Source organism: Polynucleobacter sp. MWH-UH23A, assembly GCF_040409805.1.
In the GTDB taxonomy this organism is placed as follows: Bacteria; Pseudomonadota; Gammaproteobacteria; order Burkholderiales; family Burkholderiaceae; genus Polynucleobacter.
The window spans coordinates 111,075-168,745 of sequence record NZ_CP099572.1; the positions used below are offsets into that span (position 1 = coordinate 111,075).

Genomic DNA, 57,671 nt, shown 5'->3' on the forward strand with positions numbered 1-57,671 from the left:
AGATCCTGGCCAGTTAAATAACATGACAGGTAACGTTATTTATGCAACTGAGCCACAAGCTGCATTGAACGGCGGCCTTACATCTTATGGCGCTACTTCAAGTGCTTCAGCAACAAACAGTGGTTTTGTAACACGTACAAGCAACACGTTATCTACACAAACTGATACTTTTGGCGGTTTCAAATTTGCTGCTTCTTACACATTGAATAACCAAAACAATACAACAGCTGCTGCATCAAATAACACCACAACAATCGTTACAACTGGTACATCTGGTGGTAATACAAACTTCAACGGTTGGGCTCTTGGCGCTGATTACACTTGGCAAAAATTGTATGTAGCAGCAAGCTACCAAGCCTATAAGAGCTTGGTGCCTATCGTTACAACTACTTCACTGCAGCCAACTACTACATCTGCTAATGCAACATTGACAACCACAACTGGTGCAGCTGCTTTGACCACACAAACTGGTGGCTCAAACGTTCAGGATAACGGTGCTTATGTTGCTGCTACTTATGACTTCGGAATCTTGAAGGCATACGGTCAGTGGATCAACCGTAAAGTTACATCAACTGTAACTCCTGATTACTACGCAAGCCGTTCTGCTCAACAGATCGGTGTACGTAGCTACATTACTCCAACAGTTGAGGCATGGGCTAGCGTAGGTAATGGTCGTGTTCGCACTTATGGTAATGCAGCCCCAACTGCTAACTTTACTGGTTATCAGTTGGGTAGCAATTACTACTTAAGCAAGCGTACTAACGTTTATGCAATTTTCGGATCTACCGAAACATCAAGCACAACCACAACAGCTGGTACAAGTGCTAACGCATACGCTTTAGGCGTACGCCATACATTCTAATTATTGCTAGCTTAAGCTAGCAATCTTGGAATATTGAAGTAGTAAAGCCTGCCACTATGTGGCAGGCTTTTTTATTTTAAGTTGTACTATTTTTATTTTGTCTTACGATTATTTCTTCAAGGTAAGGCTTTCTAGGTCACTCATTACCTTTTGCATAACTGGGCCCCAATTTCCACTTTGTTTTTGGTTATAGAGTTTTATGCTTGGATACCATGGACTTTCCACACGATCATTTAACCATCTCCAGCAAGAATCAAATCTATTTAAGAGCCATGTAGGCTTTCCAAGGGCTGCTGACAAATGTGCGGTCGAAGTATCAACGGAAATGATCAAATCTAGGTTTGCAATAAGTGCGGCTGTATCTGAAAAGTCTTTCAGCTCGTCTGTGAAAATCCTGAGATTATCTTGGGGCCACAGCTTATTTTTCTGTTCTCTTAGCTCGGTTTCGGCTGGATCACCCTTCTGGAGTGAAAAAAATTCAACATTAGATGCAAATCTTAGGCTTGAAATAGTTTCTAGGGAAATATTTCTTCGTTCATTAATTTGCCAGACTTCTGGCTGATTCGGCCTAAAACCACCGCTCCAAACAAGACCAACTTTTAGTAGATCAAAACCCTTAAGTTTGTCATTCCAATATGAGCGCTTATTCTGATCAACCAATAAGTAAGGAACTTGATTGGGAATCGAGGATAGTGTGCTGCCAAAAAAGTATGGCAGACTCATTAGTGGGGATTGATAGTCAAATTGGGATAGAGGACGTGGAATTTCACTTGAGATTTCTATATCAAACGAACTATGAAAAAGTGAAATTAATTGTGGGGCAGCAAGAAAAGTAATATTTGCCCCCTGACTCTTTAGAAGCTTAATATATCTAGAAAATTGAATGCTATCCCCAAGACCCTGCTCAGACCAAATAAGTATTTTTTTCCCTTCTATATTTACACCTGGTTTGAGCCTAGGTATTTCACTGTATGTATTTGGCAAGGGTGAATTACTGGTATTCCATCTCGATTCATAAAGAGGCCAGCCGGTCTCATAATCACCAAGTGTTAGATAAATCAATGATTTATTCCATTGGGCATCTGGATAATCAGGCTTGAGATTTAGTGCTAAATTATAGGAATCTTGCGCTAAATTAAATTGCCTTAATTCATGATGGGCTGCGGCAATGTTGTAATGTGCTTCTGGATAGTTGGGTTTGAATGCTAGCGCTTTGCGGTATGCATTCATAGCCAAATCAAAATCTTTAACAGACTCAAAATAGGTTGCTCCCAGATTTGACCAGGCTTCAGCGTAATCTGGCTTCAGTGCTATTGCCTTATTAAATGAATCTAGTGCGTCTTGGTATCTTCGGAGATTGTTAAGGGCTACACCTTTATTTAGCCAGGCTTCAGCGTAATCTGGCTTCAGTGCTATTGCCTTATTAAATGAATCTAGTGCGTCTTGATGCAATTTTAGGCCGTGCAGTGTGAGGCCAAGATTGTAGTGAGCATCAAGCGAGTTTGGCGATAGTTTAAGAGCCATGGTAAGAACGTCGCAGCCATCGGAAAATCGCCCCATATCGTTTAGTGTCACGCCTTTATTTATCAAGGCGTTAACATACTTGGGATTTATCGTCAGCGCTTTATCGAATGAATCTAATGCCGCGTTAAATTGCTTGATATTGTAAAGTGATACGCCTTGATTAAGCCAAGCTTCACTACTGTTGGCATCTAGCTGAATAGCGCTTTTGCTGCAGTCAAGTGAGGATGAATAGTCGCCTAATTTGTTGAGTATGGATCCTTTAACAATTATCGCATCTAAATAGTTATTTTGGAGCGCTAAAGCTTGATTAATGGAGTCAAGTGCGGCTTGATTTTTTGATAATTTTGAGAGACTATTTGCGTAATTTAGATAGGCGGCTGGGTTTCTTGGATCAAGCTCGATAGATTTTTGTTGATGCTTGAGCGCGGAGGGATGATCTTCAATTGAAGCAAATGCTTTTCCAAGGTTGTATTGAATGGATGGGTCGGTGGGATTGAATTCTGCAGCTAAGCTGAGGTACTTAATTGCATCATTGTGCCGGTTCTGCGCTGCATATACAAGGCCCAAGATATGAATGCCGGGTGGATTATTTGGGTAGACGTCTAAAGAGAGTTTCAGCTGATTTTCGGCATGATTTAGGTCTCCATTTTGAAAACTTTGTACGGCCTGGCCGATGAGGTGCTCCAAAGAGTGGTTCATTTGATGGCTTTATAAATGGGAGGAAGATTACTTATCTGCACACATCATTTAGAAAGTCAGATAATTTATTTACCGGATCGAGATCATTGAAAATTTTAAACTTATTTTTTTGTATCTTTTGAATAATCTGCTCTCGAAAGTTTTTATTTTGAATCAAATTAATTGCGATATTGATATATTCCGTTTCGGAATAGGCAATACATTCATGAATAGACATCTGGTCAAGGATTCCTGCAGCAAGGTTGCTGCGCAAAAATTGGCCTCTCATAGTTACAATGGGTAAGTCGCATTCAATTGCCTGAATGGATGTGTTAAAGCCCGAAAATCCAATGGTATCTAATAGGATGCACGATTCTTTCATTAGGCCATAGAAATTTTCAGTCTCTAGTAATGGGATATGTTTAATGAATTTTCCAGGATCAAGTTCAGCTCTTTGAAATGAAGTATGCATTCGTTTTTTAAGAATTTCAGTGGCTGGGTCTGGAAATCGAAAAAAAACGAATTGGCAATCATGTAGCTTTAGAGCAAGCTCAATCAGAATGTCGTCAAATTTTGGACCATACTTAAACGGAGAGCCTGCGCATAAAAGTATGGGTTTAGAAGGAGTAATTCCAAGTTTTGAAAAATCAATTTTATTGATATCCCCAAGGTACGGGGTATAGTGAACGCCAAGATTGGGAAGTTGAATGAGAGTTTCTGAGTAATTGGCTTGAGCGCCTGGATTCTCAAAGCTTTCAGCTGAAATAAAATAATCAATTGTTGGAAGTCCAGTTGTTTCTGGATGCCCCCAGGTTGCAATCTGGATGGGGGCAAGCCTTAAACTTGCAAGTTGTGTTGTTACCTTATCCATGCCTATCTCTGGATAAATTAGTGCGTCAATATTGCTTGATTGAATAATTGACGCCCAATTTTCAAAAGAGCCTGCATTAGAAAAATATTTCTTTACATTTAGTTTGGCTACCTCGGTTTCTGCATCATATTTGCTGCCAATATGGAAAAGATAAATTTCAAAGCCCTGTAATTTTTGTATAAAACCTTTCAGCAGGGCCCTCCATACCGAGTGGTTATGAATATGATTGCTTACTATGCCAATGCGGGTTGGTTCGCTTGTGTTGGGGCTTTGAACATGTACAAGAGACAAGGCACTGTAGTTTTTCATGACCTCGGTACAGATAGATCCGTAAGTCGATAAAAGATCTTTGTTATTTTCTGGCTGATAAGCCAGAAAGAATGGCTGATTATTTCCGATTGCGTTTGGGCTCAATCCCTTATTTTTCTCAATAAACTTTTTAACTTCGCGAAGTTTGGTGGCGAATCCAGACCTCGCTTCCATTAGTTGATTGGAAGAGTTGTAAATTTTAGGTATTTGAGCAACAGCTAGAGCAAGTTGAGCCTCTAGTGAAGTGGGGTCGAGGTTGATTGCTGCTTGGAAACACTCATGAGATGCTGCAAGGTCACCAATCTCAAACAGTGATTCACCTTGCGCAATAAAAAATATCGGTTCATAAGGGTTTCTTGCTATTGCTTGATTAAAGTTACTTATTGCCTCGGTATATTCCTTGTTCTCGTGTTGGCATGTTCCAAGGTTAAAGTAAGCATCTGGGTAGGTTGGGTCTGCAACAATAGCCTTTTGATAATCTAAGATTGCATCTGCAGTCCGATGGAGGTCGTGATAAAGGTTGCCTCTATTATTTAGAAGCGCTGCATTCCTTGGATCTAATGAGACTCCCCGATTGTATGCAGTAAGAGCATTCTCTAGCTCACCTAGGGAATAATAGGCGTTACCAAGATTGTAAAAAGTTTGTGGATTATTTGGCGCGATTGACGTCAGGAGTTTAAAGTCTTTAATAGCTGCTTGCAGGTTCCCGGTCTGCTGAAAAACCAGGCCTCGGTTGATTAATGCCGAACTTGATAGCGGATTAATTTCTAGAGACTTTGTTAATAGTTCAATTGATTTTGAGAATTCATATTTCTGTGCTGATAGCACTCCTAGAATATTTAACGCTTCGGAGTTGGCTGGATCTTGTTGTAAGACTTGAAGATAAGTTTTTTCAGAATTGGAAAAGTCGCCAGCCTGAAAGAATGCGGCTGCTTGAGATAGTAAATTAGATGCCAATAAATTTTTCAAATGATTGAATGACCTTATGGGTTAATTCTGCCTTCAATTTTATGGTACTCGAGACTATGCTGTTCTTTGTGTATCTTAAGTAAAAATTGCTCTAAAGCCGCAATTGAAGATGTATTTTCAAACAGACATGTTTTTTTCTTATTAATTAGATCTTTGTAGGTTTGAAGAAGGTTTTTGTTTTGGATTAGTTCAACCGCTAACGCAGCATATTCTTCATCTGTGCTGCATACAAGACTGTTTAATCCCATCAGCTTTAAGGTTGCTGCTGCCAAGCGCCCACGCATAAATTGACTATCCTTGGCTATGACGGGTAAGTTGCAGGATATCGCATGCATGGCCGTATTAAATCCTGAGAATCCTATGGTATCAAGCATTAGATCTGCCTTTTGCATTAATCCATAAAACTCTTCTCTTTTTTGAAATGGAATAACTCGCACAAAGTTTTCTATATCTAAGCCGGCTTGTAAAAATGCCTCCCCCATCCGGGAGTGGAGTATTGCTGTTAGGCTCTTCTGAAAATTAAAAAATATAAATTGACATGATGGAAGTTTTTTTGCAATTTCAATCAGTATTAAGTCGTATGTGGGAAGATATTTAGCTGGTGATCCTGCGCACAATATGATTGGACGATTTGGGTTTATTCCAATATGGTTTAGATTTAGGTCTACCGAATCGCATTGTTTAGCCAAGAAACTCGTTCCCAAGTCTGGTAGCAATATTACTTTTTCGCTATAGCATTCAAATTTTTCTTGAGTTTCAAAGGCTTGGCCAGATAAAAAGTAGTCGATTGTGGAGAGGCCAGTGGTTTCGGGGTGGCCCCAGCTACATATCTGAATGGGGGCTAGTCTCATGCATGCAAGAGCCTTTGTGGTTGGGTCCATGCCAACCTCTGGAAATAGTACGACATCAAAGTTTGCATTTTGAGTAAAAGCAATGATATCTACAATTGAGTTGCCGAGATTTTTGTATTGATTTGCACGTGCCTTGGCGATAATTGTTTCCTGGTCTTCATGGCCGCCCGTGTTGATGATATGTATTTCAATTAAGTTTTGATTTAAGTGCAACAGCCAAGCTTTTGTAATTGCATGCCATACCGGGTGATCACAGAAGTGATGGCTTATTATGCCCACTTTAATTTTTTTGTTAAATTTACTCTTTGTGGGCGCAAAATTTAATTCTTGTTGAATTTGAGTTGCAAATTTTGTGCATAACGAGCCAAATAGAGAAATTAAATCACCATTTTTGAGGTCTTGATAGGCTAGATAGAAGGGGTGGTGCGATATAGCTTTTAATGCGCTTTCAATTTTAATTTGTGAAAAATTTAGGTCTTCTAGATGTTTAATTTGCCGCTCAAAATTGATCCTAGCATCATTAAGCTCCCCTAAATTTTCATAAACTTTGGGTATTTGTGCGATTGCTAAGGCAAATTTCGCTTCTATTAAATTAGGGTTCAGAGTAAGCGCTTGCGTATAACTCTCTTTCGCAGACCTTGCATCGCCATTTTCATAAAATACCTCACCTAAAAAATAAAAAATATCTGCATTTTTTGGATCAATTTCAGCTGCTCTTTGATAGCATTTGATTGAGGCGTTGAGCTCTCGACTCTTTCTTAGTGCCCCACCAAAATTAAGAAAACAGTCAAGATAATTCGGATCAATCTTAAGGGCAGCCTCAAAGGCTTGAAATCCTAGGGAATATTTACCAAGTCTTGTATAGGCATTTCCTAAGTTATTAAATGCTTGAGATAGATTGGGGTTAATTGCAATTGCAGCATTAAATATTTCTATTGCCTTCCCTATTTCTCCTTTTTCTAGATATATGACCCCTTTATTGTTGATTGCATCGCTATAAAGTGGACGAAGATTGATTGCATTTTCATAGGCGGCTAGTGCCGCATCATTTTTTTTCAACCCTTTTAGAGCATTACCTCGATTGTTGTGAATTTCTGGGATGTTTGGGTTGGCTCTATTGGCTAAGTCGAAATACTCCAATGCCTTTTCATATTGCTTAATTGCTGTATAGGTAAGCCCCAAATTGCCTAATATGGTTGCGCAATGGGGCTTTAGCAAGTTTGCGTTTTCCAAAAAATGAAGCGACTGCTCGTATTTACATTTCTGGTAAGCCCTTATGCCTAAAAGGTTTAAGGCATCAATATTTTTTGGGTCATATTTGATTGCTTGGATGAAAAGGGCATCCGCCCTCTCAAACTCATGATTTTGAAGTAGTGCGAATGCTTCTTGAAAAATTAGTCGAGATTCGTTGATTGCAGACTTAACGCTTGCATCTTCATCTGGTAGAGACATTTTATTAATTGCTTTTTAGGCTGTCGCGAATTTCTCTTAACAAGACAATATCTTCTGGCATAGGTGGAGCTGGCGGCGCATCGATGATGCGAATCTTATTGACCACTTTCACCATTTGAAAAATCACGAAAGCTAAAAGAATAAAGTTGATTGAGATGGTAATGAAATTACCATAGGCAAAGATCGGAACCCCAGCTTTTTTAAGGGCATCAAATGTTCGAGGCACCCCTTCCGGAATGTGCCCTAGGACGATAAATAGGTTGGTGAAGTCAATATGACCCCCTAAAAGGGTGGAAATCACTGGCATAACGATGTCGTTTACCAAGGAATCAACGATTTTTCCAAAGGCGCCACCGATGATCACACCCACCGCCAAATCAATCACATTCCCTTTGACTGCAAAGTCCCGAAACTCCTTTAAAACACCCATAATCCCCCCCTTTAATATCCAAATGCTGGTTAAACCGAGATTAACCCTATAACTTTCTTACTTACCCCACTTTTTACTTTAAAATCCTACCTTTAAGCAATTTCCACCCATAAATACCCTTTCTAGGAATTTTGTAAATGAGTGACAAGCCCTGTATGGATAAGGATCGCCGTAATTGGTTGATCGCCACTTCCGCAGTTGGTGGTGTAGGCGCTGCAGCAGCCCTTTACCCTTTTGTAGACAGTTTTGAGCCTTCTGAGCGCGCAAAAGCCGCTGGTGCGGCTGTTGAGATCGATATTACAGGCATGAAGCCTGATGAGATGAGAACGGTTGAGTGGCGTGGTAAGCCAGTATGGGTAATCCGTCGCACACCTGAGCAAGTGGCTGAACTATCTAAGTTGGATGGCGAGCTAGCGGACCCAAATTCTTTGCGCGATCCTGCACAATTTACGCCTCCATACGCTCAAAATCAATGGCGCTCCATCAAGCCTGAGTATCTTGTTGTTGTGGGTATTTGTACCCATTTGGGCTGCTCTCCAACAGCAAAATTTGAAGCAGGCCCACAACCTTCTTTGCCAAATACTTGGCCAGGTGGTTTCTTATGTCCATGCCATGGCTCTACTTTTGATATGGCAGGACGTGTTTATAAGAACAAACCGGCTCCAGACAATCTTGAAGTGCCTCCTCATATGTATTTGAGCGATACCAAGATTCTGATTGGCGAAGATAAGAAGGCCTAAGGAGAGATAAATGGCATTTCAAGAAAAACAAGTTCCAGCCAACGCTCCAGTAGTTCGGAAAGTATTGGCTTGGGTAGATTCACGTTTCCCTTTGACGTCATCTATTAAGGCGCATCTAACGGAGTATTACGCACCTAAGAACCTTAATTTTTGGTACTTCTTTGGCTCACTAGCTATCGTTGTTTTAGCGCTCCAAATCATTACCGGTATTTTCTTGGTAATGAACTACAAACCAGATGCTGCAAAAGCGTTTGAATCTGTCGAGTACATCATGCGTGAAGTGCCATGGGGATGGTTGATTCGTTATCTCCACTCTACAGGCGCCTCGATGTTTTTCGTGGTGGTTTATTTACACATGTTCCGCGGCTTGATTTATGGTTCATATCGTAAGCCACGTGAACTCATCTGGATCTTTGGCTGTGCAATCTTTTTGTGCTTGATGGGTGAAGCCTTCTTTGGTTACTTGCTCCCATGGGGCCAGATGTCTTACTGGGGCGCACAAGTGATCGTGAACTTGTTCTCTGCAATCCCATTTATTGGTCCAGACCTTTCTTTGTGGTTGCGTGGCGACTATGTTGTTGGCGATGCAACGTTGAATCGTTTCTTTGCCTTCCACGTTATTGCTATCCCGTTAGTGTTGATTGGCTTGGTTGCTGCCCACATTATTGCTTTGCATGAAGTTGGTTCTAACAATCCTGACGGCGTAGAGATTAAAGAGAACTTGGATGCCAATGGACATCCAGTTGACGGAATTCCGTTCCACCCTTATTACACAGTCCATGATGTATTTGGTTTGGGTGTGTTCTTGATGGTATTTGCTTGCATAGTATTTTTTGCTCCCGAAATGGGCGGTTATTTCCTTGAGGCAAATAACTTCATTCCTGCAAACCCCTTGCAAACCCCTCCGCACATTGCACCGGTTTGGTATTTCACGCCGTTCTACTCAATGTTGCGTGCAACAACTTCTAACTTCTTGTTACCGTTGTGGATTTTCTTGGCGGTGATTTTGGGTATGTTTGCAAAGAGCTCAAGCGATAAGAAAGTGAAAGCGATCTGTGTAGCTATTGCAGTAGTGTTGGCTGGCGGCTTCTATCTATTTGATGCGAAATTCTGGGGTGTTGTGATCATGGGCGGCTCTGTTGTGATCATGTTCTTCTTGCCATGGCTTGATAAATCACCAGTTAAATCAATTCGCTATCGCCCCCAGTTCCATAAATATATTTATGGTGTGTTTGTGGTGAGCTTTGTGATTTTGGGTTACTTAGGTATTCAACCACCATCACCAGTATTTGAAAAGATTTCTCAGATTTGCACGATTTACTATCTGGGCTTCTTCTTGGCAATGCCGTTCTGGAGCAAGCTTGGTACTTTTAAGCCAGTTCCAACACGCGTTACTTTTAAGTCCCATTAATCGAGAATCTAGAGAGAATTAGGAACTAGTATGAAACGAATTCTGCAAACTATGAAGGGCATCTTCCAAGCTGCTGCATTAGTTGGTGCCCTTGGTTTAAGTGTGAATGTCAGTGCTAACGAAGGGGGTTTTCCGCTGGATACGGCACCTAATCGCGTAAGCAGTAATGCGTCATTGCAAAATGGTGCAAAGTTGTTTGTGAACTATTGCTTGAGCTGTCATGCAGCTTCTAGCATGCGTTACAACCGTTTGCGCGACATTGGCTTAACAGATCAACAGATCAAAGATAACCTCATCTTGAACGATGCCAAGGTCGGCGATTTGATGACTATCTCAATGACTCCGAAAGAGGGCAAGGCATTCTTTGGAAAAAATCCTCCAGATTTATCTGTAGAGGCTCGTGCACGTGGAACTGATTGGCTTTATACCTATCTGCGTACTTTCTACAAAGATGACACTACTCAGACAGGCTGGAATAATTTGGTCTACCCAAGTGTAGGTATGCCTCATGTTTTATGGCAACTTCAGGGTGAACGCGCTGCTAAGTTTGAAGAGCGTAAAGATCCACATGACGAAAGCAAGATGGAAAAAGTTTTTGTTGGTTTTGAGCAGTTAACGCCAGGCACCATGAAGCCACAAGAATATGATGACAATATTGCCGATCTAGTGGCGTTTATGTCATGGATGGCCGAGCCAGTTCAACTTGAGCGTAAGCGTCTTGGCGTTGTTGTGCTGATATTCTTAGCCATCTTCACATTGTTGGCTTGGCGTCTAAATAAGGCTTATTGGAAAGACGTTCATTGATAATTGAGGTCCGTATGGGCCTCAATTAAATAGTGATCAAGTTTTTTTGTCGTATAGAAGTAGAAATTTAAGGAAATAAATTTATGATGGTGTTGTACTCGGGTACAAATTGCCCATTCTCGCAACGCTGCCGTTTGGTGCTTTTCGAAAAAGGCATGGATTTTGAAATCCGCGATGTTGATTTATTCAATAAGCCAGAAGATATCTCAGTAATGAATCCTTACGGCCAAGTTCCCATCTTGGTTGAACGTGATTTAATTTTGTATGAGTCCAATATCATTAATGAATACATTGATGAGCGCTTTCCTCATCCACAATTGATGCCGCCTGATCCGGTTGCACGCGCACGCGCACGCTTATTTCTCTTTAACTTTGAAAAAGAGTTATTTGTGCACGTTGCTGCTTTGGAAAATGAAAAAGGTAAAGCTGCCGAGAAGACGCATGACAAGGCTCGTTTAGCCATTCGTGATCGTTTGACACAGCTAGCACCAATTTTCGTAAAAAATAAGTACATGCTTGGTGACGATTTCTCAATGCTTGACGTGGCTATTGCTCCATTATTGTGGCGTCTTGAGCACTATGGAATTGACTTATCACGCAACGCCGCACCTCTTTTAAAGTATGCGGAGCGTATTTTCAGCAGGCCTGCTTACATTGAGGCATTAACTCCTTCCGAGAAGGTAATGCGTCGCTAAAGACCCATTACCAGAAGTCAGAATGTCTGACATACCAAGTAACAAGCCCTACCTAATCCGTGCTCTACATCAGTGGTGCACGGATTTTGGTTTTACGCCCTTCATAGCGGTGTTTGTGGATGCTAGTGTTGAGGTGCCGCTAGAGTATGTCAAGAACCATGAGATTGTTCTTAATCTATCTCTAGAGGCTTGCCATCAGCTCCAAATTGAGAACGACTGGATTAGCTTCCAGGCGCGTTTTGGAGGCGTCCCAAGAAAAATTATGGTTCCAATTAGCCATGTTTTGGCGATATATGCCAGGGAAAATGGCCAAGGCATGTCCTTCCCACTTGAGCCCCCTAAAGATTTGCATCTGGCTGAAAATTCAGATCAGACTCAGGAAAAGCCAAAACCGGGAAAACCATCTTTAAGGATAGTGAAGTAGGTTAAAATATTAACATTGCCCCTTTAGCTCATCTGGTAGAGCAACTGATTTGTAATCAGTAGGTGGTCTGTTCGAGTCGGACAAGGGGCACCAAATTTTTATATGCCTCACCTCTAGTGAGGCATTTTCCTTTTGGAGTCAGGATGCTAACCCAAGATCTAGTTGCTCTTGAAGAGAATAAAAAAACATGCTCATGGTTTGGTGCGTATGGGATCGTTCCTCATTTGGCGCATATGGTCAAAGCGACCAATATCTTAGAAAATGGGGTCGCCTATGTTTATCATGCAGATTTTCTCTGCACCACCTTGCCTGGAATCCAGTATGTTGATGTTGATCCATATTTAGCTGATTATGACCCCGATGACATTTTTTCTAAAGATGTGCAGCAACTATTTGGTGAAATAAACTCCCAGCAGGCAATGGAGAGATTATTTAAAGCTGTCTCATTTAATTTATTAAGATTTGATGGGCGCGCTAAATTAATGAAACAAAAATCTTGGGATGCGGCCAATAAATTCGTCGATGAATCATTGGATCTTGTATACATCGATGGTGATCACACCTATGATGGAGTAGTTAAAGACTTGGCAGCATGGTTCCCAAAGGTAAGAAAAGGCGGGGTAATTTGTGGGGATGATATTGGCTGGCCTGGAGTGAAACAGGCCGTTGATGAGTTCTTTATAAGAAATTATCAAATTATCTCAAAGAATGGTTTTGAAAATATGCCAGCTTTTTACTATGTAATTGAGTAATATTTTTTATGACCCGCGGAATTCTCTCTATATATTGGGGTGACGAATCTAAGTTGCCTATTCAGCGCCTAAGAGCGTCAGTTAAAAAATTTCATCCTGAGCTCCCGCACGAAATTGTCAAAATTAATGCATCTCCAGAAGATATTTCTTCATTAAATCAAAAGGCAAAAATGTTTGATCTCTCTCCTTTCGGGGAGACATTGTTTTTAGATATTGATACGGTTGTCTTAGGGCGCTTAGATTTTGGTTTCAAAAAAGCACAACAGTTTGGCTTGGCGGTGTCGATTTGTGAGTCACCATGGGCTAGAAGATACCCTAAAATTTTTTCAGGCGACGAGATTGAATACAACACCGGAGTAATCTTCTTTAATAGGGATTCAAAAGTAGTTTTTGATTGCTGGAAAGAATTATCAACAACGATTGATTCCTCAATTCTTGCTGTAAATGAACAGGGTGTTGGCACAATGCCAGCAAACGATCAGGGCTCATTTGCTTTGGCAATTGAGCAAACTAGATTTAATCCATTTGTTTTGCCATTAAATTGGAATTTTAGACCTCAGTGGTACCGAAGTTTTTTTGGCCCAATAAAAATTTGGCATGATTACTCTAATCCTCCGCTCTCCTTTAGCGAGCTCAACGCTTATTATTCAAACTCAGATTCAATAATTCAATATCACCAAGGCTAGATTTGTTTACATGAGAAATTTGCAAATCATTAGCACCCCAGACTCCCTCAACTCAGCACTAGAGACCTGGTTTATTCAAAATGATATTTTTGGTGGGGCATCTTACAGTTTCGGCTTCAACCCTAATATTGTTGGTGAATCTGCGGTGGTTTATCTAGAGCTTAATCAAATTAATGTTGACCTAATCCGCCATATTAAGTCGCTTGGCAATAATATAGTTCTCTATCATATGGGTGGGGAGCGGCTTGATAAAGACATTTCAGCATATGCGGAGTGTGATCTTGTTATTCGTAACTACTATTTCCCTAGTATTATTAACGATTCTCATATTGGCAAAAAAATCTTGTGGGCACCAAATGGATTTAGAACAGGCGTTGGCCCAAGGGATAAGAATTCTTTAAAAGTAGCCTCTCAGCGCCAGTCTTTATCTGCATTCCTTGGCTGGATCAATAATGCGGTCTCATATAACAATGAGCGCGTAAGTTTTGCAGGCCCAGCAGCTGCTTGTGGTGAGAACTTATATGTAATGCCATCCAATGGATTTGCTGGTGGTTATAACGTAGGCCTGTATTCTGCAATTATGGAAGACAGCATTTTTGCCCCATGCCCTTCGGGTAACAATCCAGAAACAATTCGTCTTTACGATGCTTTGGAATTAGGATGCATCCCAATATCTCTACCACATGAATTTTTGTTCAGTAAAGATGCTTTAGCAATGTTTGGTGATGTTCCTTTTCCAATTCTTAGTTCATGGCATGAGTTACCGAAATTTCTAGAAGAAATGAAATCAAAGTGCGTTTCCAATCCAAATCAAATCCTTGAACTTCAACATCGTTGTATTGATTGGTGGTCAAATTTTAAGATTGCTATGCAGCAAAAGATTGCTGAAAGTATTCAGGCTCTTTAGTTTTACCTAAGAAGGCTGGTACATTTTGTTTCCGGTAAATAGTATGCTGCAATAGTTCCGGATAAGCCAAGAAAAATCATTGGATACCAAAGTCCCGCAAGAGAGTTTTCGAAAAATTGGTTTAGCCAAGTAACAATCAAGGGAAGTAGACCTCCAATCCAGCCAGCAGCGAGGTTATGGGGAAGGGTTGCGGCACTATTTCGATTCCTTGCTGGAAATAATTCAGCCAATATGGCGGTTTGCGGCCCAACAACTAATGCAAGCATGCTAGATAAAAAGACGAGCACTATTGTTATGCTAATTAGTGAGAGCGATCTTTCATGTGCCAAGAAGTCATCCCCCAAAAAGACTAGCAACTGAAATGCTGGATATAACAATATCACCCCCAGAGAAATGCCTGCAAGGATAACGGGTTTTCGCCCGACTTTATCGGACAGCCATCCTGCAAATACGGTAAGTGGGAGTAAGGCTATTGTAGAAATAATGCTGAGCTTATCGACTAAAGTTGAATCAAGTTTGATTGAAGTTTTGAGAAAGATTGCTGCATAGACTTGAACGCAAAAAAACAAAATTGCTCCGCTTGAAGAGACGCAAAAAAATAAAAGAAACATTCTTTTGCGAATTTCTCCATCTTTAAAATTGTTTACCAGTTGCGATTGAGTTTGATCTTGTTTGCTTAGCTCCAAAAACACGGGCGTTTCTTCTAGTGATCTGCGAATATAAAACGCGATCGCCAGGAGTAATAGAGATGTCCAAAACGGTACTCGCCAGCCCCAGGATTGGAATTCTTCAATGGTGAGCCGGCTTTGGAGTACGGAAATCTGTATTGTCGATGCCAAAATTCCCAGGGGCCCCATGAGTTGCAAGAAACTTGTTTTAAATCCTCGATTTTCATTACCGGCGTGCTCAGTGAGATAGACGGCCCCACCTCCAATTTCCCCGCCAGCTGATAGCCCTTGAAATAATCTAAGGGTCACAAGCAAAATAGGCGCCCAAATGCCAATCTCTGAGTAGGTTGGCAAGAATCCCACACAAACAGTTGCAGCACCCATTAAGCCAATCGTGATCATGAAAACGGGTTTACGCCCGATGCGGTCGCCTAAAGAGCCAAATAGGGCGGAACCTATGGGCCTTACCACCATGCCCACACCAAAAGTTGCCAGGCTGGCTAGAAGGCCTGCATTAGGATCGCTTGATGGAAAAAATAATGGTCCAAAAATGACCGCTAAGCTAGCAAAGGTCAGAAAGTCATACCACTCCAAAAAGGTGCCAAAGCATGTTGCGATTGCCACCTTTCTATATGAAGATTTTTGCTTAAGCTCTTTGCCTTCCGACTTTTCTAGTGTGGTCAATTTATTCGGCGTCTGAGGATGATTCAATCAATGGTGTAGATAAGTTCTTGGTGGGCTTTACACCTAGTTCACGCACTCTCTCCGCGGAGCGTATTAGATTGCCCTTGCCCGTTTTAAGCTTATTGAAAGCATCGTGATAACTAGTTTGCGCTTGATCAAGTCGTTGACCTAATTTCTCAAGATCATCTACAAAGCCCACAAATTTGTCATAGAGATTGCCACATTGTTTGGCAATCTCTAATGCATTGCGATTCTGATGATCTTGTCTCCAAAGGTGAGCAACAGTTCGTAGGGTTGCCATTAAAGTACTTGGGCATACCAATACAATATTTTTTGCTAAAGCCTCTTGGTAGAGATTTGGGACTGTCTTTAAAGCGAGCAAGAAAGCAGGCTCAATAGGAACAAACATCAATACAAAATCTACCGAACTAACTCCATATAGTGAGCTGTAGTTCTTGCCTGAGAGCCCTTGAATATGTTGGCGTAAAGATTGAATATGAGCAGCTAGTTCACGTTCTGCGATATCGACATCCGTTGTTTCAGCATGCTTTGCATAGGCCGTAATAGAGACTTTACTATCTACTACAAGACTTCTTCCCTCTGGCAGCCTTATTACTACGTCGGGCTGAAGGCGTGATCCATCACTTTGTGTATGGCTATCTTGAACGACGTATTCTTCACCCTTACGAAGGCCAGATGATTCCAGAATGGACTCAAGGACGAGCTCACCCCAATTACCTTGAACTTTAGAGTCACCCTTTAGAGCCTGGGTTAAGGAGCGAGTCTCATCAGACATCCTTAAGTTAAGATTGGCTAGGCGCTCAATTTCACTTTTGAGGGCATGTCGCTCACGCGCTTCATTGCCATAGGTGTTACTGACCTGCTCTTTGAACTCATTGAGTTTGGTTTGTAGGGGCTTTAGAAGCGCATCGAGACTGGCGGCGTTTTGTTCGGTAAAACGTTTGGATTTATCTTCTAGGATTTCATTGGCCAGGTTTTTGAATTGATTGGTGAGTGCTTCTTTAGCTTCATTTAAAGCTTCAATTCGACTTAAACCTTGCTTGCGCTCAGACTCGAGTTCAGCCTCTAGGCGAATTGCATTTTGCAATGCTTTATCCCGCTCTACTCTCAAAGCATCGGCTAAGGCTATTCCATCATGATTCTGCAGCTCTAGACGATTTAGATTTGATCGAAGATTAAAGACATAAACTAAAAGGCCTGCGCACAATCCTAGTGGCAGGCCAAATAGTAAAAGGGAGGCTAAATCAAAAGTCACGAATTAAAAAATGCAAAAGCAAATTAGGCTTTGACGAGTTTTTGTAATTCGCCGGACTGATACATCTCAGTCATGATGTCTGAGCCACCAATGAATTCACCATTGATATAGAGCTGAGGAATCGTTGGCCAATTTGCAAATTCCTTAATGCCTTGACGAATCGCAGGATCTTCCAAAACATTCACGGTATGCAACTTCTCAACACCGCTAGCACGAAGAATATTGACAGCATTTCCGGAGAAACCACATTGTGGAAATTGCGCAGTACCTTTCATAAAAAGTACAACGGGATGGCTGGTAATGATTTCTTTGATTTGAGCTTGGGTATCCATAAATTTATCCTAAAAATGCTTAACTGAAGTGATAACAATTTATCAGTTTCTTGACTCCAATTTTAAGACTTAATCCAAAAAAAGAAAGTCGCTGATTTACTTCCTAGCTGAAACAACCCTTGGGTGGCTAGCTAAATCGTAATGGATTTGAATATCCCCCAATCCTGCTGCACTCATTAAGCCAGCTACCGCATCAGACTGATCATATCCATGCTCCACAGCAATTAGCCCCCCTGATTTGAGGTGTTTAAGGCCTCCCATAATGATTATCTCTAGGCAGCTCAGTCCAGTGGAGTGATCTGTTAAGGCATCAATGGGTTCAAACCGCAAATCTCCCTGATTTAGGTGCGGATCTTGATTGGCAATGTATGGAGGATTGCTCAAAATGACATCAAATACCTGATCTTCACTTAAGGCTTCATACCAGCTTCCCTGAGCAAGCTGAACTTGTTTTTCTAACCCTAAATAATTTGCATTCGACTTAGCGATTGAAAGTGCTTCAGTGGATTGATCTGTAGCAACGACTTGAGTATTGGACGCCTCATTAGCGATAGCGAGGGCAATGGCTCCAGAACCTGTGCCAAGATCCAGAATCTTTGGATGCTTTATATTTCCCTCAATGCGCTTGATTTCTTGAAGGGCTATATCAACAAGTAATTCAGTTTCTGGGCGCGGTATTAAGACACCAGGTGCGACTCGAAGCTCAATCTTATGAAATCCGCGCTTGCCAATAAGGTAGGCAACTGGCTCGCCATTCAGCCTTCTCGATTCAAGAGATTGCCATTCCTCTAAAGCCAATCCTCTAAGCTCCATTTCATCGCGAGAGACGAGCGTTGAACGAGGTAGCCGAAAATGCTTATCCAGCGCGTATGCCATCAAGATATGAGCCTCATTGCGAGGTAGTAAGGTACTGCCCAATAAGGATCGCAGACTCAAGTCCCTACTCATAATGGACCTAATAAAAATTTAGTTTTCACCAAGTGCTGCAAGTAGTTCGGCCTGATGTTCAGATGCAAGCGCATTGCATAAATCATCAATATCACCATCCATCATGGCATCAATCTTATAGAGCGTGAGATTGATGCGGTGATCAGTGATACGGCCCTGTGGAAAGTTGTAAGTGCGAATACGATCGCTGCGATCGCCAGAACCAATCAATGATTTTCTGGTTTGTGCTTCGAGTTGATGCTTCTCGCGTTCGCGTGCATCCATGATGCGCGAAACGAGCACTTTCATCGCTTGTTCGCGATTGCGATGTTGACTACGATCATCTTGGCATTCCACCACAGTGCCTGTTGGTAAGTGGGTAATACGAACCGCTGAATCTGTTTTATTAATATGCTGCCCACCAGCACCAGAGGCTCGGAAGGTGTCGATACGTAATTCAGCGGGATTGATTTTGACTGCTTCTAGTTCATCTGCTTCTGGCATAACTGCGACAGTGCAAGCCGATGTATGAATACGTCCTTGAGTTTCTGTTTGGGGAACACGTTGTACACGATGACCGCCTGATTCAAATTTGAGGCGCGAGTAAACCGATTGACCCACTAAACGAAGAACAACCTCTTTATAGCCACCCAAATCTGACTCTGTAGCGCTGACCATCTCTACTTTCCAGCCTTGTCGCTCTGCAAAGCGGGCGTACATCCGCAAAAGATCTGCTGCAAAAAGGGCGCTCTCATCCCCGCCAGTGCCTGCCCGAATTTCTAAAAAAACGTTACGCTCGTCATTTTCATCTTTGGGTAATAGTAGTTTCTGCAGGCTAGCCTCCAGCTCTTCCATTGTGGCTTGCGCTTGCTTTTGTTCCTCATCAGCAAAGTCCTTCATTTCTGGATCTTTGCGCATTTCCTCAGCGGCTTGAGCATCGGCCTCCGCTTGTTTGTAAAGGCCAAACTGCTGGACCACAGTTGCGATATCTGAATGTTCACGCGTGAGTTTGCGATAGGCATCCATATCTTTGGTTGCCTCTTCTGAGGTTAAAAGGGAGTTGAGTTCGGCTAAGCGCGTGTCTAGATGTTCCAGCTTAGCCCGCATGCTGGGCTTCATCTAATGGTCTTCAGGTTTGGTATGAGAGGCGAATAGTTTGGGTAATAGCTTAATCAAGGCGTCGCGCTCAGCGCCATTGGAATGCTGTAAGGCATGAAGAGAGCCATGCAAAAATTTATTTGTGAGCCCTTGTGCCATGGCACTTAAAACTTCTTGTGGATCATCGCCACGCATTAAGCGCTTCATAGCGCGCTCAAGTTCAAGCTGTCTTAAGCGTTCGCCTTGTTGTTGAATATCTTGAATCAAAGGAACCGCATTACGTCCTTGCATCCAATGCATAAAGTTTCCGACGCGATCTTCGATGATTGCTTCAGCTTGACTGACAGCAGCTTGTCGTAAATTAGCACCCGTTTGAATCATGACTCCAAGATCATCAACTGTATAGAGATACACATCATCGAGCCTGGAGATTTCAGGTTCAAAGTCGCGAGGCACTGCTAAATCAATCATCACCATCGGTTTATGGCGACGTTGTTTTAGGGCGCTTTCCACCATACCCAAGCCAATGATAGGTAGTGAGGAGGCGGTGCTGGAAACAATAATGTCGAACTCATGCAGGCGACCAGGTAGCTCGGATAGCTTGAAGGACTCTGCCTGCACATCTTGTGCTGCGATAGAGTCGGCCAACTCTTGTCCACGCTCAATTGTGCGATTAGCTATTGCGACATTTTTAGGTTTACGCGCCACAAAGTGTGTAGCGCATAAAGAAATCATTTCGCCTGCGCCAATAAACAGAATTTTTTGCTCAGAAATTTTTTCAAAAATTCTCTCAGATAGGCGAACAGCTGCTGCCGCCATGGAAATAGAGTGCGCGCCAATTTCTGTAGATCCACGAACTTCTTTGGCAACGGCGAATGTTTTCTGAAACAGCTGATTTAAGTAAGTGCCTAATACGCCCGCATCATTTGCGGTGCGCACAGCATCTTTCATTTGACCAAGAATTTGAGTTTCACCAATCACCATGGAATCTAAACCGCAGGCCACTCTAAATGCGTGACGAACAGCGTCAGATTGGGGTAGGGAATAAATGTGGGGCTGAAGGCTGCTTGGGGCAAGTTGCTGAGTTTTTGCAAGCCAATCAAAAGTAGCTTCATGTAGAACATCGGCAGCGTTTGCATCATTGGCTGCGCAATAGACTTCTGTGCGGTTGCAGGTAGACAAAATGGTTGCTTCAGGCAAGCCAGATTGATTCGCTCCCAGCAAGTGCTGGCGAAGATCGTGCAACGCTTCTTGAAGAAATTCAGGATCAAAGGCGACCTTTTCCCGAATGGCGACCGGCGCTGTGTGATGATTGATGCCCAGTGTCAACAACTTCATAATGGTGATTATAGATTTGATGGCCTCAATCAGGGATACAAAAAGGGGGTAAAAATGGGTTTTTTGGCTTTTCTGGTGATCGGGGGTGCCACTGGCTGCGCAGCCTGGATTTTGCATCCAGGAAGCTCAAAAAATCGCTCTAAGACTGCAAATTTTCGCAATCTAGTGCTTGCCAGTCTTCTTGGCTTTGTGGCGGCTCTAGCAAGCTCTTATTTGGGTCAATACACCCATTTTTTTCAGTCTGGCCAAATGCTGGAGTGGGCTAGTGCCATTTTGGCTTCATGCACGATTGGCTGCTTGTACACATCCCTAGCCAAATAAATTGGCTTGAGCATTACTTTCTCTGTTGGCGGAAGTTTTTACCCATTGAATGGGATCTAATTGATGAGCTATTAACCACTCATTGGTTTTTGTGAAGTGTCCACAACTTTCCTGATCGCCAGGTACTAAAAAAGGTGTATTGGTTTTATAAACACCTAAACCAGAAGGGTGTGAGGATTGCAAAATGAATTGATCATTATTTTGCGAAATCAACGCTAGCTTCGATTGGGCATGTCCACCCCAAAGCAACCAAACTAACTGCGATTTTTGAGCCGATAGCCTAAATATCAATCGATCAATCAGACTCTTCCAGCCCAAGTTGGCATGACTTCCAGCCTCACCTAATTTGACGCTAAGAGCAGTATTGAGCAACAAAATCCCTTGCTTTGCCCAGTGATGTAGATCGCCATTAGGTAGCGCGCCAAACCCTTCAATGCTGAGGGCTTTGCTGATGTTGCGTAGTGAGCTAGGGAACTCTCGCGAGTTTGTTGAGATGTTATTTGGAATTGAAAATGCTAAGCCTTGTGCAAGACCGGGTGAGTGATATGGATCTTGACCGAGTATGACCACTTTCACTGCGTCAACTGGAGTTAATTCAAGCGCTTTGAAGAAATTGTGTAGCTCAGGTCGAATACTTTCTAGGTTGTTATGGAGTTCTTTTTTTATGTTGTTCTCAAGCGCTTTCCAGTCGGCCGTATCAAAGTAGTCGCCTAATAATGCGCGCCAGTCTTTTGGAATAGCTTCCTTAGAAAAAGAGAACATCTTTTTGTTATTTAGTAGCGGGGATTAACTCGTATTGCGTCGGTAACTGTGATGGTTGCAATACTAAGATGCGTTCATGTTCAAGATCATCTCGATAAAAACAAACTGAGATATGTTGATGTTCCGACAGGCTATTGAGCACTTTATCCCAGCGGCCGGTAGTGATACGTTGACCGTTAATGCTGGCCAATAAATCGCCAGGTGCCAAGCCAGCTCTTTGAGCAGCGCCGCCGTCTAGAACATGGGTAACCTTGAGCCAACCATTGGCATCGGTATGACGCAATCCTAGTTGTAGCTTGATCTTCTCTAACTTTGTCTGAACCTTTGAACTTACAGACACCACTTTTGAAGAAAGCCATTTTCGCAGTGGAATGTCTTCGGTGCCATGTACATAGCGAGATTTAAAGTCGTTCCAGATTTTTTGGAATCCGTCACCAAGCAACTGTTGAATTAAATCATCCAAACCATTTTCCGTAATTCCATCTAGCGTTACCCCATGACGTTGCCAAATTAAGCGCATTAAATCATCCAGCGATTTTTTGTTTTTAGAGAATGCACGGATTTGTAAATCTAATCCAAGAGCTAGCAATGCCCCTTTGCCGTAATAGCTCACAACAGCGTTCACAGTGTTTTCATCAGCTTGATAGTATTTTGTCCAGGCATCAAACGAGCTGTTAGCCAAGCTTTGCTTGAGTCTTCCAGGGCCGCGCAAAATTCCATTCCAATTATCGGCAACTAATTTGAGATATTGATCTAAGGTAATTCGCTTGCTTCTGAAAAGTTGCAAGTCGTCATAGTAGCTGGTAAAGCCCTCAAACAGCCAAAGTAATTGAGTGTGATTTCTATTTTGTAGGTCGTAAGGCTGGAAAGCCTTTGGCTGAATACGTTTTACCAACCAGGCATGGAAATATTCGTGGCTACAAAGGCCTAGAAATTCTCGGTAAGCTGTTTCATCAAGTGGTATCTGTTTCTGTGGAATCTGATCTCTACGGCAGAGCAGGGCTGTACTGTTTTGATGCTCAAGCCCGCCATAGCCATTCAGTACCGCATTAACTAGAAAAAGGTAGTTGTTAAATGGCGCACGTTTTGTTTTAGGTTCAAATAAATTAATCGTGCAGGTGCAAATAGCTTGTAAGTCAGTGGCAAGACGAGCAACATCAATGGGGTGCAAGCAACCTTGTATAGCCATGCTATGTGGGACGTTATTGGAATGCCAGTTGACCAACTGAAACTCCCCGAGAGCCACAGGGTGATCAATGAGATCATCGTAGCTTTTTGCCAGGTAAAAGCCAAAGCCGCGATCATCAGTCTTAGCCTTGCGCAAACCTGTTTGTACTCTCCAGTTTTCAGTGGATACATCCTCAGAAGGAACAATTGCAAGAGAGCAGGGAATATTTTCTTGCCCTTTGACTTCAAGACATAAGCTAGTGGGGTTGAAGAAACCACGTTCAGTGTCTAAGTAGGCTGCGCGAACAGAGTTATCAAATGCGTATACCGTTGTGACGATATCAACCGGTCCATTAATGTCTGCTGGCAATCTCCATTGATTGTTGTCAATGCGATCAAACGGGAATCTCTTTTGGGTTAAAGAGTGAGAAGCCTCAATCGTTTCAACATGCTTAGAGAAGTCTCGAATTAAATAGCTACCAGGAATCCATGCCGCCATCTTTAACACTTGCCCCGCCGGGTCAGGATTAGCAATATGCAGCTTTACTTTGAAGCGATGGCTGTGCAAGTCTGCAGGCCATACTGTGTATTGAATTGCTGGCAAATCAGAGTTTTGCATCGGTGTCTTTTTAATCTTCTACTTCAGTGAATTAAATTTTTTCTCAATATCGCTTACTTGAACCGCACCAGGAAAGCGGCTACCATCGGTAAAGAAAAGTGTCGGGGTGCCAGTGATGCCATACGCTTTTGCAAAGGCTAAATTTTTGTCCAGTGGATTGCTACAGTCAGTTTTACCCGTTGGCGCAATTCCATTGACCATCCAATCAATATAGCTCTTGTTGGGATCAGCGCTGCACCAGATTTGCTTTGATTTTTGCGCAGAGTCTGGTGACAGAATTGGAATGAGATAGGTGTAGATAGTGACATTATCTAGTTGCTGCAAAGACTTTTCTAATCGCTTGCAGTAACCACAGTTCGGGTCTGAGAAAATAGCCAATTGGCGCTGACCATTACCACGCACTGTTTTAAATGCATTGGCTTGATTTAAGTCGCTCCATTTGATGCGATTGAGGTCAGCTTGTCTTTGCTCTGTAATATTTTTGCCAGAGGCGAGTTCAATAATTTCACCCTGAATTAAATATTTACCAGAAGTATCAGTGTAGAAAATTTCATTGCCAACTAAAACTTCATACAGGCCAGATATAGGGGCGGCTGTAACGCTGCGTACTTTTGCATTACTACCCAGCTTTTTCTGAATGTCAGTCTTAATTTGCTGCTCTGTTTGTGCAAATGCAGATTCTGAAGGGGCAAGACTTAGGCATAGTAATCCTGCTGTCAATGCAATGGTGGACAGCAAAGTAGACAATAAGTTGGATGGTAATTTAGTCAAAATCAATTTCTCCTAGAGCGCGCTCGATTAGTCGCTGTTTGATGAAGTGGCTCTTGTTAACCAAGCCAAGACCCCAATTACGCAATTGTTTTTCTGTAGTACTGGTGCCAGAAAATAGTTTTTTCAATTTGTCTGTTACCCATAGAAGAGCGCTGGTATCACCCTGCCGTTGACGTTCATAACGACGTAACAAGGTCAAATCATTTAATTGGCGGAAGGACTCACGTTTACCAATAATATTTAGCAAGACGGCAACATCTCTTAAACCAAGGTTGAGGCCTTGGCCCGCTAGAGGGTGCATCACATGTGCGGCATCTCCGATGAGCGCCACTTTAGGATTGTCTTCTGGACCAATAAAGCGTGAGGCGCGGATCTTGCGCAATGGAAATGTAGCGGGAACAGAGTTTAGAGTTAGCTCACCCAATTGTTTTTGAATGACGCCATTTGCGACAGATGAGAAACGTTCTTGCCATTCAGATTGGTCAAGTCTTAAGAGTTCTGCAGCATGTTCTGGAGAGGTTGACCACACCATTGACACCTGTTTATCTGGTAAAGGCAACATCGCCACAATATCTCCATCAGGCAGAAACCATTGAAACGCTGTTTCAAGATGGGGGTAAGTGCAAAGCCAATTTGCAACCACAGCATTTTGTGAGTAACTTTCTTCGCTAGCGGAAATTCCGATAGCAGAGCGAATGGGGGAGTTTGCACCATCGGCTGCTATAACGAGTTGCGCATGAATTGACTCACCATTCTTCAGATGTAAGGTGCTGCCTTGTTCATTCATTTCAATTGTTTCTACGGCATCAGCAATACGCTCAAGCTTATTTTGAAAGCGTGAGGCTTGATCAAGTGTGTGTTCTATTAAATTGGATTCACCAATCCAAGCAAGTTGTGAAGTACCAGCCTCAAAGGCGGAGAGATGTAGTTGATCATTTCTCTCTCCACGATCGCCATAAATACGCATGTCCCTTACAACTTGCATTCGACTCTGGTCCAGGGCATCCCATGTTTGGAGATGCGCCAGTAATTTTTGGGTGCTTGGCGAAAAGGCGTAGATTCTTTGACCCCACTGAGCACCTTGAGGGGCGGGGGTTGGGCTACCTAAATCAGGGGCAATTTCTACGGTATTCAGCCCAAGCTGGGCTAAGCCTAGGGCACAGGCCTTGCCGGCTATGCCTCCGCCCACTACAGCAACCTCAATGGAGCGTATTGGCGAGGAATTTACCTGTTTTTTAGATGAATGATGATGGCGTGCTTCTGACATACCTTGATGATATCGAAACCAGCACCATTACAATGTGGGCATGTCTTTGAAATGTGGCATCGTCGGCCTGCCTAACGTCGGCAAATCTACCCTCTTTAATGCGCTTACCAAGGCTGGAATCGCTGCAGAAAACTACCCTTTTTGCACAATTGAGCCTAACGTTGGTGTTGTTGAGGTTCCAGACCCTCGCTTAGCCGCCTTGGCTGAGATCGTAAAGCCTGAGCGTATCCTGCCAGCCGCAGTGGAGTTTGTGGATATTGCGGGCTTGGTGGCTGGCGCCTCAAAGGGCGAAGGCCTTGGCAATCAGTTCTTAGCCAATATTCGGGAAACAGATGCTATTACTCATGTAGTGCGCTGTTTCGAAGATCCCAATGTGATTCACGTTGCTGGCAAGATTGACCCTATTGCTGATATTGGTGTTATTGATACCGAGTTAGCACTCTCGGATTTGGCTACGGTTGAAAAAACGCTTGCTCGTTCTAGCAAGGCAGCAAAGTCTGGTAACGATAAAGAAGCAGCTGCTTTAGTTGCGGTCCTCACTAAAGTGCAGACCCATTTAGATTCTGCACAACCCGTGCGCAGTTTAAGTTTGACGGATGAAGAAAAGATCTTGATTAAGCCTTTGTGTTTAATCACCGCAAAGCCTGCGATGTATGTTGCAAACGTTAAAGAAGATGGCTTCGAAAATAATCCACATCTTGAAGCGGTGAAGCAACATGCTGCCAAAGAAAAAGCACCAGTAGTGGCTGTATGTGCAGCCATTGAAGCTGAGATTGCGGATTTGGATGATGCTGATAAATCAGCATTCTTGGCTGATCTGGGCATGGATGAGCCAGGCTTAGACCGCGTTATTCGTGCTGGCTATGCCCTTTTGGGATTGCATACCTACTTTACTGCCGGCGTTAAAGAAGTGCGCGCCTGGACCATTCATCAGGGCGATACTGCGCCAAAAGCAGCCGGTGTAATTCATACTGATTTTGAGCGTGGCTTCATTCGTGCGCAAACGATTTCTTATGATGACTTTATTCAATATAAAGGTGAATCAGGTGCCAAGGAAGCTGGAAAAATGCGTGCTGAAGGAAAAGAATATGTTGTGAAGGACGGAGATGTGCTCAACTTCTTATTTAACGTTTAAGGATTAAGTGAATAAAGAATTAAGTGAATAAGACGCAGAAGATAGAAATAAAAAGCCCTGTTAGTTTTAACAGGGCTTTTTTAATGTCCTCAGGATGTCTACTTTGGGGCCTCTTAAGCCGATTTAAGTGCTTTCTCTAAGCATTTTGAGATGTCTTCATAGCGCTTAATGGTTGCTTTAGTAGGTAGCACCTCTTTCTTACGGCCATCATCGTTTGAAACCATTTTGATATAGCCCATAGCAACAAGATTCTTGAGGCGTCCATGCAAAGTAGCTTGAGACCCGAGTTCGGATAATGAAATAAGATCGCCTACTAAGATGGTTTGATTTGCATGTGCTGCAGTAACAATTCTGTCTAATAGACTTTTTTCGATTGCATCTAACTTCTTGCCTGGGTTAATCCGATCGAGTGTGTCGATTAAATTTAAAAAACGAAGATATGCGGATGGCTTTTCAATTGGCATGAATCAAATATTTAATAATTAGCTATTAGGTGAATAACATTCTATTCCTGATTTGCAGTTGTTGCCATTGACTTTAGTCATAATATTCCTTAACACTGTACAAATGTCAAAATTTTTCTCAACCCTTACGCAATTAACAACGCTTATACGTATAGGATTAATAAATGTAGGTATTAGTGCATCTGCATACGCATTGCTTTTTTATATTAATAGCTGGATTACTAGTGAATTAGTTTTTGGCCTTGGCGTGAATTGGATTTATTTACCCGCAGGCCTGCGATTATTTTTAACCTTGATTTTTGGTTTGCCAGGAGCGATCGGAATTGCTGTCGCTTCAACCTTCATAAGTTATTTTGGTGGGCTTTCATCGGATCTCATAATTTGTACTGGCACCGGGATCATTTCTGGATTTGCCCCATACCTTGCTAGGATATTTGTCTTTAGTAATGTGAAGTTAGAGTCAGATTTGAGTAATATGAATCTACAAAAATTATTGCTTTGTATTTTGATCTACGCCTTGATGAGTGCTGGCTTACATCAATATTGGTATGCCACCGTTGGGCTTGAAAATACTGGAAGTATGAATCACTTCGCTGTGATGGCTATTGGTGATGTGATGGGCTCCATCTTGTTAATAGCATTGATTAAATCTAGCTTGGATCTAATCAAGCGATTTAAAAGAATAGATTGCTAAGGCCCTTACCTGGATCGGCGCTGCGCATAAAGGCTTCACCAACTAAAAAAGCATTTACTTGATTGCTACGCATCAGTTGCACATCTTCGCGGCTCAATATCCCAGATTCGGTAACCAAAATTTTGTTCTTAGGCACTGAAGGCAGTAGCGATAGGGTGGTTTGGAGTGTGACCTCAAATGTTTTGAGGTTGCGATTATTAATGCCCAGCAAGGGGGTTTTTAACTCAAGTGCTTGCTCAAGTTCAGATCCATCATGGACCTCTACCAATACATCTAATCCGAGCTCGTGGGCACAAGCTTCAAGCTCTTTCATTTGATTAAGCTCAAGACAAGCTACGATCAGCAGAATCGCATCTGCGCCAATCGCGCGCGCTTCATAAATTTGATAGGGGTCTATGGTGAAGTCTTTACGCAGAACCGGAATACTGCAAGCATTGCGCGCTTCTTGAAGATAGAGGTTGTTTCCTTGGAAGTAATCCACATCTGTTAACACCGACAAGCATGCTGCCCCGTGCTTTTCATAAGATTTGGCAATTTCAGCGGGAATGAAGTGTTCACGCAGGATACCCTTGCTTGGACTTGCTTTTTTAATCTCAGTGATTACGCCTGCATTACCTGCAGTAATTTTTTGTTCAATAGCGCTAATGAAGCCACGTGGCTTTAGTTGCGAATCTTGATTGTTGGCATGAGCCTTTTCGCGTTGATTCGCAAGAGAGATTTGCTTTGCGTTATGGGCAACTTCAATTTTCTTGGTTGCAACAATTTTATCGAGAATATCGCTCATGAAGCTGTATTAATTGGATTTAGTGGCTGCAATAAATGCATCTAATTTTTGACGTGCGGCACCAGAGTTGATGGCTGCTTTAGCTTTAACAATACCACTGGCGATATCTGATGCTACACCTGCTACGTAAAGCGTAGCACCTGCATTTAAGCAAACTATGTCACTTGCTGGACCTGGTTTGTTATCAATCACCTCAAGCACAATTTTCTTGGACTCTTCGGCATTAGTAACTTTGAAACTGTTTGTGGGTGCTGTGTTTAAACCAAAATCTTTTGGATGAATTTCGTATTCTCGTACGACGCCATCTTTGAGTTCACCAACTAAAGTTGGACCTTCGAGTGAGATTTCATCTAAGCCATCACGTCCGTATACGACCAAGGCATGTTCCATACCTAGGGCTTGTAAAACCCTTGCCTGAATACCCACAAGATCCGGATGAAATACGCCCATCAAAATGCGCTTTGCATCAGCTGGATTAGTTAATGGCCCCAAAATATTGAAAATAGTACGTACGCCTAATTGTTTTCGAATGGGTACAACATTTTTCATTGCAGGGTGATGGTTGGGGGCAAACATGAAGCCAGCACCAATATTAGAGATGCATTTAGCAACTTGATCGGCAGACAGTGCCAAATTGACGCCCAGGGCCTCTAAAACATCTGCGCTGCCGGATTTGCTGCTAACACTGCGATTACCATGTTTGGCAATCTTTGCGCCAGCTGCTGCGGCTACAAACATAGCTGCCGTAGAAATATTGAAGGTGTGCGCGCCATCACCACCGGTGCCTACAACATCAACTAAATGAGAGCGATCCTCTACATTCACTTCGGTAGCAAACTCACGCATGACTTGTGCTGCTGCTGCAATTTCACCAACAGTTTCTTTTTTGGTCCGTAAGGCAACCAATAAACCAGCAACTAACTCAGGCGCCATTTCACCGCTCATGATGAGGCGCATCATGTCGGTCATCTCATCATGAAACAGTTCGCGATGTTCAATGCAGCGTTGCAGGGCTTCTTGTGGGGTAATTGGCATGAGGCTGATTTCGTTTAATTAAATTCAGTAACTACATTTGCAAAAAATTTTTCAGCAAGGCATGTCCGTGCTCGGAAAGAATGGACTCCGGGTGAAACTGAACGCCTTCAACAGCCATCTCGCGATGTCTTACGCCCATAATCTCACCATCTGAAGAGGTGGCGGTTACTTCTAAGCATGCTGGCAATGAGCTTTTTTCAATGGCCAGAGAGTGATAACGCGTTACTTTAAATGGATTGGGTAGATTTTGAAAAACGCCCACACCGGTGTGATGAATATCATCCGTTTTGCCGTGCATCACTTTTTGAGCACGAATGATTTTTCCGCCAAAGGCCTCGCCAATCGCTTGATGACCAAGACATACGCCGAGAATCGGAAGTTTTCCTGCAAATTTCTGAATGGTCTCAACGGAGATGCCCGCTTCAGTAGGGCTGCATGGTCCTGGAGAAATACAAATGCGTGCTGGGTTTAGCTTGGCAATATCCGCAACCGCAATCTCATCATTACGAAAGACTTTGACCTCTTCACCTAACTCTGCAAAGTACTGCACGAGGTTGTAGGTGAATGAGTCGTAGTTATCAATCATTAGGAGCATCAAGTCCTCCTTGAACTAAATCAGCTGCAGTCAGTACAGCGCGAGCCTTTGCTTCAGTTTCTTTCCATTCAGCAGTTGGGTCTGAGTCTGCAACAACGCCAGCGCCAGCTTGGGAGTGCAGCATGCCATCTCGAATCACCCCAGTACGAATTGCAATCGCAACATCCATATCACCAGAAAAGGAAAGGTAACCCACCGCACCACCATAAACACCGCGTTTCACAATTTCCATTTCATCAATGATTTCCATGGCGCGAATCTTTGGAGCGCCAGATAGAGTGCCTGCTGGGAAAGTCGCCCTTAATACATCCATATTGCTCATATTGTCTAGAAGATCGCCTTCAACAGAACTCACAATGTGCTGAACATGTGAGTATTTTTCAATTGACATCGAGTCTGTTACTTTGACAGAGCCGGTCTTTGCAATTCGCCCCACATCATTGCGTGCAAGATCGATCAACATGACGTGTTCCGCAATTTCCTTGGGGTCTGCTAATAGTTCTTTAGCAAGCCTTTCATCTTCCTCTGGATTTGCACCCCGAGGACGGGTGCCAGCAAGCGGACGAATGGTGACAATCTTTTCTGCCGCACGTTTTTCTTGTCGAACCAGAATCTCAGGAGAGGAGCCCACAATCTGCAGATCGCCAAAGTCATAGAAATACATGTAAGGCGATGGGTTCAGGGAGCGCAAAGCCCTGTATAAAGATAGGGGTGAGTCTGTAAATGGCTTGCTGATGCGTTGGCCGATAACAACCTGCATACAATCGCCAGCCAAAATATATTCTTTGGTTTTACGAACTGCATCTTCAAAATCTGCTGCTTTAAATTTTCGGATGAGCTCAGTTTTTGTACTGGCTAATGCGGGTGGCATGCTGACGGGTTTGCTAAGACAGGCAAATAATTCTTTGAGGCGTGTTTGCGCTTTCTCATAGCCATCAGAAATGCTAGGGTCAGCATACACAATGAAATAAATCTTGCCTGCAACGTTATCGATAACGGCTAACTCTTCAGTTAGCATGAGTTGAATATCTGGGACACCTAGCTCATCAGGTAAACCATGTTTAGCTAAGCGTGATTCAATATAGCGAACAGTATCGTAGCCAAAATAGCCTGCTAAGCCACCACAAAAACGTGGCAGCCCCTCTTGCACTGCAACTTTGAATCGCTTGAAGTAGGTGTCTACAAAATCCAGTGGGTTATCTGTATTCGTTTCAACTACCTTGCCGTCTGTTACCACCTCGTTTACTGGTTTTAACGGAGTACCAACAGTACGAACAATCGTCTTCGCAGGCAGACCAATAAAGGAGAAGCGACCAAAACGCTCGCCCCCTAAAACAGATTCGAGAAGGTAAGTATTTTTGCTGCCAAATGCTTGGCTGAGTTTGACGTAGAGCGACAGTGGCGTTTCTAAATCAGCTAATACCTCTTTGACAAGAGGAATTCGATTGAAGCCCTGCTTCGCTAGGGAATTAAATTCTTCGCGCTGCATTAGGCTTTTCCTAACTTTCCTAATTCAGTGCGCATTTCTTTGATGATTTGCTCGTAGTTGTCTTTGCCAAATATTGCTGAGCCGGCTACAAATGTATCGGCACCCGCTTGAGCAACTTGTGCAATATTGTCGACTTTGATGCCACCGTCAACTTCAAGACGAATCTTGCGACCGGTTTCAGCTTGATGACGATCAAGTCGAGTCCGTACTTGTGCAATTTTTTGCAGGGTGCTTGGGATAAACGATTGACCGCCAAATCCAGGGTTCACAGACATCAGCAACACCAAATCTAATAATTCCAGTGTGTGATCTAAGTGGTCAATTGGTGTGGCTGGATTTAAAACAAGACCAGCTTGGCAGCCTTGATCACGAATTACATTTAATGTGCGATTCACATGTGGACTTGCTTCTGGATGAAAGCTAATCAAATTTGCACCCGCTTTAGCAAAGTCGGGAATGATGCGGTCAACTGGTTCAACCATGAGGTGAACATCGATTACTGCTGGCACATCATTTTTCTTGGCATAAGGGCGAATGGCCTCACAAACCAAGGGGCCAATGGTGAGATTGGGAACGTAATGGTTATCCATCACATCAAAATGAATCCAGTCAGCGCCCGCCACTAAAACATCTTCGACTTCTTTGCCAAGGCAGGCAAAGTCAGCCGACAAAATAGACGGGGCAATGACAAATTGCGGATTTGGTGATGTTTTTTCGCTTTCCATCCCTAGATTCTAGCTTGCAGTTGGCCTTAGGATGGAGCAGAATTCCAACATGAATCCTCATGAAATCAGCATTACGGTTAAGACTCAGTATCTTCCGGACCAATCTGACCCAGATAATCGCCAATTTGCCTTCGCCTATACGATCACCATCCGTAACACGGGGTCGGCCAGTATTCAGCTCATAGCCCGCCATTGGTTCATTACAGACGGGGATAACGATGTTCAGGAAGTAAAAGGCCTAGGAGTAGTAGGGCAACAGCCTTTATTGCGCTCAGGGGAGCATTTTGAGTACACCAGCTGGGCTACCCTCCCTACGCCTGCAGGAACTATGCGTGGCGAGTATTTTTGCGTAACAGAGGATGCTCAGTTTTTTCAGGCACCCATTCCCGAATTTGCCTTAGTAATGCCGCGGACGCTGCATTAAGTCGCCCCAACATTCCATGTTGAATTAAGGCAACAGGCTTAGAAAATTATTTTTTGCCTTTACCTGTCCATAGAACAATAAACAACAAAAGTCCTAGCGCGATAGCGCCTTCAATGACAAACAGTAGCATTGGGTATTCATCAAGTAAATTGGCAATCATGATTTTTAAATATAAATGGCCTCAGGTAAGTTTAGTCGCAATTACAGCAATTTCGATCCTTGCTTTGCTAACAGCGTGTTCAACCCCTCCAACGCGTGGAACAGGTTATCGAGCTAGTGGCGCAGGAGCAGCCCCTTCAACATACAGTTCATCCATCGCAAACTTTAGCGCTGTGTCATGGCAGGTAATTCCAGGGTGGCAGGAGGATGAGTTGGCACAAGCATGGCCAGCATGGCAGAAGAGCTGTGAGGGTTTACTCAAGCGTAATGCACGCAACGGGGAGGTCAATTGGAGACAAGTATGCGCTCAAGCTGCAAGCGTCTCGAACCGGGATTCCCAGGCCATTCGCAGATATTTTGAAAACAACTTTCAAGCATATGAAGTTCGAAACAATTCTGGAACTGATACAGGCTTGATCACTGGTTATTACGAACCAGTGATGAACGGCTCTCAGACAAGAACAAGCACATATAGTGTGCCGCTTTATGCTTATCCTGCTGCTTGGAAAAAATCTAAACCAAATCCAGCACCCGCTCGTGCTGAATTAATTAGCTCAGGAATACTCAAAGGCTCTGAAATTGCTTGGGTTCAAGATCCAGTTGCTGCAGCCTTTATGCAAATTCAAGGTTCAGGAAAAATTCGTCTTGAAGACGGTCGCGTGATGCGTTTAGGTTTTGCAGGAACGAACGACCAGCCGTTTAAATCTTTTGCGCAATGGCTACTAGATCGTAAAGAAATCACAAGAAGTGAAGCGACAATGCAAGGAATTTCACAGTGGGCAAAACGCAATCCAGATCGCGTGAATGAAATGCTTAATGCCAATCCCCGTTTTGTTTTCTTTAAAGAATTACCCAGCAATGTAGATGCCGATTTGGGCCCCACTGGTGCATTAGGCGTGCCATTAACGGGTGAGCGAAGTATTGCTATTGATTTGCAAGCGATGCCACTGGGCGCACCTGTATTTTTAGTAACGACTAGACCTTTAAGTAATCAACCACTGCAAAAGCTGGTTTTTGCGCAAGATACTGGCAAAGCCATTGTCGGTGGGGTGCGAGCCGATTACTATTGGGGATCGGGTGACGCCGCTGGTGAGGCGGCTGGACGCATGAAGCAGAATGGCAGGATGTGGTTGTTGTTACCTCGTTAATACAGCAATCTAAAAAAGATAAACATCAAGTAGAGAGAAAGCAATGAGCTATCAAACAATTTTGACCGAAGTGGAAGATAAGGTTGCCACCATCACATTAAATCGTCCTGAAGTACTAAATGCGCTGAATGATCAATTAATGGACGAGCTTGGCGAAGCCTTGCTTAAGTTTGATGCGGACGACAACATTGGCTGCATCATTGTCACTGGTAATGAAAAGGCATTTGCTGCGGGCGCGGATATCGCTGCTATGGCGAAGCGTAGTTTGCAGGATGTCTATCGACATAATTTTATTTCTCGCAATTGGGAGCACATGCAAAAAGTGCGTAAGCCTGTAATTGCGGCAGTATCTGGATATGCCTTGGGCGGCGGGTGTGAATTAGCAATGATGTGCGACATGATTATGGCTGCTGATAATGCGAAATTTGCGCAACCTGAAATTAAGCTGGGCATCATTCCTGGGGCTGGCGGAACACAGCGTCTTCCTCGTGCCGTATCAAAATCAAAGGCAATGGATTTAGCTTTAACGGGTCGAATGATGGATGCTGCCGAAGCTGAGCGTGCTGGCTTAGTATCGCGAATATTCCCAAAAGCCGATTTGTTAAAAGAAGTTAAGGCAATCGCTAAAGATATCGCTGATATGCCTTTGCTAACAACGATGATGGTGAAAGAGGCTGTAAATACTGCTTACGAAACAACTCTGTCCCAAGGCATTCATTTCGAGCGCCGCTTGTTCCATGCATGCTTTGGAACTAATGATCAAAAAGAAGGGATGGCCGCCTTTATGGAAAAACGCCCCGCTAAATTTACGAATTCTTAGTTCTTAGTGCCTAATTCTTCTCTAAAAAGCGTTGGGCTAATTTGACCCAGTAGTTCACACCTATTGGGATCAGTGCATCATTAAAGTCATAGGAAGGGTTGTGCAGATGGCATGGGCCCATGCCATGACCAGTCGATCGATGATCGCCATCACCGTTGCCTAAAAAGACATAGCAACCAGGTTTCTCTAGCAACATAAAGGCAAAGTCTTCGGCACCCATAGTTGGGTCAATAGATGTATTGACGCGTTGTTTGCCTACTAACTCACTCATCACTTGACTTGCAAACTCCACTTCATTTGCATGATTGATCAAGGGTGGATAGTTTCTAGAAAAGCTAATTTCGGCTTGGCAGTCAAATGCGCCCGCAACGCTATGAGCAACTTCTCTTAAGCGTTGCTCGATTAGATCAAGCACTTCTAAGGTAAACGTACGCACAGTGCCACCAATAAAGGCGCTATCCGGAATGACATTGCTAGTTTCCCCCGCGTGGAATTGCGTTACTGATAGTACTGCAGCATCTACAGGACGTTTATTGCGAGTAATAATGCTTTGCAAAGCTAACACCACTTGCGCACCAGCAAGTACTGGATCAGCGCTGTTGTGCGGAAGAGCGGCATGACCACCTCTGCCGGTGACAGTAATTTCAAATGCATTGCTAGAGGCCATCATTGGCCCTGGCGTTACACCAAAATCACCTTCAGCTAAACCGGGCCAGTTATGCAATCCAAATACGGCATCACAAGGAAATTGTTCAAATAAACCATCTTTGATCATTTCGCGAGCGCCAGCACCACCCTCTTCAGCTGGTTGGAATATAAAAATCACACTACCTTTGAAATCTCGATGATTTGATAAATATTGAGCAGCGCCTAAGAGCATGGCAGTGTGCCCATCATGACCACAGGCGTGCATCTTTCCGGGATTACGTGAAGTATGCGCAAAATTGTTGTGCTCTTGTAAGGGTAGAGCATCCATGTCAGCGCGTAAGCCAATCATCTTGCCGGGACCCAAGTCTCCATCGAGTCGTCCAACGACGCCCGTTTTACCCATTCCTCGAAATACGCTGATACCCCAACTAGAGAGCGCTTCTGCAACGAGATCGGCGGTGCGATTTTCTTCAAAACGCAATTCGGGGTGTGCATGAATATTGCGCCGAATTTCTTGTATCTCTGGCGCGGACTCAATGATTTCTGGAAGTAAATGCATTACTTCATCTTATCCGAAACTGAAATGAAGTGCACCCCAAACCCAAGTACAGGCGAATTCTTATGTATTTAGTGTTGCTAAGCGGGTAGTTGAATATGCTGCGCAGCAAACTCTAGTGCTTCAAGAGAATAGGGTTGATTGTTTAATTTTTGAATGCTCGATGGCAGTGTGGGTATTAGCCCTAAAAATGGCGCATCTATTCGTTCCCGAAGCGTTTCGATGTTTTCACTCAATAAAGCCATTTCCTTATCTAAGGTATTCGCAATCCAACCTGCAAAAGAAAGCTTACGTGCGCGAATTGATTCAATGGTGAGCAGTGCATGATTGATGCATCCCAGTTTCATGCCTACGACCAAGATTACTGGCAACTGAATTTGCTGGACAAAATCACCTAAGTCTTTTTGATCATTTAAAGGTACTAGAAAACCGCCTGCCCCCTCCACAACAACACAACCGTTATCTTTTTGCAGATCTTTGTATGCCTTCAGCATAGTCTCGAGCTCAAGGTGAATACCTTTCGCTTTTGCAACCAAATGCGGTGCTGCTGGAGTATCTAAGGCATAAGGACAGAGACTAAGTTGATCTGGCCCCAGGCTTGAGGCAATTCGTAAAGTTTCGAGATCCTCATTTAAGGGTTGACCATTCTGCCCTGTGTAGGTGCCAGCAACTACCGGCTTAAAACCCACAGCCTGTTTGCCTAATTCTCGAAACTTCAAAATCAAAGCACCGCTTACCAATGTTTTTCCAACTTCAGTATCGGTGCCAGTAATAAAAAAACCAGAAGAAGAGTTCATCAATGAGCCTTTTCTATTACTCGCTGTTCAATAGATTGCAGTGTTCTCACGAGGGCTAGAAGGTCTTCTTCACTATGGTTTGCTGAGAAAGTAATTCGCAAGCGTGAACTACCGATAGGAACGGTAGGTGGCCTGATAGCCGGAATCCAGTACCCCTCCTCATCTAATAGTTTTGCGGCCATCAAAGCATTCGCATTGCTACCTAAAATAATTGGCTGAATCGGTGTGCAAGAAAGTACTTTCTCCCAGCTAGAGAATTTCATTTCTGATCGCCAAATGCTGATCAATTGGTTTAGGTGGGTGCGACGTTTAGCACCTTCTTCGGACTCAATGATTTTCAAGCTTTGCAGCAAAGCATGTGCAATTGCTGGTGGAGTGGCGGTGCTGTAAATATAAGGTCGACCTTTTTGAATAAGCCACTCGATAAAAGTATTTTCTGCGCAGATAAATGCGCCACTGACCCCAGCCGCTTTACCTAAAGTTCCAATGTAGATAATTCGGTCGGAGCAAATTTGCTCTTGCTCTAAAACCCCGTGACCTTGCTTGCCCAATACTCCAAATCCATGGGCATCATCTACCATTAGCAGCGCATCACATTGCTCGGCAATAGCCAGTAATTTTTTTACAGGCGCTAGATCGCCGTCCATACTAAAAACAGCATCCGTCACAATGAGTTTGAGCGCTTTGGTATCTTTTTGAAGATCCTTAAGCAAGAGCTCGGGCTGTGTGTGATCAAAGAGTGTGACACTGGCATTGGTTTGAGCACTTGCTAAACGAACCCCATCAATGAGTGAAGCATGATTGAGCTTGGCAGAATAGATGCTGACATTACCTCGCGGAGCAAGCCTTGCTAGACCAGTAATAGCGGTCAGATTAGCAAGGTATCCCGTGCTGAAAAATAATGCGCGGGCATTGGGAATGTGCGCAGCCTGAAATGCCGCCAACTGTTTTTCTAGTAATTCATGTGCAATGCTATGGCCGCTAATTAAATGGGATGCACCACTACCAACCCCATATCTGCGAGCACCCTCCGCAAGGGCTTCAGTGATTACTGGGTGATTAGCAAGCCCTAGGTAATCATTGCTACAAAAAGCTTTAAGTTCACGATCGCCAACCAATGCTTTCGTATTACAAGGAGTTTCAGTAACGCGCAATTTACGCTTCAGCAATTGCAAATCTAAGTCTGCAATTTGTTCTTCGGCTAGGGTTAATGCCTTAAATGATGAGCTTGATGACTGACTCATGCAAGCGCCTTATCTAAAGCCTTCTTCACCGATTGCCCCATGGATTGAGTCTCTTCTGGAGAAAGGATGTAGGGCGGCATGACATAAATCGTATTGGCAATGGGTCGAATGAGGATGCCCTCAGTCAAGCTATGCGCAAACATTTCTCGGGGGAAAGCGTTTGGATTTTTTAAACAAGATAATTTGATATCAAATGCCAATATCATTCCTTGTTGACGCCAGTGCTCAACTAGTGAATCAGTCTTTGCCCATTCAAAAGCTGCTGCTAGTTCCTTTGAGCGAATTTTATTTTTTTCCAGAACGTTTTCTGATTCAAAAATTTCTAAGCAAGCTAAAGCAGCTGCACAAGCAAGAGGATTTCCAGTGTACGAATGCGAGTGTAGGAAGCCGTGTCGAGTTTGATCTTGATAAAACGCTTGATAGATTTTGTCTGTTGTCATGCACAGTGAAAGTGGGAGATATCCACCGCTAATTCCTTTGGAAAGCGTCAGAAAATCAGGCCAAATCTCAGCATGTTCACAAGCAAAGAATCTACCGCTACGCCCACATCCTACGGCGATTTCATCTGCAATCATATGCACTTCATATTGATCGCATAAGTCTCTCACTAGACGTAAGTATTTAGGTGAATGCATCGCCATTTGACCGGCGCACTGAACTAATGGCTCAACAATGATTGCAGCAATATTTTGATGTTCTTTGGCGAACAACTCTTTTAGTTTTTCTGCTGCATCATTTGCAACATCTTCACCACCCATTCCTTTTTTTGCTTTGCGTGCATCAGGCGATGGTGCAGTAAAAACATTTTGCAAAAGTGACCCATAGGCCTCACGAAAAATAGCAACATCAGTTACTGCTAGCGCACCCAATGTTTCCCCGTGATAACCATTTTCAAGACAAACAAATTTTTTCTTGTTTGGTTTATTGTTGTGTTGCCAAAAGTGGTGGCTCATCTTGAGCGCAATCTCAACAGCAGATGCACCATCAGATGCATAAAAGACATGACCTAAGTGATGATTGGTGAGAGCGGATAATTTTTCAGAAAGTTCCACTACGGGTTGGTGCGTGAAGCCAGCGAGCATCACGTGCTCAATTTTTTCAAGTTGCGCATGAATTGCTTGATTGATGAGAGGATTGGAGTGTCCAAAAAGGTTTGTCCACCAGGAGCTAATGCAATCTAGGAGAGCATTTCCTTGCTCGTCATAAAGCCAGGCCCCTTTTCCTTTTGCGATCGCAATTAAGGGAAAGGACTCGTGGTGCTTCATTTGGGTGCAGGGGTGCCAAACGGCTGCCAGGCTGCGATCAATGAGGGTGGGTTGATTTGGATCAGGAATAACCTTCATATTCGATATTTGACCACTAGTTTTTCCTAATTTCGGCTTCCATCTGTTATGTTTATGCCTGAGATTCACCTATTTTTTGGAATTTACCCATGCTGGACGTGCAAACTGTTGAAAAGCCCCTCACTCAGATCAAATCCATGACAGATTTGCGAAAAGAGCTTAATGCGGAATGTGAGTGGACACTAACTAAAGTGGAGGCTTTGTTTGCCCTGCCTTTTAACGAGTTGATGCTGAAAGCCCAAGAGACCCATAAGGCTTACTTTCCTGAGGGTGATGTGGAATTGGCGACCCTATTGTCAATTAAGACTGGCGGTTGCCCTGAAGACTGCGGTTATTGCCCCCAAGCAGCTCGCTATGACACCGATGTGAAGGCGGAAAAGTTAATGGGGCTAGAGGAAGTTTTGGAAGCTGCTAAAGCAGCTAAAGCGGCAGGGTCAAATCGTTTTTGTATGGGTGCGGCATGGCGTGAACCCAAAGATCGCGATATTGAAAAAGTGACTGCGATGATTAAAGGTGTCAAGGCATTGGGTCTTGAAACTTGCGCAACTTTAGGAATGTTGGAAGCCGATCAAGCTAAAGCATTATCAGAAGCAGGTCTCGATTTTTACAATCACAACCTCGATACAAGTGAAGATTTTTATCGCTCTGTTATTTCTACTCGTGGTTATCAAGATAGATTAGATACGATTTCAAATGTGCGTTCAGCTGGTATGTCAGTATGTTGTGGTGGCATCGTTGGCATGGGTGAATCACGTGAACAACGCGCTGCATTTTTGACGCGCTTAGCGAACTTGAGTCCATATCCAGAATCCGTTCCTATTAATCATTTAGTTCCAGTTGCAGGTACGCCATTAGCAGATCAAAAACCGTTGGACCAATTGGAATTTGTAAGAACAATTGCGGTTGCACGAATCACAATGCCTAAAGCACGAGTGCGTTTATCAGCTGGTCGCCAAGAGCTCGGAAGAGCTGTTCAGGCTATGTGTTTCTTGGCTGGTGCGAATTCTATTTTCTATGGTGAGCAACTACTCACTACCGGTAATCCCGAGGCAGAGCAAGATCGTGCACTCTTAGCGGAGCTGGGTTTAAAGACAAAGCAAAGCTGCAAAGCAGAGGTTTTGGTTTAAGTTATTTTTTAGCCAATGACGCCCATTGATCGACTGATTATTGAGTTTGATACCGCTCTGCGATCGGTGGTTGGTGGTGCAAATGCTAGCCGACCAACACCAGACGCTCAGTCAACTACAAAACATTCTCTTGATGCTGCTGAGCGTAAACATGCGGCTGGATTGATGCGCGTAAATCACGTTGGTGAAGTTTGTGCACAAGCACTTTATCAATCGCAAAAATTAGTTGCACGCGATCCTCAAATAAGAGAAATGCTAGAGCATTCTGCGCAAGAAGAAATGGATCACTTAGCCTGGTGTGAAACTCGTCTTAAAGAGTTAGATTCGCATACAAGTTATCTAAATCCATTTTGGTATGCAGGATCTTTTGCAATAGGTTTGTTAGCTGGTTTAGCTGGTGACAAATGGAGTTTAGGATTTGTTGCTGAAACAGAAAAACAAGTCGAAGCACATCTTGAAAATCATCTAGACAAATTACCAATAGATGATCAACGTTCTCGTGCAATTGTTGATCAAATGCGTATCGATGAGATTGAGCATGGACAGGCTGCTTTGCATGCTGGCGGTGTCACCCTTCCTGAGCCAATTCAGAAGATTATGCAAGCAGTCTCAAAGCTAATGACAACGACTGCTTACAAAATTTAGTATTTAAAAAATCGAATAATTTATTTAATACTGGACATAAACACAGTATTTCTTAGATTATTAGGCTTTATATCTAAGATAATGTCTTAAGTATATTTTCCAAGCCATTGTTTTAAGTAGCTATTTTATTAGCATCATTTTATCAACATACGACGCTAAGTGTTTGTAAACATTAGAGAAATTCCTAAAAAAATACCCAAAAACACTTGACCCTAATATGCCGATCCTCTAAAGTGGGAGGAAGTGTGAAAAAGTGGGGTAAATGGTGTTTCAAGGTGCGTCAGCTCTCAATTTAGATGCAAAAGGCCGGATGTCGATTCCGGCAAAGCATCGTGACGCCCTTTTGGTGCAAGGCGATGGTCGCGTTACGCTCACCAAGCATCCCGATGGCTGTTTGCTACTTTTTCCAAGACCAGAATGGGAAAGTTTCCGATCTAGGGTTGCCCAACTTCCAATGGACGCACATTGGTGGCGTCGTATTTTCTTGGGCAATGCCGCGGAGATTGATCTTGATAGCGCCGGTCGAGTTTTAGTAAGTCCAGAGTTACGCGCTGCAGCAGGTATTGAAAAAGAAGTGATCTTGCTTGGTATGGGAAGTCACTTGGAGTTATGGGATGCGGCAACCTATGCTGCAAAAGAACAGGCTGCGATTGCACAAGGCATGCCTGAAGCACTCAAGCAATTTAATTTTTGATGACGGAGTGCTATGAACATAACTCATCGCCCAGTGTTACTGGCCGAGGCGGTGACGGCGCTGATCAATGGCCCGCTCATTCAGAATCAAAACCAAAACTTAACAAAAAATATCTTAGTCATCGACGGAACTTTTGGTCGCGGTGGTCACACGCAAGCGTTGCTCAAGGAGTTGCCAAATTCAGCGCGTATGATTTCCTTCGACAAAGATTTGGACGCAATCGCAGTAGCGAAGCAGATCAACGATCCGCGTCTAACAATCATTCACGACAGCTTTGCGCAGATGGATCAGTATACGCAAGCAGGATCGGTCGATGGTATTTTGTTGGATCTCGGGATCAGCTCTCCACAAGTAGACGAAGCGCATCGCGGTTTCTCATTTCGTCGAGAAGGTCCGCTCGACATGCGCATGAATACCAATCAAGGTATGACAGCATCAGAGTGGTTAGAGCAAGCTCCGCAAGAGGAAATCACACACGTGATTAAAACTTACGGGGAAGAGCGTTTCGCATTTCAGATTGCTAAAGCTATCGTAGCTAAGCGAGAGCAGGGCTTGTCTCCAAAAACAACTACCCAGTTAGCAAATTTGGTTGCAAGCGTGGTTCGCACTCGCGAAGCGGGTCAAGATCCCGCGACAAGAACTTTTCAAGCGCTGCGTATTTTCATCAATCGCGAACTAGAAGATTTGGAGTTGGGACTTAAAGCTGCATTGAAGCTATTGAAACCAGGGGCTCGACTTGCGGTGATTAGCTTTCATTCTTTGGAAGATCGAATCGTAAAACAGTTTTTACAGTCTCATTCAACAGTTGAAGTACCGCGTGGTTTGCCGGTGCGAGAAAAAGATTTGCCACAAAGTGCATTAGAAATTATTGGGCGAGTTAAGCCAAGTGATGCTGAGGTTGCTGATAACCCTCGTGCACGTTCGGCGATCATGCGTGTCGCTGAAAAACGCATTGGAGCGGTCGCATGAATCGCGCCACTCTAACATTGCTGGCTTTGTTACTAATCTGCGCCTTATCACTAGTAGCCGCGCAACAACGTGCGCGTAAGCTATTCATCACTTTAGAGCGTGCTCAAATAGAAGAGCGTAAATTGAATCAAGAATGGTTGCGTTTGGAGTATGAGCAGCGCAATCTCTCTAAGTCTGCCCGTATTCGTGATGTCGCACGAAATCAATTACATATGATTCCGATTTCTCCTGAGCGGACTTTGTACTTAAAGGAGGCTCAATGAGGTCAGTTGGGTTTTCTACTACGCCAAATCTAGTTTTGCGTTTGCCAATGTGGCGCTCAAGACTCATGCTGTTTCTTTTGTTTCTTGTTTTTATGATGCTTCTGTTGAGAGCATTTTGGATTCAAGGTCCAGGGAATGCATTTTATGAGGCTAAAGGTGTGCGTGGTACGCAACGCGAGTTGGAGTTACCGGCGAGCCGCGGCAAAATTTTGGACCGCAATGGCCAAGTAATTGCTACCAGTCTCGAGGCTAAATCCATCATTGCCTACAATGACACAGTTCCTGATGATTTGCCATTCGATAAGCTTCAGAAGCTTGCTAGCTTATTGCAATTAAGTAAAACAGATTTGCGTAAAAAATTAAATGAAGAACGTAAACAAGTCTTCTTGAAGCGTCAGGTAGATCCTGCGATTGCGCAACAAATCATGCAACTAGAAATTCCTGGAATTGGTTTAAATAACGAATATAGACGCTTTTATCCTGAGGGCGAAGCAATGGCCCACGTAGTTGGTTTTACAAACGTCAACGATAAGGGACAGGAAGGCATGGAGCTTTCGAGGGAAAAAGACTTGGCTGCCCATCCTGGTCAAAGACGCGTGGTAGTTGATCGACTTGGGCGTGTAGTTGAGGATATTGCAATTGAACAGCTGCCTCAAAATGGAAAAGATTTGCAACTTTCCATCGACAGCAAAATTCAATTCTTGGCATACAACGCAGTCAAGAGTGCTGTTGAGCAGCATCGTGCAAAAGCTGGTGGAGCTGTAGTTCTAGATACGCAAACAGGAGAAATATTAGCGCTCGCAAATTACCCAAGCTATAACCCCAATGATCGAAGAAATTTAAGTGGTGAGCAATTGCGTAATCGCGTATTGACTGACACATTTGAGCCTGGATCGACTATGAAGCCATTAACGGTTGCCATTGCGCTCGAAAAGGGATCTGTGGCTCCTAATACCAGTATGGTCATTGGAGCTAAATACCTTGTTGGTCCCAAGCCAATTACCGACACGCATCCTTATGACAATTTAACGGTTGCTCAGGTTATTCAGAAATCAAGCAATATCGGTACAGCAAAAATTGCGATGAATAATCTCTCGCCAGAAGAAATGTGGGATTTCTATACGGCCGTTGGTTTAGGTCAGTCGCCTAAAATTGGATTCCCTGGCGCTGTTGCTGGCACAGTACACCCATATAAAAAATGGGTGCCAACAGATCAAGCGCGTATTGCGTTTGGATACGGCATTTCTGCCTCTTTATTCCAGGTGGCACGTGCATACACCATTTTTGCCCGAGATGGCGAGTTGGTTCCATTAACAATTGAACGAAGCCCAGACCTCAAGTCAGGTACTCGAGTTCTTTCAGCTAAAACAGCAATTGAGATGCGCGAAATGTTAGAAGCTGTCACTGAACCAGGCGGTACTGCTGTGAAAGCTCAAGCAGAGGGCTATCGAGTTGGCGGTAAAACTGGAACAGCTCATAAATTGGTCGGCAAAGGGTACGGCAATAAATATCGTGCTTACTTTGCGGGTCTTGCTCCTATAAGTGCTCCACGAATTGTGGTTGCTGTCATGATTGATGAGCCAACTGGTGGAAGTCACTATGGTGGCGATGTGGCTGCGCCGGTGTTTTCAACCATTGTTGGAGAGACTCTAAGAACATTAAATATTCCTCCAGATAGCAAAGTAAAGCAAATGGCGCTTGATGATAAGAGCCCTTCAGAAGTTCGTACTGCAAATGCGCAGACTCAACATGCGGTCTTAAAACGATGAGGACGATGTTGAATATAAATCCCGATCACTTGGTTGAGCGCTTACATTCCTTAGTAAATTCTTCTGCAAAGGTAAGCGCTGACAGTCGTCAGATTCGTCCTGGCGATATCTTTTTTGCCTACCCGGTAGGTCATGGGAATGCATTGCGTGATGGTCGTCAATTTATTGATGCTGCGCTGGAGGCTGGTGCGGCATGCATTGTATTCGATCCTTTAGGTAATTCCGATTGTTACGCTCGTTATATGGAACATCCGCAATGTGTTGCAGTTGAGAACTTAGCTGGACTTGCTGGAAGGTTTTGCTCAGAGTGGTATGGCAACCCAAGCAAACAATTGCGCATGATTGGGGTCACTGGAACAAATGGTAAAACCAGCGTAACCCAATGGCTTGCAAAAGCGTTGGATACACCAAGTCACCGTACAGCGGTACTGGGAACTCTGGGGACAGGATTTCCTGGTTCTTTGCAAAAAACAGGATATACAACCCCAGATGCTCCGAAATTGCAGACGCAATTAAAAGAATTATTGGACGCAGGCGCAAAACAAGTCGCAATGGAAGTATCGTCTCATGCTTTAGATCAAGATCGTATTGCGGGAACTGCATTTAATTGCGCGGTATTTACCAATTTGACGCAAGATCATTTGGATTATCACGCCAATATGGCTGATTATGCGCAAGCAAAAGCCAAGTTATTTGCTCAGCCAGGCTTACAGCATGCAGTGATCAATTTGGATGATGCTTTTGGCCGTGAATTGGCTATGAATCTCTTGGTTAAAGATGCCCTAAAGGTCTGGGCCTTCGCACTCAATAAAGATGCTTTCCAGGGATTTGAAAAGTTTGGTGATCGCTTACAAAGAATTTATGCAGCTGATAGCTCATTCAGACATTCGGGTTATGACTCTACCTTTGTTTTAGATGGAGTTGGCCAAGAAAATCTTCATATTCCGCTGCTTGGAGATTTCAATTTAAGTAATGCACTCGCAGTGTGGGCAACGTTGCTAACCCAAGGTTTAAGCATTGCTGAATCAAGTGGTCGTGTAGGTCGGTTGGAGTCTGTTGTTGGCCGTATGGAATTGATTACATTTAGTAAAAATGCAAAATCTGACGGACTTCTAGCGGTAGTCGATTATGCGCACACTCCTGATGCCCTGCAGAAAGTATTAAGAGCCTTGCGCCCTATCGCTGAACAACGTAATGGAAAAATTTGGTGTGTATTTGGGTGCGGTGGAGATCGGGATTCGGGCAAGCGTTCTCAGATGGGTGCTATTGCAGAGCAGTTTGCCGATCAAATTGTGATCACTAGCGATAACCCAAGATCAGAAGATCCTTTGCAAATTATTCAAATGATTCGCAAAGGAATTAAATCTCCTAGTGCTAATGTACAAGAGATTCCTGATCGCGCAGCTGCCATCATGGCCGCAATTCGTCATGCTGATACGCGTGACATCGTATTGGTTGCTGGCAAAGGCCATGAAACTACTCAGGAAATTGGTGATAAGCGTTTTGATTTTTCAGATCAAGAACATATTCGCCTTGCAGCAGGGGGTCTAGTCTAATGACTGCGATGACTACTCTCGCTCATGTTCACGCAATGTTACCTGGCAGTCATTTATTAAATATTTCTGCAAAAGAGGCAGAGAAATTAATGTTGACCAGAGTGGGAACCGATAGTCGTCAGATTGACTCTGGTGAATTGTTTATTGCTTTAACTGGCGAACGCTTTGATGCGCATGATTTCTTGAGTGATGTTGCTAATTCTGGGGCAGGCGCTGCGCTCGTGAGCGATGCCAAGAAATGTCCAGATAATCTGCCAGCCGTATGCGTGCCCGATACCCGCTTAGGTCTTGGTGAGCTAGCAAAAGCGTGGCGTGCAAGCCATGCTATTCCTTTGGCTCTAGTAACTGGAAGCAATGGGAAGACTACCGTTAAAGAAATGATCGCTGCAATATTTATAGCGGCGGCAGGTGAGGCCCGAACATTGGTGACTAAAGGTAATCTTAATAATGAGATTGGCTTGCCATTAACACTATTAAAACTGCGCTCAACAGATACCCTTGCAGTAGTTGAGCTTGGTATGAATCACCCCGGCGAAACTGCTCAGTTGGCCTCGATAGCACAGGCAAATATCGCCCTAATCAATAACGCACAACGCGAGCACCAAGAGTTTATGGAGACCGTTGCTGCAGTTGCGGAAGAGCATGCCGATGTTATTCGAGCATTGCCAAAAAATGGAATTGCAGTATTTCCGGCTGATTCAGAATTTTCAGGAGTTTGGAAAACAGCTGCGGAGGGTCGCAAGGTAATAGATTTTCAATTGACATCTATCTCGTCAAGCTCGGATGCGGCAGTAAGCGGTCACCAACTTAATAATGGTTGTGTGCAGATTAATCTTGGTGCACATTCAATCGAAGTTCAATTAAATACGCTAGGTGCTCACAACGTGCGTAATGCATTGGCAGCTAGCGCTGTGGCATTAGCCGCAGGAATTTCTTCTGAAAAAATCAAGCAAGGACTTGAAGCGTTTACCCCAGTTAATGGTCGCATGCAGATCAAACTTTCTGACTCTAAGTACACGTTAATTGATGACAGTTACAACGCTAACCCCGATTCAGTCAGGGCCGCAATCGATGCCCTAAAGCAATCGGTTGGTATTTCATGGCTTGTTTTGGGTGATATGGGTGAAGTAGGTAATCAAGGCCCTGAATTTCATCGGGAAGTCGGAGCCTACGCTGCGGAACAAGGAATTGCAAAGTTGTTTGCATTAGGCGAGCAGTGCGTATTTGCTGTAAATGGTTTTGACTCAACAAAAACAGCCATAGGCTCGAGTGCTGGCCATTTCACAAGTATTGAGGATTTGATTTCGAAACTGAATGAAGAATTACGTTCGCATTTGGCTGACGGTAATCAGCATTTAAATATTTTAGTTAAAGGTTCACGATTTATGCGCATGGAGCGTGTAGTGCAAGCCTTGTTAGAGGAGGCTAAAACATGCTCTTAATATTGGCGCAGTGGTTACAAGAAGACTTTGGATTTTTCCGCGTCTTCAACTACATCACCTTTAGGGCGGTCATGGCTACCGTAACAGCTTTGTTGATTGGCTTGGCTGCTGGGCCTTGGGTGATTCGTAAATTAGCTGAACTCAAAATGGGTCAGGCGGTTCGTACCGATGGACCTCAAACTCACTTAGTTAAATCTGGCACACCCACTATGGGCGGCGTCTTAATTCTGATTGGAATCTTTGTTTCATGCATGCTTTGGGCAGATTTAAGCAATCGCTTTATCTGGATCGTCATGATTGTGACTTTTGGTTTTGGCGCAATTGGTTGGGTAGATGACTATCGGAAGGTAGCTCGTAAAGACCCTAAAGGTATGGCCTCTCGTGAAAAATTTTTTTGGCAAACCTTGATTGGGTTATTTGCCGCAATTTATCTAGCATTCTCGGTGTCCGAGGTAAACAACCTAAAAGTATTGCAATTATTTTATGAATGGCTCAAGAGTGGTTTTGCTCTAGATTTACCAGCAAAGACCGATCTATTGATCCCATTTATGAAAGAAGTAAGTTATCCACTAGGGATGATGGGCTTCATCATTCTGAGTTACTTAGTGATCGTAGGTAGTAGCAACGCGGTCAACTTAACGGATGGTCTTGATGGATTGGTGATCATGCCGGTGATTTTGGTGGGCGCGGCGCTAGGCGCTTTTGCCTATGTAATGGGTAATGCCATTTATGCGAAATATCTTCTATTTCCATACATCCCAGGCGCTGGTGAGCTCATGATTTTCTGTGGGGCTATGGGCGGCGCTGGTCTTGCTTTCCTTTGGTACAACACACATCCAGCCCAGGTATTTATGGGTGATGTCGGTGCATTGGCTTTGGGTGGCGCGCTCGGAACGATTGCAGTGATTGTTCGCCAAGAGATTGTTTTGTTCGTGATGGGCGGAATTTTTGTTGCCGAAACACTTTCAGTAATGCTCCAAGTGTTTTGGTTCAAGCTCACTAAAAAGCATTTTGGTGAAGGACGCCGTATTTTCCGTATGGCTCCTTTGCATCATCACTTCGAACTAGGTGGATGGAAAGAAACGCAAGTAGTTGTGCGCTTTTGGATCATTACGATTTTGTTGGTACTAATTGGTTTATCCAGTTTGAAATTACGGTGAGCCAAATCAATCTATGTTGAATTTAGTTAACGTCTTCGCAAATCCCTCTGCAGTAGCAAATTCAGGTTATGAAGCCCCTCACCGCTTTTTAATTTTGGGATTGGGTGAGTCTGGTGTGGCGATGGCCAAATGGTGTTTGCGAAATGGTGCCGTTGTAAGGCTTGCAGATACGCGCGAACGCACGAATTTGTCAGAGCGTCAATTGGCTTGGCTTGCAGAGCTCGAGTTTACAGGTTTGAAAGAGGCTTGCTTTGGGCCATTGAGCGATGACTTACTTAATGATATTGACGTTATCGGCATTAGCCCTGGCCTCTCACCACTTCAAGAGCCAACAGAATCATTTTTAGTAAAAGCCCGTAAAGCCAGGGTGGATGTTTGGAGTGAGATCGAATTTTTTGCTCGAGCTATTGCCGCAATGGAGCGCATTGCGCTAGAAAAACAATCCACTTATGCAACTTCAGTGCTAGCTATTACTGGCACCAATGGAAAGACAACAACAACTGCACTAACCGGCCAGTTATGTGAGCGTGCTGGCAAGAAAGTGGCTGTTGCTGGAAATATTAGCCCAGCAGCACTTGATAAGTTAATGGCGTGCTTGGATGCTGCTGATCAAATTGAAGATATGCCTGATATTTGGGTATTAGAGCTCTCTAGCTTCCAGTTGGTTTATACGGATTCTCTAAATGCAACTGCAGCAACGGTACTGAATATTACCCAAGACCACTTGGATTGGCATGGAAACATGTCTTCATATGCACAAGCTAAAGCTAAAATATTCGGCAAAAATACGGTTTGTGTTTTGAATCGAGATGATTCACTCGTTATGAGTTTGCTCTCTGATGAGCAAAAATCTGAAAGAGCAGTCGTTACGTTTGGATCAAATAGTCCAGACGAGCAAGGCGCCTTTGGCATTGAGCATGACCTACGTGCTGGTGGAATTGATTGGTTAGTTTGGGCTGAGGTGGACGAAGATGTCGAGCCTCAGCCAAAACGTCGCCGTAAGTCTGCTACTGTAGAAGAAGAGCCTTTACGTTTAAAGCGTTTGATTCCTGCAGATGCATTGCGTATACGCGGTCGCCATAATGCATTAAATGCTTTGGCTGCACTCGCGCTAGCACGTGCAGCAAATTTACCCTTAAATGTTTTGTTGCATGGTTTACGTGATTACCATGGTGAACCTCATCGTGTTCAAAGTGTTGCAGTTGTAAATGATGTTGAGTATGTTGATGACAGCAAGGGAACAAATGTTGGTGCAACCGTAGCTGCTCTGAATGGTTTAGGTAGCAATGAAGCTGGTAAGCGAATTTGGTTGATCGCTGGCGGCGAAGGAAAAGGGCAAGACTTTAGTCCTTTGCGCGAACCAGCTCTTCGGTTCGTAAAAGGCGTATTTCTGATTGGCAAAGATGGCGAAAAGATTGCACAAGCGATTGGTGAAGATATTCCTTGTGTCATCAGCGGTGATTTGCCTGCGGCCGTAAGCGCTGCTGCGTCTCAAGCAGTGACAGGTGACTTAGTTCTTCTCTCCCCTGCGTGTGCAAGCCTAGATCAGTTTCGTGACTATGTAGAGCGCGCTCAGGTTTTTGTATCTGAAGTTGAGGAGTTGGGGATGCGTTTTGAAGGGGCTCAGGCATGAGCCTAAAAGAAAAACTGTTTCCTCAAAACCGTCTTGGTTTGGATCGTTTCTGGAATTTTTCTAGGGGCGGAATTGATAATTTCCGTACCGGTTTGCGCGATGCTGTTTCTGGGGTTGAACAAACGCGTTCACGCATGATGGAGTATGACCAGTTGCTTGTTTGGGCTGTTTTATCGCTGATGCTGATTGGCCTAGTTATGGTGTATTCGGCTTCGATTACCTTGGCTGATGGCCCTAAGTATGCGAACTACAGTAGTAATTACTTTTTAATTCGCCATTTGATTTCTCTAACAATTGCTATTGGCGTTGGAATTTGGGTATTCAAGATCCCTAGCAAAGTGTGGGATCGTTATTCCCCAGTGATTTTTGGCTTCACAGTCATTTTGTTGATCATCGTATTAATTCCTGGCATTGGCAAAGGAGTTAATGGGGCAAGGCGTTGGATTCCATTGGGAATTATGAATTTCCAACCTTCTGAGTTAATGAAATTCGCTGCAGTGATTTTTGCAGCAAGCTATACAGTGCAGCGTCAAGAGTATTTACATTCCTTTTCAAAAGGGATGTTGCCCATGGGTATCGCTGTTGCTCTTGTTGGTGGTCTATTAATGAAAGAGCCCGACATGGGTGCTTTCGTGGTGGTGGCATTAATTGCGTTTGGCATTTTGTTCTTAGGCGGAATCAACGCAAAGTTATTCGGCGGCTTGATTGTGGTTGGCTTGCTTAGTGGGGCCGCCATGATTGCTCTTTCACCTTTCAGGCGTGGCCGTATGTTGGCCTTTATGGATCCTTGGCAGGTGGATAACGCTGCAAACAAGGGTTACCAATTAACACATTCCTTAATGGCATTTGGACGGGGTGAGTGGTTTGGTACTGGACTTGGCGGCAGTGTAGAAAAACTACATTACCTTCCTGAGGCACATACCGACTTCATCATGGCTGTAATTGGTGAAGAGCTTGGCTTTGTTGGCGTGGTTGTCATGATCTTCTTGTTCTATTGGATCGTGCGTCGCGCATTCATGATTGGACGTACTGCTTTGCAATTGGATCGAAGCTTTGCAGGTCTTGCTGCTAAAGGTGTCGCAATTTGGATCGGTTGGCAAGCATTTATCAATATGGGCGTGAATTTAGGATTACTGCCAACAAAAGGTCTGACATTGCCATTAGTAAGTTATGGTGGCTCAGGTATTTTGATGAATGCGGTTGCGATAGCAATGCTATTACGTATTGATTATGAAAATCGCATTTTGATGCGTGGAGGGAAGCTGTGACAAGACCCTCAATATTGGTGATGGCTGGTGGTACTGGTGGGCATATTTTCCCTGGGTTGGCTGTCGCCGAGTATTTGCGAATTTGTGGTTGGAACGTTTCGTGGTTAGGCAATCAAAAGGGTATGGAATACCGCTTGGTTCAATCTTGTGATTTTCCTTTTGAGGCGGTGGAGTTTGGTGGTTTACGTGGTAAGGGTATTAAGGCCAAACTGATGCTTCCAATTAATCTAGCGCGCGCTTGTTATCAAAGTTGGAACATCATGCGTCGTCTCAAGCCAAATGTTGTATTGGGTATGGGTGGATACATTACCTTCCCAGGCGGTCTAGTAAGTAAGCTCTTGAAGCGTCCATTGGTATTACATGAAGCCAATTCTGTAGCGGGTAGCGCAAATCGTGCGTTGGCTAAGATTGCGATGCGTACTTTAACTGGCTTTCCAAATGCGATGGACAAAGCGGAGTGGGTTGGCAATCCTATTCGGCAAGAGTTTGACAATGTGCCAGCGCCAGCCTTGCGCTACGAGCAGCGTCAAGGACCACTTTCAATTTTGGTAGTCGGTGGTAGTTTGGGTGCAGCGGCACTCAATGAAAATATCCCTGCGGCTTTGGCTCTGATTCCAAAAGAGTTACGCCCTCAAGTGATTCATCAAGCAGGCGATAAACATCTGGCGGATTTGCAGGCCCGGTATGCTGAGTATGGTGTAGAGGCTGATATTCGTCCCTTTATTGACGATATGCCAAGTGCATATGCACAGGCTGATTTAGTTATTTGTCGATCTGGCGCAATGACAGTCTCCGAACTAGCAGCTTGTGGGGTTGCCTCTTGCCTGATTCCATTCCCACATGCGATTGATGATCATCAAACGGCGAATGCTCGATTTTTATCGGGCGCAAACGCAGCTGTTCTCTTGCCACAAAAACAATTAAACCCTCAGGATTTAGCTGCAATGATTCAAAGCTTGCAACGCGAGGATCTTAAAGAGATGGCGGTGCGTGCTCACGCATTGGCTAAGCCACATGCAACTCAGCGTGTTGCTGAAGTGTGTGCTGATTGTGCGGGAGTAGCTATATGAAACACATTGTTCAGCAAATTCACTTTATTGGAATTGGTGGCGCCGGCATGAGTGGTATCGCCGAGGTGCTACTCAATCTTGGCTACCAGGTCTCAGGATCTGATTTGGCGGAAAGTCCGACAACAAAGCGTTTGAGAGACTTGGGTGCGGTCATTCAGATTGGTCACGATCCAAAAAATGTGGGTACTGCGGAAGCTGTTGTCATTTCAACTGCAGTAGCAGGCAACAACCCAGAAGTATTGGCTGCTCGAGCTGCCAAGATTCCAGTGATTCAACGCGCTGTGATGTTGGGCGAGTTAATGCGCTTAAAACAGGGCATTGCAATTGCTGGTACTCATGGAAAAACCACAACTACAAGCTTGGTTGCATCTGTACTTGCAGAAGGTGGCTTGGATCCCACATTTGTGATTGGTGGAAAGTTAAATTCTGCTGGCGCCAATGCGCGTTTAGGTCAAGGCGACTTTATTGTGGTTGAGGCAGACGAGTCAGATGCATCTTTCTTGCAGTTATTTCCCGCTATGGAAGTAGTGACCAATATTGATGCTGATCATATGGATACTTATCAGCACGACATGGCGAGGTTGAAGCAAGCTTTTGTGCAGTTTATTCAGCGGATGCCATTTTATGGCGTAGCTGTATTGTGTATTGATGATGCGAATGTGCGCGACATTATTCCATTTGTCTCGCAACCAGTGCTGCGTTATGGCTTATCTGAAGATGCAGACATTCGCGCAAGCAATGTACGTGCTGATGGTACACGGATGCACTTCACAGTAGAACGTCGTACAGTGCGTCGTCATGGCAATAAGCCAGGCCCGCTCAATGTAACCTTGAATCTTCCTGGTTTGCATAATGTTCGCAACGCTTTGGCTGCTATTGGTATTGCAACCGAGTTGGGCGTTGGTGATGAAGCTATTACAAAAGCATTATCTGAGTTTGGAGGCGTTGGTCGTCGATTCCAAAGACATGGCGATGTTTCTTTGGCTTCCGGTGGCAGCTTCACATTGATTGATGATTACGGCCATCACCCCGTAGAAATGTCTGCAACATTAGCGGCAGCACGTGGCGCATATCCAAATCGCCGCTTAGTGTTGGCGTTTCAGCCTCATCGCTTTACAAGAACGCGCGATTGCTTTGGCGAGTTCGTTCAGGTGCTCAAAAATTTTGATGCCTTGGTATTAACCGAAGTATATCCAGCTGGTGAAGCAAAAATTCCGGGCGCAGATGGTAAGAGTTTGATGAAAGCCGCCATGGCGGAAGATAAATCTAGCAAATCCCTTCTGCAATCTGGTGAGGTGGTATTTGCAGCTAGCGTTACCGAGATGCCAGAAAAACTGAGTCAGATATTAAAAGATGGAGATGTATTGATTACGATGGGCGCTGGTTCCATATCTGCTTTGCCACATACCTTAGTGGAGGCAAAGCATGGCTAAGGGCACTATTAGTTTGTGGGGTGATCGTGTGAAATCCCAATTAGCCAACATGAACGTTGAGTCCCTTGGTCGGGTTGGAGTTTTACTTGGCGGTCGCTCTGGCGAGCGTGAAATTTCTTTGATGTCAGGTAATGGGGTATTGCAGGCGCTAATCTCAAAAGGAGTTGATGCGCATGCATTTGACACTGGCCTGCGCAATCTCACCGACTTAGCAAATGAGAAATTTGATCGTGTCTTTATTTCTTTGCATGGTCGTTACGGTGAAGATGGAACGATCCAGGGTTTATTGGAATTACTTGAACTGCCGTATACCGGTAGTGGAGTGCTAGCCTCTGCCTTAGCAATCGATAAGATTGCTACTAAGCAAATCTGGATCAGTAATGGATTATCTACACCAGAGTTTGAAGAGTTGACTGCAAATAGTGATTGGAATGCAGTTGCTAAGCATCTTGGTTTACCTCTAATTGTGAAGCCTGCCCACGAGGGATCTTCCTTGGGGCTGACCAAGGTGAAATCTGTGGCAGAACTTCCTGCAGCATATGAGTTGGCTGCGAGTTTGGATACCAAGGTTGTGGCTGAGACATGTATTGTTGGCGATGAACTAACTTGTCCACTAGTTGGTCAGGGTGAAAGCGCCGAAGCTTTACCTGTTATCAAAATTATTCCACCGCAAGCCAATTACGATTTTCATAACAAGTATTTTTCCGATGAAACCCAATACTTGTGCCCTACTGGGCTCTCGGACGAAGTGAATGAAAGTGTTCAAGCGCTTGCCTTGGCTGCCTATAAAGCTTTGGGTTGTCGCACTTGGGGTCGAGCAGATGTGATGCTGGATCAAAAGACCGGCAAACCCTACTTGCTAGAAATGAATACTTCACCAGGCATGACTTCTCATTCATTAGTGCCTATGGCTGCAAAGGCAGCAGGCGTCGAGTATGCCGATCTAGTACTTTGGCTATTACTTCAGACGATGCAGAAAAAAGAGGGTGGCAGTGCATGAGTAATTTCATGGACCGGTTCGGCGAAATTTTCGCCATGTTGATGTCTCCGCTCTGGAATCATTCCGATCGGATGCAGAAGATTAGCCGTTTCTTAATGCGTTGCTTTTTAGTGATGGTGGTGATTGGTTTATTGGTTTGGTTGGGTCAGCGCCCAGTATTTGCGCTTAAGCAGATTCAGATTGAGCCTGTTGCTGGTCAAACCTTAAAGCATATTAATAAGGCGATGGTAAAGCGCCAGGTTGCTGAGACGGTGCAAGGTAACTTTTTTAGCGTTCGCTTAGAAGATGTGAAGCGTGGGTTTGAGAGTATGCCTTGGGTTCGTCATGCCAATGTTCGTCGGGTTTGGCCAAACGGATTGATTGTGAGTATTGAAGAGCAGCAAGCCTTTGGTACATGGGATGGCTCAGACAGTAATACCTTGATTAATAAATATGGCGAGCTTTTCGCGGGCCGCGTTTCTGAGATTGGTGATGGTGTTCGACTCATTGATTTTCATGGGCCAGATGATGCTGGCAAGGAGGTCATGAGTCTTTACGAAAAAGCCAATAACTGGTTTAAGCCATGGGGCGCCGAAGTAACGAGCTTGGCATTGACTGAACGTTACGCCTGGCACATCAAGCTTTCAAACGGTATGAAAGTGGAGTTTGGTCGCGACGAAGAAAGCTCCGATAAAAATTTGACGGAAGAGCGTGTTGCTCGCCTATTTAAATATTGGCCACAGGTGCAGGAGAAATGGGCAAACCGAATTGATGCTGTGGATTTACGTTATGCAAATGGTTTTGCAGTTCATCTTGCCTCTGCAAGTTTGAAAAAGAACGATGTTGATGGCAAGAAAAGTGAGCTGAAGCAATGAAGGTAATGAAGGAATTGGAATGAGTAAAGACAATCGCGATTTGTTGGTTGGTTTAGATATTGGAACCTCCAAGGTGGTTGCCTTGGTCGCTGAATTAGCGCCAGATGGACAATTTAACGTTGTAGGTGTTGGTCAAACAGCTTCAAAAGGCTTGAAGAAGGGTGTAGTTGTCAATATTGAGGCAACTGTTCAATCTATTCAGAAGGCTTTAGAAGAGGCAGAGATCATGGCTGATCGCCAGATCGTTCAAGTCTTCACCGGAATTGCTGGTAATCACATTGTGAGCTTTAACTCCAGCGGCATGGTGGCTATTCGCGACAAAGAAGTTAGCGCTGGTGACGTGGAGCGTGTACTTGAGACTGCTAAAGCAATCAATATTCCAACCGATCAACAGATTCTGCATATTCTGGTTCAAGAATTCATCATCGATGGGCAAGAGGACGTTCGTGAGCCAATTGGTATGAGTGGTTTGCGACTCGAAGTGAAGGTACATATTGTTACTGGTGCAGTAAGTGCCGCTCAAAATATTGTGAAGTGCGTACGCCGTTGTGGACTAGAAGTAAATGATCTAATTCTGCAGCCCTTGGCATCAAGCTTAGCGGTGTTAACCGAAGATGAAAAAGAGCTTGGTGTTGTATTGGTTGATATCGGTGGCGGCACAACAGATATTGCAATCTATTGCCAGGGATCGATTCGTCACACGGCAGTAATTCCTATTGCGGGAGATCAGATTACTAATGACATTGCAATGGCATTGCGAACCCCAACGATCGATGCTGAGGATCTGAAAATCGCACACGGTATTGCGCGTCAAGAGATGGCTGATCCAGCGGCGATGATCGATGTTCCCGGTGTAGGTGATCGTGAGCCACGTCCAATGTCCAAGCAGGCATTGGCAGCAGTCATTGAGCCGCGCGTGGAAGAGTTGTTTACTTTGGTAAGGGGTGTTGTGCGTGACTCTGGCTATGAGGATATGGTTTCTTCAGGAATTGTGCTAACTGGTGGTACAGCATTAATGCCAGGCATGGTGGAGTTAGCAGAGCAGGTGTTCTTAAGGCCTGCCCGTATAGGTACGCCTGAATATCGTGGCCATTTACATGAAGTCTTACGCAGCCCACGCTTTGCCACAAGTA

Annotated in this window: 56 protein-coding genes and 1 tRNA gene (2 of these 57 cut by a window edge); 33 read left to right on the plus strand and 24 right to left on the minus strand. The window is 43.9% G+C overall.

Annotated features, from left to right (window positions below):
• Positions 1-862, plus strand: partial view of a porin gene (locus tag NHB35_RS00655; RefSeq protein WP_353432444.1) — the 3' portion only. Its footprint begins 392 nt before the window's first position; the window shows 862 of its 1,254 coding nt (coding positions 393-1,254); the start codon falls outside the window, past its left edge; it ends in the stop codon at positions 860-862.
• Between the two features lie 108 nt (positions 863-970).
• Here NHB35_RS00655 and NHB35_RS00660 read toward each other — a convergent pair whose 3' ends face one another.
• Genes NHB35_RS00660 through mscL form a run of 4 tightly spaced genes read right to left on the minus strand, consistent with a single transcriptional unit; the run spans position 971 to position 7,946 of the window.
• Positions 971-3,085 carry a tetratricopeptide repeat protein gene (locus tag NHB35_RS00660; RefSeq protein ID WP_353432445.1) on the minus strand — a complete coding sequence of 705 codons (2,115 nt, stop codon included), beginning with the start codon at positions 3,083-3,085 and terminating at the stop codon, positions 971-973.
• Positions 3,086-3,116: 31 nt separating this feature from the next.
• A complete protein-coding gene (locus NHB35_RS00665) occupies positions 3,117-5,213 on the minus strand; it encodes a tetratricopeptide repeat protein (RefSeq protein WP_353432446.1) in 2,097 nt (698 codons plus the stop codon).
• A gap of 14 nt (positions 5,214-5,227) precedes the next feature.
• A complete protein-coding gene (locus tag NHB35_RS00670; protein WP_353432447.1) occupies positions 5,228-7,516 on the minus strand; it encodes a tetratricopeptide repeat protein in 2,289 nt (762 codons plus the stop codon).
• Positions 7,517-7,520: 4 nt separating this feature from the next.
• Positions 7,521-7,946 (minus strand): large conductance mechanosensitive channel protein MscL, encoded by a 426-nt coding sequence (gene mscL / locus NHB35_RS00675; protein ID WP_353432449.1) that lies wholly within the window; start codon positions 7,944-7,946, stop codon positions 7,521-7,523.
• A 137-nt stretch (positions 7,947-8,083) separates the two neighbouring features.
• On the opposite strand from mscL, the gene petA reads away from it, so the two are divergent.
• From petA to NHB35_RS00720, 9 genes are all read left to right on the plus strand, one after another.
• Entirely contained in the window at positions 8,084-8,686 is a 603-nt protein-coding gene (gene petA / locus NHB35_RS00680; RefSeq protein WP_215316770.1) for a ubiquinol-cytochrome c reductase iron-sulfur subunit, read from the plus strand.
• A gap of 10 nt (positions 8,687-8,696) precedes the next feature.
• Positions 8,697-10,097, plus strand: coding sequence for a cytochrome bc complex cytochrome b subunit (locus tag NHB35_RS00685; protein WP_353432450.1), 1,401 nt, complete (start codon positions 8,697-8,699; stop codon positions 10,095-10,097).
• A gap of 30 nt (positions 10,098-10,127) precedes the next feature.
• Entirely contained in the window at positions 10,128-10,901 is a 774-nt protein-coding gene (locus NHB35_RS00690) for a cytochrome c1 (RefSeq protein ID WP_353432451.1), read from the plus strand.
• A gap of 83 nt (positions 10,902-10,984) precedes the next feature.
• Positions 10,985-11,596: a glutathione S-transferase N-terminal domain-containing protein gene (locus tag NHB35_RS00695; RefSeq protein ID WP_353432452.1), complete on the plus strand. Its 612-nt coding sequence runs from the start codon at positions 10,985-10,987 to the stop codon at positions 11,594-11,596.
• A gap of 22 nt (positions 11,597-11,618) precedes the next feature.
• Positions 11,619-12,020 carry a ClpXP protease specificity-enhancing factor gene (locus tag NHB35_RS00700; RefSeq protein ID WP_353432453.1) on the plus strand — a complete coding sequence of 134 codons (402 nt, stop codon included), beginning with the start codon at positions 11,619-11,621 and terminating at the stop codon, positions 12,018-12,020.
• A gap of 17 nt (positions 12,021-12,037) precedes the next feature.
• A tRNA-Thr gene (locus NHB35_RS00705) sits at positions 12,038-12,113 on the plus strand.
• Positions 12,114-12,163: 50 nt separating this feature from the next.
• The gene (locus NHB35_RS00710; RefSeq protein ID WP_353432454.1) at positions 12,164-12,772 is read left to right on the plus strand and encodes a class I SAM-dependent methyltransferase; all 609 of its coding nucleotides are present in this window, start codon (positions 12,164-12,166) and stop codon (positions 12,770-12,772) included.
• Between the two features lie 8 nt (positions 12,773-12,780).
• Positions 12,781-13,458, plus strand: coding sequence for a hypothetical protein (locus NHB35_RS00715; protein ID WP_353432455.1), 678 nt, complete (start codon positions 12,781-12,783; stop codon positions 13,456-13,458).
• A 10-nt stretch (positions 13,459-13,468) separates the two neighbouring features.
• Positions 13,469-14,365 (plus strand): hypothetical protein, encoded by an 897-nt coding sequence (locus NHB35_RS00720; protein ID WP_353432456.1) that lies wholly within the window; start codon positions 13,469-13,471, stop codon positions 14,363-14,365.
• A gap of 2 nt (positions 14,366-14,367) precedes the next feature.
• Here the strand turns inward: NHB35_RS00720 and NHB35_RS00725 are convergent, their stop codons facing one another.
• On the minus strand, positions 14,368-15,609 hold the full coding sequence (locus tag NHB35_RS00725; RefSeq protein WP_353433357.1) for an MFS transporter: 1,242 nt from the start codon (positions 15,607-15,609) through the stop codon (positions 14,368-14,370).
• Here NHB35_RS00725 and NHB35_RS00730 point away from each other — a divergent pair.
• Complete coding sequence (locus tag NHB35_RS00730) at positions 15,491-15,733, plus strand: hypothetical protein (protein WP_353433450.1); 243 nt, start codon at positions 15,491-15,493, stop codon at positions 15,731-15,733. The two genes, NHB35_RS00725 and NHB35_RS00730, sit on opposite strands and share 119 nt — an antisense overlap.
• Here the strand turns inward: NHB35_RS00730 and rmuC are convergent.
• The 5 genes from rmuC to hemA form a co-directional block, all read right to left on the minus strand.
• On the minus strand, positions 15,719-16,993 hold the full coding sequence (rmuC, locus tag NHB35_RS00735; RefSeq protein ID WP_353432457.1) for a DNA recombination protein RmuC: 1,275 nt from the start codon (positions 16,991-16,993) through the stop codon (positions 15,719-15,721). The genes NHB35_RS00730 and rmuC overlap by 15 nt on opposite strands.
• A 23-nt stretch (positions 16,994-17,016) precedes the next feature.
• Positions 17,017-17,325, minus strand: a complete 309-nt coding sequence (gene grxD / locus NHB35_RS00740) for a Grx4 family monothiol glutaredoxin (protein ID WP_215390025.1) — start codon at positions 17,323-17,325, stop codon at positions 17,017-17,019.
• 96 nt (positions 17,326-17,421) lie between these two features.
• Positions 17,422-18,261 carry a peptide chain release factor N(5)-glutamine methyltransferase gene (gene prmC / locus NHB35_RS00745; protein ID WP_353432458.1) on the minus strand — a complete coding sequence of 280 codons (840 nt, stop codon included), beginning with the start codon at positions 18,259-18,261 and terminating at the stop codon, positions 17,422-17,424.
• Positions 18,262-18,291: 30 nt separating this feature from the next.
• Positions 18,292-19,371 carry a peptide chain release factor 1 gene (gene prfA / locus NHB35_RS00750; protein WP_353432459.1) on the minus strand — a complete coding sequence of 360 codons (1,080 nt, stop codon included), beginning with the start codon at positions 19,369-19,371 and terminating at the stop codon, positions 18,292-18,294.
• Entirely contained in the window at positions 19,372-20,688 is a 1,317-nt protein-coding gene (hemA, locus tag NHB35_RS00755) for a glutamyl-tRNA reductase (protein WP_353432460.1), read from the minus strand.
• A 54-nt stretch (positions 20,689-20,742) separates the two neighbouring features.
• Between hemA and NHB35_RS00760 the strand changes: the two genes are divergently transcribed.
• Entirely contained in the window at positions 20,743-21,009 is a 267-nt protein-coding gene (locus NHB35_RS00760) for a hypothetical protein (RefSeq protein ID WP_353432461.1), read from the plus strand.
• Here the strand turns inward: NHB35_RS00760 and NHB35_RS00765 are convergent.
• Genes NHB35_RS00765 through NHB35_RS00780 form a run of 4 tightly spaced genes read right to left on the minus strand, consistent with a single transcriptional unit; the run spans position 20,998 to position 25,595 of the window.
• Complete coding sequence (locus NHB35_RS00765) at positions 20,998-21,771, minus strand: uracil-DNA glycosylase (RefSeq protein WP_353432462.1); 774 nt, start codon at positions 21,769-21,771, stop codon at positions 20,998-21,000. The genes NHB35_RS00760 and NHB35_RS00765 overlap by 12 nt on opposite strands.
• A 7-nt stretch (positions 21,772-21,778) precedes the next feature.
• A complete protein-coding gene (locus NHB35_RS00770; protein WP_353432463.1) occupies positions 21,779-23,557 on the minus strand; it encodes a PDZ domain-containing protein in 1,779 nt (592 codons plus the stop codon).
• An 18-nt stretch (positions 23,558-23,575) separates the two neighbouring features.
• Positions 23,576-24,328 (minus strand): DsbC family protein, encoded by a 753-nt coding sequence (locus tag NHB35_RS00775; protein WP_353432464.1) that lies wholly within the window; start codon positions 24,326-24,328, stop codon positions 23,576-23,578.
• Positions 24,321-25,595 carry an FAD-dependent monooxygenase gene (locus tag NHB35_RS00780; protein WP_353432465.1) on the minus strand — a complete coding sequence of 425 codons (1,275 nt, stop codon included), beginning with the start codon at positions 25,593-25,595 and terminating at the stop codon, positions 24,321-24,323. Before NHB35_RS00780 ends, NHB35_RS00775 begins: the two co-directional genes overlap by 8 nt.
• 40 nt (positions 25,596-25,635) lie before the next feature.
• Between NHB35_RS00780 and ychF the strand changes: the two genes are divergently transcribed.
• Positions 25,636-26,730, plus strand: a complete 1,095-nt coding sequence (gene ychF, locus NHB35_RS00785; RefSeq protein WP_353432466.1) for a redox-regulated ATPase YchF — start codon at positions 25,636-25,638, stop codon at positions 26,728-26,730.
• 113 nt (positions 26,731-26,843) lie between these two features.
• Here ychF and NHB35_RS00790 read toward each other — a convergent pair whose 3' ends face one another.
• Positions 26,844-27,194, minus strand: a complete 351-nt coding sequence (locus tag NHB35_RS00790) for a hypothetical protein (protein ID WP_353432468.1) — start codon at positions 27,192-27,194, stop codon at positions 26,844-26,846.
• Between the two features lie 103 nt (positions 27,195-27,297).
• Here NHB35_RS00790 and NHB35_RS00795 point away from each other — a divergent pair, with 103 nt between their 5' ends.
• On the plus strand, positions 27,298-27,888 hold the full coding sequence (locus tag NHB35_RS00795; protein WP_353432469.1) for a hypothetical protein: 591 nt from the start codon (positions 27,298-27,300) through the stop codon (positions 27,886-27,888).
• Here the strand turns inward: NHB35_RS00795 and trpC are convergent.
• The 5 genes from trpC to rpe are packed head-to-tail and all read right to left on the minus strand — an operon-like array spanning position 27,869 to position 32,516.
• Positions 27,869-28,672, minus strand: coding sequence for an indole-3-glycerol phosphate synthase TrpC (trpC, locus tag NHB35_RS00800; protein ID WP_353432470.1), 804 nt, complete (start codon positions 28,670-28,672; stop codon positions 27,869-27,871). The genes NHB35_RS00795 and trpC overlap by 20 nt on opposite strands.
• Before the next feature lie 9 nt (positions 28,673-28,681).
• Positions 28,682-29,707, minus strand: a complete 1,026-nt coding sequence (gene trpD, locus NHB35_RS00805; protein ID WP_353432471.1) for an anthranilate phosphoribosyltransferase — start codon at positions 29,705-29,707, stop codon at positions 28,682-28,684.
• Positions 29,708-29,738: 31 nt separating this feature from the next.
• Positions 29,739-30,302, minus strand: a complete 564-nt coding sequence (locus NHB35_RS00810) for an aminodeoxychorismate/anthranilate synthase component II (protein WP_353432472.1) — start codon at positions 30,300-30,302, stop codon at positions 29,739-29,741.
• Positions 30,286-31,791: an anthranilate synthase component I gene (gene trpE, locus NHB35_RS00815; protein ID WP_353432473.1), complete on the minus strand. Its 1,506-nt coding sequence runs from the start codon at positions 31,789-31,791 to the stop codon at positions 30,286-30,288. Before trpE ends, NHB35_RS00810 begins: the two co-directional genes overlap by 17 nt.
• Positions 31,791-32,516 carry a ribulose-phosphate 3-epimerase gene (gene rpe, locus NHB35_RS00820; RefSeq protein ID WP_353432474.1) on the minus strand — a complete coding sequence of 242 codons (726 nt, stop codon included), beginning with the start codon at positions 32,514-32,516 and terminating at the stop codon, positions 31,791-31,793. Before rpe ends, trpE begins: the two co-directional genes overlap by 1 nt.
• Positions 32,517-32,565: 49 nt before the next feature.
• Between rpe and apaG the strand changes: the two genes are divergently transcribed.
• The 3 genes from apaG to NHB35_RS00835 all read left to right on the plus strand — a co-directional run bounded on the left by apaG (position 32,566) and on the right by NHB35_RS00835 (position 35,067).
• A complete protein-coding gene (apaG, locus tag NHB35_RS00825) occupies positions 32,566-32,940 on the plus strand; it encodes a Co2+/Mg2+ efflux protein ApaG (protein ID WP_173954930.1) in 375 nt (124 codons plus the stop codon).
• 158 nt (positions 32,941-33,098) lie between these two features.
• A complete protein-coding gene (locus NHB35_RS00830; protein ID WP_353432475.1) occupies positions 33,099-34,247 on the plus strand; it encodes an MltA domain-containing protein in 1,149 nt (382 codons plus the stop codon).
• Between the two features lie 43 nt (positions 34,248-34,290).
• Positions 34,291-35,067 carry an enoyl-CoA hydratase gene (locus NHB35_RS00835; RefSeq protein WP_353432476.1) on the plus strand — a complete coding sequence of 259 codons (777 nt, stop codon included), beginning with the start codon at positions 34,291-34,293 and terminating at the stop codon, positions 35,065-35,067.
• A 10-nt stretch (positions 35,068-35,077) separates the two neighbouring features.
• On the opposite strand, the gene NHB35_RS00840 is transcribed toward NHB35_RS00835, so the two are convergent.
• The 4 genes from NHB35_RS00840 to bioA form a co-directional block, all read right to left on the minus strand.
• Positions 35,078-36,274 carry a M20 aminoacylase family protein gene (locus NHB35_RS00840; RefSeq protein ID WP_353432478.1) on the minus strand — a complete coding sequence of 399 codons (1,197 nt, stop codon included), beginning with the start codon at positions 36,272-36,274 and terminating at the stop codon, positions 35,078-35,080.
• A gap of 77 nt (positions 36,275-36,351) precedes the next feature.
• Positions 36,352-37,068, minus strand: a complete 717-nt coding sequence (gene bioD / locus NHB35_RS00845; protein ID WP_353432479.1) for a dethiobiotin synthase — start codon at positions 37,066-37,068, stop codon at positions 36,352-36,354.
• On the minus strand, positions 37,068-38,312 hold the full coding sequence (locus tag NHB35_RS00850; protein WP_353432480.1) for an 8-amino-7-oxononanoate synthase: 1,245 nt from the start codon (positions 38,310-38,312) through the stop codon (positions 37,068-37,070). The genes bioD and NHB35_RS00850 overlap by 1 nt, the downstream gene beginning before the upstream one ends.
• Positions 38,309-39,655 carry an adenosylmethionine--8-amino-7-oxononanoate transaminase gene (gene bioA, locus NHB35_RS00855; protein ID WP_353432481.1) on the minus strand — a complete coding sequence of 449 codons (1,347 nt, stop codon included), beginning with the start codon at positions 39,653-39,655 and terminating at the stop codon, positions 38,309-38,311. The genes NHB35_RS00850 and bioA overlap by 4 nt, the downstream gene beginning before the upstream one ends.
• Before the next feature lie 137 nt (positions 39,656-39,792).
• Here bioA and bioB point away from each other — a divergent pair, with 137 nt between their 5' ends.
• The 16 genes from bioB to ftsA all read left to right on the plus strand — a co-directional run.
• On the plus strand, positions 39,793-40,782 hold the full coding sequence (bioB, locus tag NHB35_RS00860; RefSeq protein WP_353433358.1) for a biotin synthase BioB: 990 nt from the start codon (positions 39,793-39,795) through the stop codon (positions 40,780-40,782).
• 15 nt (positions 40,783-40,797) lie between these two features.
• Positions 40,798-41,427, plus strand: coding sequence for a 2-polyprenyl-3-methyl-6-methoxy-1,4-benzoquinone monooxygenase (gene coq7, locus NHB35_RS00865; protein ID WP_353432483.1), 630 nt, complete (start codon positions 40,798-40,800; stop codon positions 41,425-41,427).
• A 265-nt stretch (positions 41,428-41,692) separates the two neighbouring features.
• Positions 41,693-42,121 (plus strand): division/cell wall cluster transcriptional repressor MraZ, encoded by a 429-nt coding sequence (gene mraZ, locus NHB35_RS00870; RefSeq protein ID WP_353433359.1) that lies wholly within the window; start codon positions 41,693-41,695, stop codon positions 42,119-42,121.
• A gap of 12 nt (positions 42,122-42,133) precedes the next feature.
• The gene (gene rsmH, locus NHB35_RS00875) at positions 42,134-43,090 is read left to right on the plus strand and encodes a 16S rRNA (cytosine(1402)-N(4))-methyltransferase RsmH (RefSeq protein WP_353432484.1); all 957 of its coding nucleotides are present in this window, start codon (positions 42,134-42,136) and stop codon (positions 43,088-43,090) included.
• Positions 43,087-43,353: a cell division protein FtsL gene (gene ftsL / locus NHB35_RS00880; protein ID WP_353432485.1), complete on the plus strand. Its 267-nt coding sequence runs from the start codon at positions 43,087-43,089 to the stop codon at positions 43,351-43,353. Before rsmH ends, ftsL begins: the two co-directional genes overlap by 4 nt.
• Positions 43,350-45,122 carry a penicillin-binding protein 2 gene (locus NHB35_RS00885; protein ID WP_353432486.1) on the plus strand — a complete coding sequence of 591 codons (1,773 nt, stop codon included), beginning with the start codon at positions 43,350-43,352 and terminating at the stop codon, positions 45,120-45,122. Before ftsL ends, NHB35_RS00885 begins: the two co-directional genes overlap by 4 nt.
• Before the next feature lie 5 nt (positions 45,123-45,127).
• Positions 45,128-46,678 carry a UDP-N-acetylmuramoyl-L-alanyl-D-glutamate--2,6-diaminopimelate ligase gene (locus NHB35_RS00890; RefSeq protein ID WP_353432488.1) on the plus strand — a complete coding sequence of 517 codons (1,551 nt, stop codon included), beginning with the start codon at positions 45,128-45,130 and terminating at the stop codon, positions 46,676-46,678.
• Positions 46,678-48,120 (plus strand): UDP-N-acetylmuramoyl-tripeptide--D-alanyl-D-alanine ligase, encoded by a 1,443-nt coding sequence (gene murF, locus NHB35_RS00895; protein ID WP_353432490.1) that lies wholly within the window; start codon positions 46,678-46,680, stop codon positions 48,118-48,120. Before NHB35_RS00890 ends, murF begins: the two co-directional genes overlap by 1 nt.
• On the plus strand, positions 48,111-49,280 hold the full coding sequence (mraY, locus tag NHB35_RS00900) for a phospho-N-acetylmuramoyl-pentapeptide-transferase (protein WP_353432491.1): 1,170 nt from the start codon (positions 48,111-48,113) through the stop codon (positions 49,278-49,280). The genes murF and mraY overlap by 10 nt, the downstream gene beginning before the upstream one ends.
• 13 nt (positions 49,281-49,293) lie before the next feature.
• The gene (murD, locus tag NHB35_RS00905) at positions 49,294-50,913 is read left to right on the plus strand and encodes a UDP-N-acetylmuramoyl-L-alanine--D-glutamate ligase (protein ID WP_353432492.1); all 1,620 of its coding nucleotides are present in this window, start codon (positions 49,294-49,296) and stop codon (positions 50,911-50,913) included.
• Positions 50,910-52,181, plus strand: a complete 1,272-nt coding sequence (ftsW, locus tag NHB35_RS00910) for a putative lipid II flippase FtsW (RefSeq protein ID WP_353432493.1) — start codon at positions 50,910-50,912, stop codon at positions 52,179-52,181. The genes murD and ftsW overlap by 4 nt, the downstream gene beginning before the upstream one ends.
• The gene (murG, locus tag NHB35_RS00915) at positions 52,178-53,251 is read left to right on the plus strand and encodes an undecaprenyldiphospho-muramoylpentapeptide beta-N-acetylglucosaminyltransferase (protein ID WP_353432495.1); all 1,074 of its coding nucleotides are present in this window, start codon (positions 52,178-52,180) and stop codon (positions 53,249-53,251) included. The genes ftsW and murG overlap by 4 nt, the downstream gene beginning before the upstream one ends.
• Entirely contained in the window at positions 53,248-54,684 is a 1,437-nt protein-coding gene (gene murC / locus NHB35_RS00920) for a UDP-N-acetylmuramate--L-alanine ligase (RefSeq protein ID WP_353432496.1), read from the plus strand. The genes murG and murC overlap by 4 nt, the downstream gene beginning before the upstream one ends.
• Positions 54,677-55,684, plus strand: coding sequence for a D-alanine--D-alanine ligase (locus tag NHB35_RS00925; RefSeq protein ID WP_353432497.1), 1,008 nt, complete (start codon positions 54,677-54,679; stop codon positions 55,682-55,684). The genes murC and NHB35_RS00925 overlap by 8 nt, the downstream gene beginning before the upstream one ends.
• Entirely contained in the window at positions 55,681-56,538 is an 858-nt protein-coding gene (locus NHB35_RS00930) for a cell division protein FtsQ/DivIB (RefSeq protein ID WP_353432498.1), read from the plus strand. The genes NHB35_RS00925 and NHB35_RS00930 overlap by 4 nt, the downstream gene beginning before the upstream one ends.
• Positions 56,539-56,557: 19 nt before the next feature.
• Positions 56,558-57,671 carry the 5' portion of a cell division protein FtsA gene (gene ftsA / locus NHB35_RS00935; RefSeq protein WP_215390058.1) on the plus strand. The gene runs 116 nt beyond the window's last position, so the window shows 1,114 of its 1,230 coding nt (coding positions 1-1,114); the start codon lies at positions 56,558-56,560; its stop codon lies beyond the right edge, outside the window.

Excerpts from the sequence above, each read along its gene's own strand:
- ychF (WP_353432466.1), top strand. The coding sequence starts at position 25,636 with ATGTCTTTGAAATGTGGCATCGTCGGCCTGCCTAACGTCGGCAAATCT.
- NHB35_RS00835 (WP_353432476.1), top strand. The coding sequence starts at position 34,291 with ATGAGCTATCAAACAATTTTGACCGAAGTGGAAGATAAGGTTGCCACC.
- NHB35_RS00660 (WP_353432445.1), bottom strand. The coding sequence starts at position 3,085 with ATGAACCACTCTTTGGAGCACCTCATCGGCCAGGCCGTACAAAGTTTT.
- petA (WP_215316770.1), top strand. The coding sequence starts at position 8,084 with ATGAGTGACAAGCCCTGTATGGATAAGGATCGCCGTAATTGGTTGATC.
- NHB35_RS00790 (WP_353432468.1), bottom strand. The coding sequence starts at position 27,194 with ATGCCAATTGAAAAGCCATCCGCATATCTTCGTTTTTTAAATTTAATC.
- murF (WP_353432490.1), top strand. The coding sequence starts at position 46,678 with ATGACTGCGATGACTACTCTCGCTCATGTTCACGCAATGTTACCTGGC.
- NHB35_RS00795 (WP_353432469.1), top strand. The coding sequence starts at position 27,298 with ATGTCAAAATTTTTCTCAACCCTTACGCAATTAACAACGCTTATACGT.
- rsmH (WP_353432484.1), top strand. The coding sequence starts at position 42,134 with ATGAACATAACTCATCGCCCAGTGTTACTGGCCGAGGCGGTGACGGCG.
- hemA (WP_353432460.1), bottom strand. The coding sequence starts at position 20,688 with ATGAAGTTGTTGACACTGGGCATCAATCATCACACAGCGCCGGTCGCC.
- NHB35_RS00695 (WP_353432452.1), top strand. The coding sequence starts at position 10,985 with ATGATGGTGTTGTACTCGGGTACAAATTGCCCATTCTCGCAACGCTGC.
- trpD (WP_353432471.1), bottom strand. The coding sequence starts at position 29,707 with ATGCCAATTACCCCACAAGAAGCCCTGCAACGCTGCATTGAACATCGC.
- NHB35_RS00685 (WP_353432450.1), top strand. The coding sequence starts at position 8,697 with ATGGCATTTCAAGAAAAACAAGTTCCAGCCAACGCTCCAGTAGTTCGG.
- bioD (WP_353432479.1), bottom strand. The coding sequence starts at position 37,068 with ATGAACTCTTCTTCTGGTTTTTTTATTACTGGCACCGATACTGAAGTT.
- NHB35_RS00765 (WP_353432462.1), bottom strand. The coding sequence starts at position 21,771 with ATGTTCTCTTTTTCTAAGGAAGCTATTCCAAAAGACTGGCGCGCATTA.
- murD (WP_353432492.1), top strand. The coding sequence starts at position 49,294 with ATGTTGAATTTAGTTAACGTCTTCGCAAATCCCTCTGCAGTAGCAAAT.
- NHB35_RS00830 (WP_353432475.1), top strand. The coding sequence starts at position 33,099 with ATGATTTTTAAATATAAATGGCCTCAGGTAAGTTTAGTCGCAATTACA.
- murC (WP_353432496.1), top strand. The coding sequence starts at position 53,248 with ATGAAACACATTGTTCAGCAAATTCACTTTATTGGAATTGGTGGCGCC.
- rpe (WP_353432474.1), bottom strand. The coding sequence starts at position 32,516 with ATGGAAAGCGAAAAAACATCACCAAATCCGCAATTTGTCATTGCCCCG.
- NHB35_RS00720 (WP_353432456.1), top strand. The coding sequence starts at position 13,469 with ATGAGAAATTTGCAAATCATTAGCACCCCAGACTCCCTCAACTCAGCA.
- NHB35_RS00710 (WP_353432454.1), top strand. The coding sequence starts at position 12,164 with ATGCTAACCCAAGATCTAGTTGCTCTTGAAGAGAATAAAAAAACATGC.
- NHB35_RS00810 (WP_353432472.1), bottom strand. The coding sequence starts at position 30,302 with ATGCTCCTAATGATTGATAACTACGACTCATTCACCTACAACCTCGTG.
- grxD (WP_215390025.1), bottom strand. The coding sequence starts at position 17,325 with ATGGATACCCAAGCTCAAATCAAAGAAATCATTACCAGCCATCCCGTT.
- bioA (WP_353432481.1), bottom strand. The coding sequence starts at position 39,655 with ATGAAGGTTATTCCTGATCCAAATCAACCCACCCTCATTGATCGCAGC.
- NHB35_RS00780 (WP_353432465.1), bottom strand. The coding sequence starts at position 25,595 with ATGTCAGAAGCACGCCATCATCATTCATCTAAAAAACAGGTAAATTCC.
- bioB (WP_353433358.1), top strand. The coding sequence starts at position 39,793 with ATGACAGATTTGCGAAAAGAGCTTAATGCGGAATGTGAGTGGACACTA.
- prfA (WP_353432459.1), bottom strand. The coding sequence starts at position 19,371 with ATGAAGCCCAGCATGCGGGCTAAGCTGGAACATCTAGACACGCGCTTA.
- NHB35_RS00690 (WP_353432451.1), top strand. The coding sequence starts at position 10,128 with ATGAAACGAATTCTGCAAACTATGAAGGGCATCTTCCAAGCTGCTGCA.
- NHB35_RS00885 (WP_353432486.1), top strand. The coding sequence starts at position 43,350 with ATGAGGTCAGTTGGGTTTTCTACTACGCCAAATCTAGTTTTGCGTTTG.
- trpE (WP_353432473.1), bottom strand. The coding sequence starts at position 31,791 with ATGCAGCGCGAAGAATTTAATTCCCTAGCGAAGCAGGGCTTCAATCGA.
- NHB35_RS00890 (WP_353432488.1), top strand. The coding sequence starts at position 45,128 with ATGTTGAATATAAATCCCGATCACTTGGTTGAGCGCTTACATTCCTTA.
- NHB35_RS00700 (WP_353432453.1), top strand. The coding sequence starts at position 11,619 with ATGTCTGACATACCAAGTAACAAGCCCTACCTAATCCGTGCTCTACAT.
- ftsL (WP_353432485.1), top strand. The coding sequence starts at position 43,087 with ATGAATCGCGCCACTCTAACATTGCTGGCTTTGTTACTAATCTGCGCC.
- NHB35_RS00730 (WP_353433450.1), top strand. The coding sequence starts at position 15,491 with ATGGGCCTTACCACCATGCCCACACCAAAAGTTGCCAGGCTGGCTAGA.
- trpC (WP_353432470.1), bottom strand. The coding sequence starts at position 28,672 with ATGAGCGATATTCTCGATAAAATTGTTGCAACCAAGAAAATTGAAGTT.
- NHB35_RS00925 (WP_353432497.1), top strand. The coding sequence starts at position 54,677 with ATGGCTAAGGGCACTATTAGTTTGTGGGGTGATCGTGTGAAATCCCAA.
- mscL (WP_353432449.1), bottom strand. The coding sequence starts at position 7,946 with ATGGGTGTTTTAAAGGAGTTTCGGGACTTTGCAGTCAAAGGGAATGTG.
- NHB35_RS00850 (WP_353432480.1), bottom strand. The coding sequence starts at position 38,312 with ATGAGTCAGTCATCAAGCTCATCATTTAAGGCATTAACCCTAGCCGAA.
- NHB35_RS00770 (WP_353432463.1), bottom strand. The coding sequence starts at position 23,557 with ATGCAAAACTCTGATTTGCCAGCAATTCAATACACAGTATGGCCTGCA.
- NHB35_RS00840 (WP_353432478.1), bottom strand. The coding sequence starts at position 36,274 with ATGCATTTACTTCCAGAAATCATTGAGTCCGCGCCAGAGATACAAGAA.
- apaG (WP_173954930.1), top strand. The coding sequence starts at position 32,566 with ATGAATCCTCATGAAATCAGCATTACGGTTAAGACTCAGTATCTTCCG.
- NHB35_RS00715 (WP_353432455.1), top strand. The coding sequence starts at position 12,781 with ATGACCCGCGGAATTCTCTCTATATATTGGGGTGACGAATCTAAGTTG.
- mraY (WP_353432491.1), top strand. The coding sequence starts at position 48,111 with ATGCTCTTAATATTGGCGCAGTGGTTACAAGAAGACTTTGGATTTTTC.
- NHB35_RS00930 (WP_353432498.1), top strand. The coding sequence starts at position 55,681 with ATGAGTAATTTCATGGACCGGTTCGGCGAAATTTTCGCCATGTTGATG.
- NHB35_RS00760 (WP_353432461.1), top strand. The coding sequence starts at position 20,743 with ATGGGTTTTTTGGCTTTTCTGGTGATCGGGGGTGCCACTGGCTGCGCA.
- ftsW (WP_353432493.1), top strand. The coding sequence starts at position 50,910 with ATGAGCCTAAAAGAAAAACTGTTTCCTCAAAACCGTCTTGGTTTGGAT.
- coq7 (WP_353432483.1), top strand. The coding sequence starts at position 40,798 with ATGACGCCCATTGATCGACTGATTATTGAGTTTGATACCGCTCTGCGA.
- NHB35_RS00670 (WP_353432447.1), bottom strand. The coding sequence starts at position 7,516 with ATGTCTCTACCAGATGAAGATGCAAGCGTTAAGTCTGCAATCAACGAA.